Annotated in this window: 58 protein-coding genes, 1 tRNA gene and 1 pseudogene (1 of these 60 only partly in view); 21 read left to right on the top strand and 39 right to left on the bottom strand. The window is 71.7% G+C overall.

Annotated elements, in window-relative coordinates:
• Positions 1–346, top strand: the final stretch of a protein-coding gene (locus tag ASG88_RS05235) for a CDP-alcohol phosphatidyltransferase family protein (protein ID WP_235534739.1). The gene continues 407 nt to the left of window position 1, outside the view; only the last 346 of its 753 coding nucleotides appear in the window; its start codon lies off the left edge, out of view; it ends in the stop codon at positions 344–346.
• 35 nt (positions 347–381) lie between these two features.
• Here the strand turns inward: ASG88_RS05235 and ASG88_RS05230 are convergent, their stop codons facing one another.
• Positions 382–666, bottom strand: a complete 285-nt coding sequence (locus ASG88_RS05230; RefSeq protein WP_056886382.1) for a DUF1905 domain-containing protein — start codon at positions 664–666, stop codon at positions 382–384.
• Between the two features lie 53 nt (positions 667–719).
• Here ASG88_RS05230 and ASG88_RS05225 point away from each other — a divergent pair, with 53 nt between their 5' ends.
• From ASG88_RS05225 to ASG88_RS05215, 3 genes are all read left to right on the top strand, one after another.
• Positions 720–1,451 carry a class I SAM-dependent DNA methyltransferase gene (locus tag ASG88_RS05225; RefSeq protein ID WP_056886381.1) on the top strand — a complete coding sequence of 244 codons (732 nt, stop codon included), beginning with the start codon at positions 720–722 and terminating at the stop codon, positions 1,449–1,451.
• Between the two features lie 36 nt (positions 1,452–1,487).
• Entirely contained in the window at positions 1,488–2,822 is a 1,335-nt protein-coding gene (locus tag ASG88_RS05220) for an ABC1 kinase family protein (protein WP_056886380.1), read from the top strand.
• Between the two features lie 62 nt (positions 2,823–2,884).
• A complete protein-coding gene (locus ASG88_RS05215) occupies positions 2,885–3,289 on the top strand; it encodes a nuclear transport factor 2 family protein (RefSeq protein ID WP_056886379.1) in 405 nt (134 codons plus the stop codon).
• 6 nt (positions 3,290–3,295) lie between these two features.
• On the opposite strand, the gene ASG88_RS05210 is transcribed toward ASG88_RS05215, so the two are convergent.
• From ASG88_RS05210 to ASG88_RS05200, 3 genes are read right to left on the bottom strand one after another with little or no spacing between them, the layout of a single operon-like run.
• On the bottom strand, positions 3,296–5,302 hold the full coding sequence (locus tag ASG88_RS05210) for a vWA domain-containing protein (protein WP_056886378.1): 2,007 nt from the start codon (positions 5,300–5,302) through the stop codon (positions 3,296–3,298).
• Positions 5,299–5,811 (bottom strand): GNAT family N-acetyltransferase, encoded by a 513-nt coding sequence (locus ASG88_RS05205; protein WP_056886377.1) that lies wholly within the window; start codon positions 5,809–5,811, stop codon positions 5,299–5,301. Before ASG88_RS05205 ends, ASG88_RS05210 begins: the two co-directional genes overlap by 4 nt.
• Positions 5,804–7,204, bottom strand: coding sequence for a magnesium chelatase (locus tag ASG88_RS05200; RefSeq protein WP_200956358.1), 1,401 nt, complete (start codon positions 7,202–7,204; stop codon positions 5,804–5,806). Before ASG88_RS05200 ends, ASG88_RS05205 begins: the two co-directional genes overlap by 8 nt.
• Before the next feature lie 165 nt (positions 7,205–7,369).
• Between ASG88_RS05200 and ASG88_RS05195 the strand changes: the two genes are divergently transcribed.
• Positions 7,370–7,807, top strand: a complete 438-nt coding sequence (locus ASG88_RS05195) for a pyridoxamine 5'-phosphate oxidase family protein (protein WP_056886376.1) — start codon at positions 7,370–7,372, stop codon at positions 7,805–7,807.
• Positions 7,808–7,880: 73 nt separating this feature from the next.
• On the top strand, positions 7,881–9,461 hold the full coding sequence (locus ASG88_RS05190) for a GAF domain-containing sensor histidine kinase (RefSeq protein ID WP_056886375.1): 1,581 nt from the start codon (positions 7,881–7,883) through the stop codon (positions 9,459–9,461).
• Between the two features lie 59 nt (positions 9,462–9,520).
• On the opposite strand, the gene ASG88_RS05185 is transcribed toward ASG88_RS05190, so the two are convergent.
• The gene (locus ASG88_RS05185) at positions 9,521–10,111 is read right to left on the bottom strand and encodes a hypothetical protein (RefSeq protein WP_082599971.1); all 591 of its coding nucleotides are present in this window, start codon (positions 10,109–10,111) and stop codon (positions 9,521–9,523) included.
• Between the two features lie 128 nt (positions 10,112–10,239).
• Complete coding sequence (locus ASG88_RS05180; protein ID WP_082599948.1) at positions 10,240–10,887, bottom strand: response regulator; 648 nt, start codon at positions 10,885–10,887, stop codon at positions 10,240–10,242.
• Positions 10,888–11,047: 160 nt separating this feature from the next.
• Between ASG88_RS05180 and ASG88_RS05175 the strand changes: the two genes are divergently transcribed.
• Positions 11,048–11,434 carry a VOC family protein gene (locus ASG88_RS05175; protein ID WP_056886374.1) on the top strand — a complete coding sequence of 129 codons (387 nt, stop codon included), beginning with the start codon at positions 11,048–11,050 and terminating at the stop codon, positions 11,432–11,434.
• 22 nt (positions 11,435–11,456) lie between these two features.
• Here the strand turns inward: ASG88_RS05175 and ASG88_RS24010 are convergent, their stop codons facing one another.
• Together ASG88_RS24010 and ASG88_RS23720 are read right to left on the bottom strand one after the other, a co-directional pair.
• A complete protein-coding gene (locus ASG88_RS24010) occupies positions 11,457–11,534 on the bottom strand; it encodes a DUF664 domain-containing protein (protein ID WP_200956360.1) in 78 nt (25 codons plus the stop codon).
• A gap of 82 nt (positions 11,535–11,616) precedes the next feature.
• Positions 11,617–11,937, bottom strand: a pseudogene (locus ASG88_RS23720) (DUF664 domain-containing protein); the annotation flags it as partial.
• 147 nt (positions 11,938–12,084) lie between these two features.
• Between ASG88_RS23720 and ASG88_RS05165 the strand changes: the two are divergent.
• On the top strand, positions 12,085–12,447 hold the full coding sequence (locus ASG88_RS05165) for a YchJ family protein (protein ID WP_056886372.1): 363 nt from the start codon (positions 12,085–12,087) through the stop codon (positions 12,445–12,447).
• Positions 12,448–12,717: 270 nt separating this feature from the next.
• On the opposite strand, the gene ASG88_RS05160 is transcribed toward ASG88_RS05165, so the two are convergent.
• From ASG88_RS05160 to ASG88_RS05135, 6 genes are all read right to left on the bottom strand, one after another.
• Positions 12,718–13,248, bottom strand: a complete 531-nt coding sequence (locus tag ASG88_RS05160; RefSeq protein WP_056886371.1) for a hypothetical protein — start codon at positions 13,246–13,248, stop codon at positions 12,718–12,720.
• Complete coding sequence (locus tag ASG88_RS05155) at positions 13,248–13,967, bottom strand: VOC family protein (protein ID WP_056886370.1); 720 nt, start codon at positions 13,965–13,967, stop codon at positions 13,248–13,250. Before ASG88_RS05155 ends, ASG88_RS05160 begins: the two co-directional genes overlap by 1 nt.
• Positions 13,968–14,005: 38 nt before the next feature.
• The gene (locus ASG88_RS05150) at positions 14,006–14,599 is read right to left on the bottom strand and encodes a hypothetical protein (RefSeq protein ID WP_056886369.1); all 594 of its coding nucleotides are present in this window, start codon (positions 14,597–14,599) and stop codon (positions 14,006–14,008) included.
• An 82-nt stretch (positions 14,600–14,681) separates the two neighbouring features.
• A complete protein-coding gene (locus ASG88_RS05145) occupies positions 14,682–15,293 on the bottom strand; it encodes a YigZ family protein (protein ID WP_056886368.1) in 612 nt (203 codons plus the stop codon).
• On the bottom strand, positions 15,290–16,342 hold the full coding sequence (locus tag ASG88_RS05140) for a YihY/virulence factor BrkB family protein (RefSeq protein ID WP_157559571.1): 1,053 nt from the start codon (positions 16,340–16,342) through the stop codon (positions 15,290–15,292). Before ASG88_RS05140 ends, ASG88_RS05145 begins: the two co-directional genes overlap by 4 nt.
• A 35-nt stretch (positions 16,343–16,377) precedes the next feature.
• Entirely contained in the window at positions 16,378–17,154 is a 777-nt protein-coding gene (locus tag ASG88_RS05135; RefSeq protein WP_321163822.1) for a sulfite exporter TauE/SafE family protein, read from the bottom strand.
• 23 nt (positions 17,155–17,177) lie between these two features.
• On the opposite strand from ASG88_RS05135, the gene ASG88_RS05130 reads away from it, so the two are divergent.
• On the top strand, positions 17,178–18,038 hold the full coding sequence (locus ASG88_RS05130; RefSeq protein ID WP_056886367.1) for a cobalamin-binding protein: 861 nt from the start codon (positions 17,178–17,180) through the stop codon (positions 18,036–18,038).
• Here ASG88_RS05130 and ASG88_RS05125 read toward each other — a convergent pair.
• Together ASG88_RS05125 and ASG88_RS05120 are read right to left on the bottom strand one after the other, a co-directional pair.
• Complete coding sequence (locus tag ASG88_RS05125) at positions 18,025–18,474, bottom strand: hypothetical protein (protein ID WP_056886366.1); 450 nt, start codon at positions 18,472–18,474, stop codon at positions 18,025–18,027. The genes ASG88_RS05130 and ASG88_RS05125 overlap by 14 nt on opposite strands.
• A 5-nt stretch (positions 18,475–18,479) precedes the next feature.
• Positions 18,480–19,883 carry a cystathionine beta-synthase gene (locus tag ASG88_RS05120; protein ID WP_056886365.1) on the bottom strand — a complete coding sequence of 468 codons (1,404 nt, stop codon included), beginning with the start codon at positions 19,881–19,883 and terminating at the stop codon, positions 18,480–18,482.
• Between the two features lie 40 nt (positions 19,884–19,923).
• Here ASG88_RS05120 and ASG88_RS05115 point away from each other — a divergent pair, with 40 nt between their 5' ends.
• Positions 19,924–21,039, top strand: coding sequence for an SGNH/GDSL hydrolase family protein (locus ASG88_RS05115; protein WP_082599946.1), 1,116 nt, complete (start codon positions 19,924–19,926; stop codon positions 21,037–21,039).
• Positions 21,040–21,058: 19 nt separating this feature from the next.
• Here the strand turns inward: ASG88_RS05115 and ASG88_RS05110 are convergent, their stop codons facing one another.
• From ASG88_RS05110 to mfd, 13 genes are all read right to left on the bottom strand, one after another.
• Positions 21,059–21,958: a Bax inhibitor-1/YccA family membrane protein gene (locus ASG88_RS05110; protein ID WP_056886364.1), complete on the bottom strand. Its 900-nt coding sequence runs from the start codon at positions 21,956–21,958 to the stop codon at positions 21,059–21,061.
• Positions 21,959–22,051: 93 nt separating this feature from the next.
• Positions 22,052–23,329, bottom strand: a complete 1,278-nt coding sequence (locus ASG88_RS05105; protein WP_056886363.1) for a calcium-binding protein — start codon at positions 23,327–23,329, stop codon at positions 22,052–22,054.
• A 114-nt stretch (positions 23,330–23,443) separates the two neighbouring features.
• A tRNA-Leu gene (locus ASG88_RS05100) sits at positions 23,444–23,520 on the bottom strand.
• 1 nt (position 23,521) lies between these two features.
• Complete coding sequence (locus ASG88_RS05095) at positions 23,522–24,079, bottom strand: peptide deformylase (RefSeq protein WP_235534738.1); 558 nt, start codon at positions 24,077–24,079, stop codon at positions 23,522–23,524.
• Positions 24,076–24,594 carry a glycine cleavage system protein R gene (locus ASG88_RS05090; RefSeq protein ID WP_056886361.1) on the bottom strand — a complete coding sequence of 173 codons (519 nt, stop codon included), beginning with the start codon at positions 24,592–24,594 and terminating at the stop codon, positions 24,076–24,078. Before ASG88_RS05090 ends, ASG88_RS05095 begins: the two co-directional genes overlap by 4 nt.
• Positions 24,591–25,445: a uracil-DNA glycosylase gene (locus ASG88_RS05085; protein WP_056886360.1), complete on the bottom strand. Its 855-nt coding sequence runs from the start codon at positions 25,443–25,445 to the stop codon at positions 24,591–24,593. The genes ASG88_RS05090 and ASG88_RS05085 overlap by 4 nt, the downstream gene beginning before the upstream one ends.
• 12 nt (positions 25,446–25,457) lie before the next feature.
• Positions 25,458–26,378, bottom strand: coding sequence for a Ppx/GppA phosphatase family protein (locus ASG88_RS05080; protein ID WP_056886359.1), 921 nt, complete (start codon positions 26,376–26,378; stop codon positions 25,458–25,460).
• Positions 26,371–26,895, bottom strand: a complete 525-nt coding sequence (locus ASG88_RS05075) for a DUF501 domain-containing protein (RefSeq protein ID WP_056886358.1) — start codon at positions 26,893–26,895, stop codon at positions 26,371–26,373. The genes ASG88_RS05080 and ASG88_RS05075 overlap by 8 nt, the downstream gene beginning before the upstream one ends.
• A complete protein-coding gene (locus ASG88_RS05070) occupies positions 26,892–27,485 on the bottom strand; it encodes an FtsB family cell division protein (RefSeq protein ID WP_056886357.1) in 594 nt (197 codons plus the stop codon). Before ASG88_RS05070 ends, ASG88_RS05075 begins: the two co-directional genes overlap by 4 nt.
• Before the next feature lie 19 nt (positions 27,486–27,504).
• Entirely contained in the window at positions 27,505–28,782 is a 1,278-nt protein-coding gene (eno, locus tag ASG88_RS05065) for a phosphopyruvate hydratase (RefSeq protein WP_056886356.1), read from the bottom strand.
• A gap of 90 nt (positions 28,783–28,872) precedes the next feature.
• Positions 28,873–29,526, bottom strand: a complete 654-nt coding sequence (locus ASG88_RS05060; protein WP_056886355.1) for a MazG family protein — start codon at positions 29,524–29,526, stop codon at positions 28,873–28,875.
• 4 nt (positions 29,527–29,530) lie between these two features.
• A complete protein-coding gene (locus ASG88_RS05055; protein WP_056886354.1) occupies positions 29,531–30,223 on the bottom strand; it encodes a hypothetical protein in 693 nt (230 codons plus the stop codon).
• Positions 30,220–33,795, bottom strand: a complete 3,576-nt coding sequence (gene mfd / locus ASG88_RS05050) for a transcription-repair coupling factor (protein ID WP_056886353.1) — start codon at positions 33,793–33,795, stop codon at positions 30,220–30,222. The genes ASG88_RS05055 and mfd overlap by 4 nt, the downstream gene beginning before the upstream one ends.
• A 230-nt stretch (positions 33,796–34,025) precedes the next feature.
• On the opposite strand from mfd, the gene ASG88_RS05045 reads away from it, so the two are divergent.
• Positions 34,026–34,691 (top strand): hypothetical protein, encoded by a 666-nt coding sequence (locus tag ASG88_RS05045; protein ID WP_056886352.1) that lies wholly within the window; start codon positions 34,026–34,028, stop codon positions 34,689–34,691.
• Between the two features lie 82 nt (positions 34,692–34,773).
• Here the strand turns inward: ASG88_RS05045 and ASG88_RS05040 are convergent, their stop codons facing one another.
• Genes ASG88_RS05040 through ASG88_RS05030 form a run of 3 tightly spaced genes read right to left on the bottom strand, consistent with a single transcriptional unit; the run spans position 34,774 to position 36,794 of the window.
• Positions 34,774–35,184, bottom strand: a complete 411-nt coding sequence (locus ASG88_RS05040) for a VOC family protein (protein WP_056886351.1) — start codon at positions 35,182–35,184, stop codon at positions 34,774–34,776.
• A gap of 47 nt (positions 35,185–35,231) precedes the next feature.
• Entirely contained in the window at positions 35,232–36,020 is a 789-nt protein-coding gene (locus ASG88_RS05035) for a 3'(2'),5'-bisphosphate nucleotidase CysQ (protein WP_056886350.1), read from the bottom strand.
• 51 nt (positions 36,021–36,071) lie between these two features.
• Positions 36,072–36,794: a helix-turn-helix transcriptional regulator gene (locus tag ASG88_RS05030; RefSeq protein WP_056886349.1), complete on the bottom strand. Its 723-nt coding sequence runs from the start codon at positions 36,792–36,794 to the stop codon at positions 36,072–36,074.
• Positions 36,795–37,183: 389 nt separating this feature from the next.
• Here ASG88_RS05030 and ASG88_RS05025 point away from each other — a divergent pair, with 389 nt between their 5' ends.
• The 3 genes from ASG88_RS05025 to ASG88_RS05015 all read left to right on the top strand — a co-directional run bounded on the left by ASG88_RS05025 (position 37,184) and on the right by ASG88_RS05015 (position 40,854).
• The gene (locus ASG88_RS05025) at positions 37,184–38,608 is read left to right on the top strand and encodes a sensor histidine kinase (RefSeq protein WP_162259815.1); all 1,425 of its coding nucleotides are present in this window, start codon (positions 37,184–37,186) and stop codon (positions 38,606–38,608) included.
• Position 38,609: 1 nt separating this feature from the next.
• A complete protein-coding gene (locus ASG88_RS05020) occupies positions 38,610–39,302 on the top strand; it encodes a LuxR C-terminal-related transcriptional regulator (protein ID WP_056886347.1) in 693 nt (230 codons plus the stop codon).
• A 106-nt stretch (positions 39,303–39,408) separates the two neighbouring features.
• The gene (locus ASG88_RS05015) at positions 39,409–40,854 is read left to right on the top strand and encodes a sugar transferase (RefSeq protein ID WP_162259814.1); all 1,446 of its coding nucleotides are present in this window, start codon (positions 39,409–39,411) and stop codon (positions 40,852–40,854) included.
• A 175-nt stretch (positions 40,855–41,029) separates the two neighbouring features.
• Here the strand turns inward: ASG88_RS05015 and ASG88_RS05010 are convergent, their stop codons facing one another.
• The 5 genes from ASG88_RS05010 to ASG88_RS04990 all read right to left on the bottom strand — a co-directional run bounded on the left by ASG88_RS05010 (position 41,030) and on the right by ASG88_RS04990 (position 44,940).
• Complete coding sequence (locus ASG88_RS05010; RefSeq protein ID WP_056886345.1) at positions 41,030–41,863, bottom strand: sulfotransferase domain-containing protein; 834 nt, start codon at positions 41,861–41,863, stop codon at positions 41,030–41,032.
• Entirely contained in the window at positions 41,860–42,819 is a 960-nt protein-coding gene (locus ASG88_RS05005) for a glycosyltransferase family 2 protein (protein WP_056886344.1), read from the bottom strand. Before ASG88_RS05005 ends, ASG88_RS05010 begins: the two co-directional genes overlap by 4 nt.
• Positions 42,816–43,799, bottom strand: a complete 984-nt coding sequence (locus tag ASG88_RS05000) for a sulfotransferase (protein ID WP_056886343.1) — start codon at positions 43,797–43,799, stop codon at positions 42,816–42,818. Before ASG88_RS05000 ends, ASG88_RS05005 begins: the two co-directional genes overlap by 4 nt.
• Before the next feature lie 143 nt (positions 43,800–43,942).
• Positions 43,943–44,488, bottom strand: a complete 546-nt coding sequence (locus ASG88_RS04995; protein ID WP_056886342.1) for a glycosyltransferase — start codon at positions 44,486–44,488, stop codon at positions 43,943–43,945.
• Positions 44,485–44,940: a polysaccharide biosynthesis protein gene (locus ASG88_RS04990; RefSeq protein ID WP_056886341.1), complete on the bottom strand. Its 456-nt coding sequence runs from the start codon at positions 44,938–44,940 to the stop codon at positions 44,485–44,487. The genes ASG88_RS04995 and ASG88_RS04990 overlap by 4 nt, the downstream gene beginning before the upstream one ends.
• A 242-nt stretch (positions 44,941–45,182) precedes the next feature.
• Here ASG88_RS04990 and ASG88_RS04985 point away from each other — a divergent pair, with 242 nt between their 5' ends.
• Positions 45,183–46,184 carry a hypothetical protein gene (locus ASG88_RS04985; RefSeq protein ID WP_056886340.1) on the top strand — a complete coding sequence of 334 codons (1,002 nt, stop codon included), beginning with the start codon at positions 45,183–45,185 and terminating at the stop codon, positions 46,182–46,184.
• A gap of 4 nt (positions 46,185–46,188) precedes the next feature.
• Here the strand turns inward: ASG88_RS04985 and ASG88_RS04980 are convergent, their stop codons facing one another.
• Positions 46,189–46,896: a LamG-like jellyroll fold domain-containing protein gene (locus ASG88_RS04980; protein WP_162259813.1), complete on the bottom strand. Its 708-nt coding sequence runs from the start codon at positions 46,894–46,896 to the stop codon at positions 46,189–46,191.
• Positions 46,897–47,218: 322 nt separating this feature from the next.
• On the opposite strand from ASG88_RS04980, the gene ASG88_RS04975 reads away from it, so the two are divergent.
• The 6 genes from ASG88_RS04975 to ASG88_RS04950 are packed head-to-tail and all read left to right on the top strand — an operon-like array spanning position 47,219 to position 54,628.
• Entirely contained in the window at positions 47,219–48,580 is a 1,362-nt protein-coding gene (locus tag ASG88_RS04975; protein ID WP_056886338.1) for a hypothetical protein, read from the top strand.
• Positions 48,564–49,805 (top strand): hypothetical protein, encoded by a 1,242-nt coding sequence (locus ASG88_RS04970; protein WP_056886337.1) that lies wholly within the window; start codon positions 48,564–48,566, stop codon positions 49,803–49,805. The genes ASG88_RS04975 and ASG88_RS04970 overlap by 17 nt, the downstream gene beginning before the upstream one ends.
• Positions 49,802–50,671 (top strand): sulfotransferase family protein, encoded by an 870-nt coding sequence (locus ASG88_RS04965; RefSeq protein ID WP_056886336.1) that lies wholly within the window; start codon positions 49,802–49,804, stop codon positions 50,669–50,671. Before ASG88_RS04970 ends, ASG88_RS04965 begins: the two co-directional genes overlap by 4 nt.
• Positions 50,659–51,513, top strand: coding sequence for a hypothetical protein (locus tag ASG88_RS23295; RefSeq protein WP_056886335.1), 855 nt, complete (start codon positions 50,659–50,661; stop codon positions 51,511–51,513). The genes ASG88_RS04965 and ASG88_RS23295 overlap by 13 nt, the downstream gene beginning before the upstream one ends.
• A complete protein-coding gene (locus tag ASG88_RS04955; RefSeq protein WP_162259812.1) occupies positions 51,510–53,066 on the top strand; it encodes a Wzz/FepE/Etk N-terminal domain-containing protein in 1,557 nt (518 codons plus the stop codon). The genes ASG88_RS23295 and ASG88_RS04955 overlap by 4 nt, the downstream gene beginning before the upstream one ends.
• Before the next feature lie 41 nt (positions 53,067–53,107).
• On the top strand, positions 53,108–54,628 hold the full coding sequence (locus tag ASG88_RS04950; RefSeq protein ID WP_162259811.1) for a polysaccharide biosynthesis C-terminal domain-containing protein: 1,521 nt from the start codon (positions 53,108–53,110) through the stop codon (positions 54,626–54,628).
• 131 nt (positions 54,629–54,759) lie between these two features.
• Here the strand turns inward: ASG88_RS04950 and ASG88_RS04945 are convergent.
• A partial coding sequence (locus tag ASG88_RS04945) for a hypothetical protein (protein WP_056886332.1) occupies positions 54,760–55,461 on the bottom strand: 702 nt, incomplete at its 5' end.

Here is a 55,461-nt window from a genome sequence, read left to right as displayed (position 1 = left end):
CGCGAAGACCGACGACCACCTCTTCCTCGGCTTCCCCAGCTACTGGAACATCGCCGCCTTCTACGTCGTCGTCCTCGACCTCCAGCCGGTCAGCGTCGCGATCGTGCTGCTCGTCTGCGCGGTCCTCGTGTTCGTCCCGATCGGCTACGTCTACCCCTCGCGCACCGACCTGCTGCGCCGGCTCACCCTCGTCCTGACCACCATCTGGCTCGCCAGCTATGCCGTGCTCCTGGTGCAGCTCCCGGACCCCTCGCCGGTCTGGCTGGCGATCTCGCTCGCCTACGTCGTCTACTACGTGGCCCTCAGCCTCTACCTGACGGCCCAACGCTCGCGCGCGACCGCCTGACCCCCACCGGACCCGTCCCGGGCAGCGGCGCGCCCTCAGCGTCCGACGGACAGCCGGACGTCGACCACGTCCCCGAGCGCGACGCCCTCGGCGCGGCGTACGGCGTCCTTGAGCGGCAGGAACCACGTCCCCTCGCGGGGAAACATCGACGTCGTGAAGGACGTCTCCCCCAGGGACGCACTGACCGGCACGACGCCCCAGTAGGCCACCTCGGCCTTGACCTCGTCGACCATCTCGGCCTCGTCCGGCGGCAACGGCACGAAGTGGTACGGCGCGGGGCCGCGCCACTCGACGACCTCACCGGTGAACTCCAGCTCCATCCCCGCACCCTAAATGCGTTGTGGCCGGCACCGCCGGGCCCGAGGGTGGACGCATGGACGGATTCGACCCCATGAACAGCTTCGGCCCCGAGGTCGCGGCGGAGTACGACGACCACCCGCGCGGCGACGAGGACGCGGCCGCCGACTTCCTCGCCGCCCTCGCCGGGGACGGCCGGGCCCTGGAGCTGGCGATCGGCACCGGACGGATCGCCGTACCGCTCATGGACCGGGGCGTCGAGGTCGACGGCATCGAGCAGTCGCAGGCGATGACCGACCGGCTGCTGGCCAAGCGGCCGGACACCCGGGTCACGATCGGCGACATGGCGAGCGCCGACGCACCGCGTCGCGGCTACCGGCTGGTGCTCCTCGTCTTCAACACCATCGGCAACCTGCTCACCCAGGACGACCAGGTGCGCTGCTTCGAGAACGCCGCCCGCCACCTCACCGACGACGGCGCGTTCGTCGTGGAGAACCTCGTCCCCACCGCCCACCTCACCAGCCGGGGGCAGTTCGTCGACGCCGAGCGGGTGACCGCCGACGAGGTAGTGCTCGACGTCAACCGCTACGACCCGGTGACCCAGCTGCTCGAGGAGAACCACGTGAGCATCTCCGCCCGGGGCATCCGGATGGGCCCGATCGCGCAGCGGCTGACCTTCCCGCCTGAGCTCGACCTGATGGCCCGCGTCGCCGGGCTGCAGCTCGCCGAGCGGTGGGGCGGCTTCGGCCGGGAGCCGTTCACGGCCCGCAGCGAGCGGCACGTGAGCGTCTACACCCGCGGTTCCTGAGGCCTTCGTCACCACCGATCGGCGACACTGGGGCCCATGACCGAGCTCCCGCGCAAGGCCTTCTCCCGCAGCGCCCGCCTCGCCGCCCTGCCGCTGGGCTACGCAGGGCGTACGGCGGTGGGCTTCGGGCGTCGGTTGGGCGGCGCGCAGGCGGACACGGTGCTCACCGACGTGCAGCAGCGCACGGCCGAGCAGCTCTTCAAGACGCTCGGCGAGCTCAAGGGCGGGGCGATGAAGTTCGGTCAGGCCCTGAGCGTCTTCGAGGCCGCCCTGCCCGACGAGCTGGTGGCGCCCTACCGGGAGAACCTCACCCGCCTCCAGGACGACGCGCCCCCGATGCCGACCCAGACGGTGCGCGACCAGCTCACCACCCACCTCGGGCCCGACTGGGCCGACGACCTGGTCTGGCTCGACGGCGGCCCGACCGCCGCGGCCAGCATCGGCCAGGTCCACAAGGGGCGGTGGAAGGACGGTCGCGACGTCGCCGTCAAGGTGCAGTACCCCGGCGCCGGCGAGGCGCTGATGGGAGACCTGCGCCAGATCGCCCGGGTCGCCCGCAGCATCGCCCCGGTCTTCCCCGGCATCGACATCAAGCCCCTGGTCGCCGAGCTCCAGGCCCGGGCGGCCGAGGAGCTCGACTACACCCTGGAGGCGGAGGCCCAGCGGACCTTCGCCGCGGCCTTCCGCGACGACGCCGACTACGTCATTCCCGACGTCGTCGCCGTGGGTGGCGAGGCCTTGGTGACGGAGTGGCTCGAGTCGCCGTACTCGCTCGCGCACGTCATCCGCGAGGGCACCCAGGAGGAGCGCGACCACTACGGCGAGCTGCTCGCCCGCTTCCTCTTCGTCGGTCCGGCGCGTGCCGGGATGCTCCACGCCGACCCGCACCCGGGCAACTTCCGGCCGATCCCCGGCCCCGACGGCGAGCCCGGCCGGCTGGGCATCCTCGACTTCGGGGCGGTCGCCCGGCTCCCGCAGGGGCAGCTGCCGGAGGCGATGGGCCGGCTGATCCGGGTGGCCGTGGACGCCGACCCCGACTCCCTGGTCGCCGGCCTGCGCGAGGAGGGCTTCATCAAGGACAAGGTGCAGGTCGACCCGCAGCTGGTCCTGGACTACCTCTCCCCCTTCATCGAGCCCGCGCGGGTGGAGACGTTCCGTTTCAGCCGCGAGTGGATGCGCGCCCAGTTCGAGCGGATCAACAACCCCCGCGACCCGGCCTTCACGCTGGCGACCAAGCTCAACCTGCCGACGTCCTACCTCCTCATCCACCGCGCGTGGCTGGGCGGCCTCGGCCTGCTCAGCCAGCTCGAGGCCGAGGCGCCGTTCCGGCAGATCCTGGTCGACCACCTGCCTGGCTTCGACACCGACTGAGCCCGCTGCCGTCGCCGGGCCGTCAGACGACGCGCACCGGCGCGTCGTGCCACGATGCCCCCATGGACCCCGTCGCCGCCCTGGCCCGCTGGCACGCCGTCGTGGAGAGCCGTGACGCGGCCGGGCTGCCCGCCCTGATGGCCGAGGACGCGGTCTTCCGCAGCCCCGCGGTGCACACGCCGCAGCAGGGCCGCGACACGGTCGTCGGCTACCTGACCGCCGCATTCACGGTGCTGGGCCCGCAGCTCGCCTACGACCGCGAGTGGCTGGGCGAGGACAGCGCCGTGCTGGAGTTCCGCACGGAGGTCGGCGGGCTCCAGGTGCACGGCATCGACATGATCACCTGGGACGCCCAGGGGCTGATCACCGACTTCACCGTCATGGTCCGTCCGGCGAAGGCCCTCCAGGTCGTCGTCGAGCACATGGGCGCCGAGCTGATGCGGATGCTCGAGGCGTCCGCCGACTGACCCGCGTCAGTCCCCCACCCAGAAGCCGCGACCGCCGCCCATCCAGTCGCCGAAGTGGTCGCGGTAGGACGAGCGCGAGCCGAGGTAGGACCCCACCACCGCCGCCCCGAGGTCGTCGAGCTCGGGGCTGACCATCTGCCCGTCCACCCGCTTGGCCATCGACTCGATGAAGCGCGCGAGCCCCGGGTCCTCGCCCAGCCGGAAGAAGGTCGCCTGGGCGCCGAGGCGCTGCGCGTTGTCGAGCTCGCGGACCGCGTGGGCGATGGTCACCGGGTGCGGCGGGTAGTCGAAGAACACCTCGCCGTCGGCCTCGAGGTGCGCGGTGGGCTCGCCGTCGGTGACGACGAGGAGCACCGGCTGGGCGTTGGGGTGCTTGCGGAAGTGGCGGTTGGCGAGCAGCAGGCCGTGGTGGAGGTTGGTGCCCTTCTCCCACTGCGCGTCGAGCGCGGTCAGCTGCTCGATCTCCATCACCCGGGCGTGCCGGCCGAAGGCGATCAGCTGGAGCGCGTCGCCCCGGAACCGCGAGCTCACCAGCTGGTGCAGGGCCAGCGCGGTGCGCTTCATCGGCACCCAGCGACCGTCCATGGCCATCGAGAACGACGTGTCCACCAGCAGCGCGACCGCCGCCTGGGTGCGCGCCTCGGTCTCCTGCACCTCGACGTCCTGGACCTGCAGGCGCACGGGCAGGGTCGGCCCGCCCTCGCCCGAGGACCGCACGATCGCGTTGGTGATGGACCGGGTGACGTCCCACGGCTCGGTGTCGCCGAACTCCCAGGCCCGGGTCGCGCCGGACAGGTCCCCCGCCGCCCCGGCGTGCCGGGTCTCGCGCTGGCCCTGCCGCCCGCTCATCCGGGTGGCGACGTCGCGCAGCAGCGCCTTGCCGAGCTGGCGCATCGCCTTGGGCGAGAGCCGCAGCTCGCCGTCGGACCCGCGCTGGAGGTAGCCGGTGTCGCGCAGCGCGCGCTCGAGCTCGCTCAGCGTCCGGGCGTCCACGGCCGCCTGGTCGCCGAGCTGGCGGGCCAGGGCGTCGAGGTCGACGTCGTCCATCCGCGCGCCGCCGTACGACTGGGAGAGCTGATCGGCGAGCTGGTCGAGCTCGGCGAGGTCCTGGAGCGCGCCGGTGCCGTCGCCGAGGCCGAGGCCCTGCTCGCCCTCGAACCGCTCGGACCCGCCCCAGTCCTCACCGGGACGCAGCGCCTGGAGGTTGGCGTCCATCCGGGCCAGCTGCTCGCCGAGCTCGGGCGAGCCGAAGGCCTGCTGGGAGAGCTCCATCAGCTCGGCCCGCTGCTCGGGCGTCATCGAGGCCATCATCCGCTGCGCGGCGGCCGCACGCTGGGCCAGCGAGTCGAGCAGCTCGTCGATGTCGTCGGGCTGCTCGGGGAAGAAGTCCCCGTGCTTGTCCATGAAGTCGCGGAAGTCCTGCTCGGTGTCCTCGCCCCTCGCGTGCTTCTCCAGCAGCTCGTTGAGGTCGCCCAGCATCTCGTTGACGGCGGCCCGGTCCTCGTCGGTGGCTCCCTCGAGCGCCTGCTTCATGCCGGCGAAGCGCTGGTCGAGCAGCTCGCGGCCGAGGAGGTCCTTGATCTCCTCGTAGGCCTCGCGCGCCTCGCTGCTCTGCCAGTCGTACGACGACAGCTCGCTCACCGCGGCCGCCGTCGAGGAGGGCAGCTGGTCGAGCTGCATCTCGCGGAAGGTCCGGTCGTCGTCGTCCATCACCACGTCGCGGGCCAGCTGGCCGCGCTCGGCGAGCACGGCCTTGTCGAGCAGCTCGCGCACCTGCTGCATCGTGCCGTCGAGGTTGTTGCGCTCGAGGATGTCGCGCCGCCGCTCGGCGACCTGGCGGGCGAGGTCGTCCAGGCCGCGCTGGTCCTGCCCGCCACGACGCAGGAACTCCCGCATCGCCCGCTCGGGCGAGTAGCCGGCCATCACGTCCTGGCCGATGTGGTCGAGCGCCTCGGCGAGGTCGACGGGGGCGGCCAGCGGGTCGCCGCCGTCGTAGCGGCGGTAGCGGCTCATCGCAGCACCTTGCGCATCCACACGTCGTCGGGCCACGGGTCGCCCTCGACCCGCTCGACGACCGCGAAACCGTGCGCCCGGTAGAAGCCGAAGGCCTGCTCGTTGCCGTCGACGACCTCCAGCCACAGCTCGTCACCCTCCACGAGGGCCTCGATCTCGCCCAGCAGGCGCCGGCCGATGCCCACCCCCTGGTGCTCGGGGTGGACGTAGAGCTTCCACATCACCTCACGGTCCCCGGTGACGTGGGGGAAGTCCCGGTAGGAGTCCTGGAGCCGGCCGAAGTTGGCCATCGCCACTACCTGCCCGTCGAGCTCGGCGAGCACGTGGGCGTTGCGCGCGAGCGACGCGGCGAACACTTCCGGGGTCCACCACTCGTCGAGCATGCGCTGTGCGTACGCCGCGTCGATGGGGCCGTAGGTCGGTGGCACGACCGCCTCACCGAGGGCCCGCAGCGCCGGGATGTCGGCGAGCTCCGCGGGACGCAGGGTGACGGAGACGACCTCAGCCATAGACGGTCTCCCGGCCGCCCGTCTCCTTGCCCACCTTGCGGGCGAGGTAGAGCCCCTCGAGGGCGAGCTCGATCGCCGAGGCGCGCTCGCCGTCGTCGGTGGCGCCGAGCCGGTCGGTGACCTGGTCGTAGAGGTCGGACTCGCCGAGCACCGGCAGCCCGGCCAGGAAGTCGCGGGCGCTGACCTGCTCACCCGTGGTGACCATCGACCCGGCCTCGATGGCGTCGACGAGCAGCGCCAGGTCGATGCCGCGCAGGTGCTGGCGGACGGTCTCGGCGACCGCAGTGCGCAGCAGGTGGGTGAGGATCTCGCCCTCGCGACCCTCCTCCCCGGACTCGAACTCGACCTTGCCCCCCAGCACGTCGACGGCCGTCTCGAGGTCGACGATCCGGGCCACGGGACGGTCCTCGCCCTGGACGGTCGCGCGGTGCAGGGCGGCGGCCGCGATGGTCTCGGCACCGGCGATGGCGAAGCGGGCGCTGACGCCCGAGCGCTGGTCCACGCTGCCGGACTCGCGCAGGTTGCGGGTGAAGCGGGCCAGGATCTCCACGATGTGGTCCGGCACGTGGGCCTGCAGGACGGCCTCCTGCCGGATCACCCGGATCTCCGCGTCGAGCTCGGTCGGGTAGTGGGTGCGGATCTCGGCGCCGAAGCGGTCCTTGAGCGGGGTGATGATGCGCCCGCGGTTGGTGTAGTCCTCCGGGTTGGCGCTGGCCACCACGAGGACGTCGAGCGGCAGCCGCAGGACGTAGCCGCGGATCTGGATGTCGCGCTCCTCCATCACGTTGAGCATCGCCACCTGGATGCGCTCGGCGAGGTCGGGAAGCTCGTTGATGGCCACGATGCCGCGGTGGCTACGCGGGATGAGTCCGAAGTGGATCGTCTCCGGGTCGCCCAGCGAGCGCCCCTCGGCGACCTTCATCGGGTCGACGTCGCCGATCAGGTCGGCGACGGACGTGTCCGGGGTCGCCAGCTTCTCGGCGTACCGCTCGTCGCGGTGCCGCCACGAGACCCGCAAGTCGTCGCCGTACGTCGCCGCGGCCTGCCGCGACTGGACCGTGATCGGCTCGTAGGGGTGCTCGCCGAGCTCGGAGCCGGAGATCACCGGCGACCACTCGTCGAGGAGCCCGACCAGGGTCCGCAGCAGGCGGGTCTTGCCCTGGCCGCGCTCGCCGAGGAGCACGACGTCGTGGCCGGCGATGAGGGCCCGCTCGAGCTGCGGGATGACGGTGTCCTCGAAGCCGTGCAGGCCGGGCCACGGGTCGGCCCCGTCGCGCAGCCGGGCGAGCAGGTTGTCGCGGAGCTCGTGCCGGAGGGTCTTGTGCTCGTGCCCGGAGGCACGGAGCTCGCCGACGGTGGTCGGCAGCTGGGTGGGCAGTGAAGTCTCGGTCACCCCCTCAACGCTAGTCCGGCGCACAAGGCCGGATCCGGGAGCAACGGTCCCACCGGTCGGGACCAACGGCCCTGCTGGGGACGCGCCGGACGACCGACCATGGATGTCAGGCCCTGCGCGGACGTCGCCGGCAGGGCAACGGAGACGACGACTCGGAGATGTGCCATGGGCGAGCTGATGGAGCTGAGCCGCAGCGAGTGCGAGACCCTGCTCCGACGGGGCGTGATCGGACGGGTCGCCATCGCGACCCCGACCGGGCCGCACGTCATGCCGCTGAACTACTCGGTCAGCGGCAGCTCCGTGGTCGTCTGCACCACGCCCTACAGCATGCTCGGCACCTACGGACGCGACAGCATGCTGGCCTTCGAGATCGACCACTTCGAGCACCCCCGGCAACGCGGCTGGAGCGTCGTCGTCCGCGGCCGCGCCGAGGCCGTCGAGGACCAGGACGAGCTGCGCACCCTCGTCCGCGTGCTGCCACGACCGTGGGCCGCGGGCCGGCGCTCGCTCTACCTCCGCATCCCCCTCACCGAGGTGACGGGGCGTCGCCTGGGCGACGGCTGGGACCTCGAGGAGACCCTGCCGGTGCGCCGGGTCCTCTGATGCAGGTCCCGACCACGCCGGGTTCCCCGCCTTCCGGGATGACGCCACGCGCCGACCACGCCACACTGGCCGGATGACGACGCCCGCAGACCCCAGCGGACACCCCGCCCTGACCGGACCCGCGCAGGCACTGCTCGACGCGGTGACCGCGATCTCCAGCGACCTCGACCTCACCAGCGTGCTCACCCGGATCGTGACGGCGGCGACCCAGCTGACCGATGCGCAGTACGGCGCGCTCGGCGTCCTCGGCTCCGACGGCCGGCTGGTCGAGTTCCTCACCACCGGGCTGGACGACGAGACCCGCGCGCTCATCGGCGACCTCCCCCAGGGCGACGGCATCCTCGGCGTCATCATCTCCGAGCCCGAGGGCCTGCGCCTGGTCGACCTGGCGGCCCACCCGCGGTCGGTCGGCTTCCCGCCCAACCACCCGCCGATGACGACGTTCCTCGGCATGCCGGTGCGCATCCGGGGCACCGTCTTCGGCAACCTCTACCTGACCGAGAAGCGCGGCGGCCGGCAGTTCACCGCGGAGGACGAGCAGCTGGTGGAGGCCCTCGCCCGCACCGCGGGCCTCGTCATCGACAACGCGCGCGCCTACGGCCTGAGCGAGCGGCGCCGGCGCTGGCTCGAGGCGACCGCCGAGATCGCGGTCGACCTCCAGCCGCCCGTCCAGCTGGAGAGCGCGCTGGGCAGGATCGTGCGCACCGCCCGCATCGTGTCGGGCGCCCGCGCGACGGTGCTGCTCGCCGCCGACTCCCCCGATGACGACACGGTGTCGGCCGACGCCGGGGACCACGCCCTCGTGCACGACCTGACCGAGCAGGTCCGCCAGGGGCCGCCCCTCGACGTGACCGCGCCCCCGCTGCTGCTCAAGGTCGACTGCCTGGACGCGGTGGTGATCCCGGTCCGCGCCCACCTGGCGCCGGTGACCGCGCTGGCCGCCGTCTTCGACCGCACGTCCCCGCTGCACGAGGCCAACGAGCGGGAGATGCTGGCGACCTTCGCCGACCAGGCCGCACTGGCCCTCGACCGCGGACAGGCCGTCACCGACCGCCAGGAGCTCGCCCTCCTCTCCGACCGGGAGCGGATCGCCCGCGACCTGCACGACGTGGTCATCCAGCGGCTCTTCGCCACCGGCCTCCAGCTCCAGGGCGTGGCCTCCATGGCGTCGTCACCCGAGGTCGCGCGACGGCTGGACGAGACGGTGTCCACGCTCGACGACACCATCAAGGCGATCCGGGGCACGATCTTCGAGCTCGAGAACAAGCAGCAGTCCTCGCTGCGGGCGGAGATCCGCAACCTCGTGCGCGAGTACGTCCCCGTGCTCGGCTACAGCCCTTCGGTGCGCACCTCCGGTCCGATCGACACGGCGGTCCCCACTGCCGTGGCCGACCAGCTCCTGCCCGTCCTGCGTGAGGCCATCTCCAACGTCGCCCGGCACGCACTCGCGGAGCGGGCGGAGGTCGAGGTCCACGTGACTCCCCAGGAGCTCGTGCTGACGGTCTCCGACGACGGGTCCGGGCTCCCCGACGCACCGTCCGAGAGCGGCCTGCGCAACGCGCGGCGCCGGGCCGCCGACCTGGGCGGCTCGCTGGAGCTCTCCCCGGGCTCCCCCCGCGGTACGACGCTCGTCTGGCGCGTCCCGCTCGACTGATCGGACATGACAAGACCCGCCCGGTCTCCCGGGCGGGTCTGTAGGGGGGTCCTGTCAGGTCACTTCAGGACGGGGTACTTCTGCACCAGGCTGGTCTTGCGCCACTGGCGACCGAGGCCCCAGGTGGCACCCGCTGCGGCGAAGAAGAGCACGGCCATCGAGATGACACCGATGAGGTGGTCGTCGACGATCGGGTTGTTCTCCAGCGGCAGTACCGCGAGGTACATGAACGCGTACATCAGGGCGCCCGCTGCCGTGCCGATCCGCATGCCCACCCCGAGGAGGAGGGTCACACCGATGCCGAGGAGGCCGAGCATGAAGAGCCAGTCGACCCAGGCCTGTCCGGCCATCGAGTTGAACATCTCCTTGAACGGGTTGTCCGCCGGGACACCGAAGGAGAGGAACCCCTCGGTCGGGCTGCCGCCGTTGATCCAGGCCGCGTCGCCGAAGTAGTCGACGGCTCCGGTCTCGTCCTTGCCGGTGGCGAAGCCGAGGGCGAAGGTCTTGTCGAGGAACGCCCAGAGGAACGTGAAGCCGAAGGCGATCCGCAGTGCGGCGATCGCGCGGTCCAGGCCGGTGGCCGTCTCCGCGGTCTCCGACGTGGTGACGCCCTCGGTGGTGAGGTGGTGGTGACGATGGATGACGGCCATGACGAGCCCCTTCACAGGTAGGTGGTGCCGGTTGTCCTTGCACCTCCACTCTCGTGCCGGAACCCGGGTCGGGGGCAGGGGACGAGGTCCCCACCGCGACGCCGAAGGTCCCCCCGGCCGGGGGACCCCTAGGTCCCGGGACCCAGCAGCTTGGAGGCCAGGACGGCCGCCTGCGTGCGCCGCTCGAGGCCGAGCTTGGCGAGGATGCTCGACACGTAGTTCTTGACCGTCTTCTCGGCGAGGAACATCCGCTCGCCGATCTGGCGGTTGGTGAGACCCTCCGCGATGAGGCCGAGCAGCTTGAGCTCCTGCTCGGTGAGCTCCGCGAGCTCGGGGGCCGTCGCCGGGCCGTTGCGCACCCGCTCGAGGACGCGGGCCGTCAGCGCGGGGTCGATGAGCGAGTTGCCGGCCGCGACCTGGCGCACCGCCGTGACGAGGTCACTGCTGCGGATCTCCTTGAGGACGTAGCCGGAGGCGCCGGCCATGATCGCCGCGAAGAGCGCCTCGTCGTCGTCGTACGACGTGAGGATCAGGGCCCGGATCGTCGGGTCGACCGCACGCACCGCCCGGCACACCTCGATCCCCGAGCCGTCCGGGAGGCGGCCGTCGAGCACGGCGACGTCTGGACGCAGCGCCGGGATCCGGGCCGTCGCCTCGACCGCGGAGGCCGAGTCCCCCACCACCTCGATGTCGTCCTGGCGCTCGAGGAGGAACCGCAGTCCCTCACGTACGACGTCGTGGTCGTCGAGCAGGTACACGCGGATCGGCTGGGTCACGGGCCCATTCCAGCAGATCCGCGGGTCCGGCGTGCGGTGGTCGGCGTACGCCGCGTGGCGCCACGACCCCCGCAGGCCCGGTGCGGTCGCACTGGCCCCGTTGGGTCATGGCGTCCCGCACCGCCGGGGCGGACGATGGTGGGGACGAAGGAGGCACAGCATGGCACTCACCCACAGCGGGGTCGCGTTGATGCTCCCGGTCACCGACGTGGACCGCGCCACCCGGTTCTACCAGCAGTCCCTCGGGCTCGAGCTCACCGGGACCAACGACGAGGGCAGCGCGATGTTCGCCGTGGGGAGCGACGCACAGCTGGTGCTCCTGCCCCGGCCCGAGAGCAAGCCGTCGGAGAGCACGGCGATGAGCTTCGAGGTCGATGACGTCACCGCGGAGATCCGGACCCTGGAGGGTCGCGGGGTCGTCTTCGAGGACTACGACCTGCCCGAGCTGAAGACCGTGGACCACGTCTGCGAGTTCGGCGACGAGAAGGCCGCGTGGTTCAAGGACCCGGACGGCAACGTCCTGTGCCTGCACCAGGACCTGACCTGACCCGCCCTGACCCGGGGGTGCCTCAGAGGTCGACCGCGCCGTCCACGGACTCGCGGATCAGGTCCGCGTGCCCGGCGTGCCGGGCGTACTCCTCGACCATGTGCACCAAGATCCAGCGTCGCCACCGAGCCGTCGCTGCGAGCCCGCTTGCCCGGCTGGTCGAGGCCGCCGGCGGCCAGCGCCTCGTCGAGGGCCGCGTCGGACCTGGCCACCTCCGCGTCGTACATCGCCCGCAGCTCCTCGGGGCTGTCGTGCCGCGCCGAGCTCCAGTCCCAGTCCTCGTCGGCGTCCCAGTCGACGTCGGCCCAGAAGCCGACCGGCGGTCGGCCGTGCAGCGCGATGGTGAACCACCACTGCTCCACGAAGGCGAGGTGCTTGACCATCCCGCCCAGCGTCATCACGGCCGGGTGGCCGGGGATCGTCGCGGCCAGCTGGGCGGCGTCGAGTCCCGCGGTCTGGGTGCGGATCGTGTCCCGGTAGTAGTCGATCCAGCTCCGGAGCATGGTGACCTCGTCGGCGGCGAACGGCGGGTTGTGCGGATAGCTCGACATGGCGGGCACGCTAGCGGCGCGGAGCGACCACGGCACCCCGGTTTCGGTCCGGCAGTTTCGGTCCGGCGATTTCGGTCGCGCGGTCGTAGGGTCGACCGGGTGAACCTCACCCGTCCCTGCCCGTGCGGCTCGGGCGCGGCGTACGACGCGTGCTGCGGCCCGCTGCACCGCGGCACCGCCCTCGCCTCGACCCCCGAGCAGCTGATGCGGTCGCGCTACTCGGCCTACGCGCTCAACGAGCTCGACCACGTCTTCCGCACCTGGCACCCCCGCACCCGACCCGACGACGTGACGCCGGCGCCCGGGCTCACGTGGACCCGGCTCGAGGTGCTCGACGCGACCGGCGACGAGGTGGAGTTCCGCGCGCACCACATCACGCCGGACGGCCCGGGGGTGCTGCACGAGCGCAGCGTCTTCGAGCTGCGTGGCGGGCGCTGGGTGTACGTCGCCGCGGTCGGCTGACGCGGGTCGGCGCACCCGCGCAGCTCTGGGGCGAGACCCACCTGTCTTCTCTGCGCAGGTGCGCAGCTCTAGGTCGTGCTCGACAAGCCTTCCCTACGCACCTGCGCAACTCTGGCGTGGTCGACAGGCCTTCCCTGCGCACCTGCGCAACTCTGGCGTGCCATCGACGGCTCTTCCCTGCGCACCCGCGCAGGCAACCCGCCCGGGCCACCCGACATGCCTGCGCACGTGCGCAGGTAACCGCGCTGATCGGCGCAACGCGGTGCAGCGTCAGCCCGCGGCGGATGCGTGGCGCTCGGCGAGCGACTTCCAGGTGTGCAGCTGCTTGCGCATCATCACCAGGTCGCCCCACATCAGGGCGGACTGTCCGATGCCGGGCGAGGCCCCCGGCACGAGCAGGTCGCAGCGCAGCGCAGCACCGCCGGGGAGGTCCACCACCTGGTAGGCCATGAGGACACGACCGAACATCCGCACCGCGCCCGCCCGGGTGATCTCCAGCTCCACGGATCGCCCGGGATCCACGGCGCGCACGGTGAAGATGCTGAACCGCGCGCCCTCCTCGAACTCCCCCACTCCGGGCGTCAGCGTGCGCGGGCTGCGGCGGCCGAGGTTGTCGACGAGGTCATAGCTGTAGGGCGCGACCTGCAGCTGACAGACCCAGCGCCAGACGACCTCCGGTGGCGCGGCGACCCGCAGTCCGCGCGCGGCCCGCAGCCCGGGTCCGTGGTCGACGAAGTGGTCCGTGGTGCCGGCGAGGTCTCCCCAGGTCCACGGCAGGCCGGGTGCGGCGGCTCCCGTCACTACGGCGACCGGTCGGTGATGCAGTAGGAGAGCCCCGCCGGGTCGGCCATCACGGTCCACGCCTCGTGCTCGGCGACCAGCCGCGCACCGAGCGATGCGTGCCGGACGACCTCGCGGTCCCGCGAGCTGCACGCCACGTCGAGGTGGGCCCGCGTCGGTCCGGCCTCGTCGTCGAGGCGCTGGAGCAGGATCAGCAGGGCCTGGCGCTCGGGACGGACGAGGCGCTCGAACTCACGGAACGACGAGCCCGTCCGCTGCCAGCCCAGCAGCTCCTGCCAGAAGCCGGTCTCCGCGTCGTACGACGATGCGGGCACGTCGAGGCAGACCTGGTCGACCAGGCTCCTGGAGAGGTCCGGCCAGCGTGCGGGCGGCGCCGGCCGGGAGGCCGGGTGGGTGACGAGGCAGAAGGTCAGCCCGCCGGGCGACTCGAGGACGACGTACCCCTGGTCCGTGACCTCGGTGGCGCCCAGCGCGACCGCCCGGTCGGCCTCCGCGCGCGGATCGGTCACGTGCACGTCGAGGTGGATCCGGGCCTCCCCGGTCGCGACCCGCTGCATGCGCAGGTGGTCGTCGGCGTCCTCGCCCGGGTCGAGCGTGAGGAACTCGTCGTCCGCGCCGCGGCGCGGGGACGTCGACCACCCGGTGACGGCCGACCAGAAGGCCACCGTCTCCTCGAAGCGGTCCGCGGGTACGTCGACGAAGGCGCTCAACCAGAACACGTGCCGACCCTAGACACCCGGGGCCGGCACGTCACTGGTCACAGGGTGGGTCCCTGGCCCCGCAGCTTGTCGACCTCGGACATCGCGTCGCGCAGCTGGCCGAGCCACTCGTCGGCGTGCTCGCCGACCAGGCGGACCGACCAGGCCAGCGCGTCGGAGCGCGACCGGGCGACGCCGGCGTCGACGAGGGTGTCGAGCACCTGCCTCTCCGGCTGGCGCAGCCGCGTCATGACCGGTGCGGCCACGTGGGTGAAGAGCGCCGTGGTGCCGCCGAGGCTGGCGCCCCACGAGACCTTGCGCTGGTAGCGGGACTCGGCCTCGATCGCGATCTCGATCCGCTGCTCGCGGGTCTCGGACCGGAAGCGACCGATCCGCCCCTCGGCCTCGGCGGGCGAGAGGTCCCCCTCGGCGGTCAGCGTGCCGATGACCACGATCTCCTCGCGGTCCACGCTCACCTCGACCCCGTCGAACCAGCCGTCGGGCAGCCGCCCGGCGAACCAGTCCTGCGCGTCGTCGGCGCCCGGCAGGTCGGCGACCTGCCAGCCTCCACGGCGCCCGCGGCCCTCGCCGCGTCCGCGGCCCTCGCCACGGCGTCCGCGGCCTCGTCCGGTGTTCTCATCGGTGGTGTTCATCATGATCTCCCTGCAGTCATTACATGATTACACCGTAACAACGTATCACCACGCGAAACATTCCCGGCCAGGTCGGGGGATGTCAGACCCAGCGCTCCCCGACGCGCTCGACCGTGCCAGTGCCGCCGGTCAGTGCGGCCACGTGGGCGGCCACCCCGGCCGGCTCGGTCGACCCGAGCAGGAGCCGCACCGTGGCGGCGTACTCCACGTCCAGCACATCCACGCCCCGCACCCGCAGCTCGCTCTCGATCCGCCCCGCATCGGCGTGACCGACCACCAGGGCGAGCTCGGTGAGCAGGACCCGGCGCCGGGTGCCGGCCTCGACGAGCGCGGCCCGGACCGCGTCGCCGTACGCCCGGACGAGGCCGCCGGCGCCGAGCAGGGTGCCGCCGAACCATCGCGTGACCACCGCCGCCACGTCGGAGACCCCGGCCCCGAGGAGCACCTCGAGCATCGGGGCCCCGGCCGTGCCGCCGGGCTCCCCGTCGTCGCTGGAGCGCTGGAGCTCCGAGCGCGGGCCGATGACGAACGCCGAGCAGTGGTGCCGGGCGTCCCCGTGCAGCGCGCGGAGCTCGGCGACCACGGCGCGCGCCGACTCCTCGTCGTCCACCCGGCGCAGGGTGCACAGGAAGCGGGAGCGCCTGACCTCGACCTCGGCCGTCGCGTCGCGCGCCAGGGTGAGGTAGGACGTCACGGTGCGGGGTCCGCGAGGCGCTCCTGCTCGGGTACAGCGGCGCGCTCGGGCTCGGGCCCGCGCTCGGGCTCCGGCGCGACCGCGGGCTCCGGCTCCTCCCACGAGACCGACACCTTCTCGAAGCCCTTGTGGCGCTGCATCCGGGCGTACGACGCGTAGGCGCGGCGGTCGGCCGGCGTGAGGTCGACCGCGTCGGTGAACGGGGTGAGCAGGGCCCGGGGGTAGAGCTCACGGGCGATGACGACGTTGATCTCCATGGCCAGCACCGCCATCACCGCGCCGATGAAGAGGAAGCCGACGAGACCGAGCACCAGCCCGAAGGTCTTGGTCATCGCCGTCGTGCCGACCAGGACCTCGGAGACGTACAGGGCACCACCGAGCTGGAGCAGCTGGAACATCACCGCAAGGGAGAAGCCGCCAGGCGCGGCCCGGCGGAAGCTGTGCTGCCCGGTCGCGGCGAAGCGGAAGAGCACCGTCAGCCCGACGCCGACGACGAGCACCGTCACCAGCTGCAGCAGCCACCGCTCCCCCTGCTCGAAGAAGGTCGTCGTGGTGCTCGCGACCGTCGACAGGACCGAGACCCCGAGCAGCGCGAAGCCCGCGGTGAGGAGCAGGAGGAGGCTCTTGAGCCGAGAGTAGAACGGATTGGGCCGGGAGTTGCGCGGCACGGACCAGGCCACGTGCATGGCGTTCTGCAGCGACTGGGCCAGGCCCAACGCGCCGTAAAGGGCGGCGAGGGTTCCGAAGGCGACACCGGCCGCCGACCCGCGCAACCCCTCGGGACGGCCGAGCTGGTCACCGATGATCGGGAACTGCGCCAGCGCGGAGTCGAGGATCTCCTCCTGCCACTCCGGCTTGGCCCCGAGCACGAAGCCGAGGATCGAGGTGCCCAGCAGCATCAGGGGGAAGATCGCGACGAACGCGTAGTAGGTCAGCATCGCGGCCAGGTAGTTGCCCTGGTCGTCGAAGAACTTGTAGACGACCGCGAGCGGGAACCCGACCACCGGGTGCCTCCGCTGGAAGCCGTCGACCTTGTCCACCACGCTCACGGCAGCACGCTACCGGGGCGGGCGCAGCATCCGGGTCACCAGACGCCGAGCAGGTCCCCTCCGAGGCGGACGACGAAGCCCACGACGACCACGAGGAAGAAGATCCGCACGAACCTCGCGCCCCGGGCGACGGCCACGCGGGCACCGACGTACCCGCCCACGATGTTGGCCGCGGCCATGGCCAGGCCGAGCTTCCACATCACCGCCCCCATCGGGATGAAGACGACGAGCGCGGCCAGGTTGGTGGCCCAGTTGGCGAGCTTGGCCTTGGCCGAGGCCTCGAGGAAGTTGTAGCCGAGCAGTCCCACCAGCGCGAAGACGAAGAACGACCCGGTGCCGGGCCCGATCGCCCCGTCGTAGAAGCCGATCGCGAGGCCGGTGACGGCGACCGCCGAGACGTGGGTGCCGCCGCTGAAGCGCAGGTTGGTGAGCGTGCCCACCGACGGCTTGAACCAGACGTAGGCGCCGACGAGGACGAGCACGACCAGGATGATCGGGTCGAAGGCGCTGCGGGGCAGCATCGAGGCCACGAAGGCCCCGCCCAGCGACCCGGTGAAGGCCGCGAGCATGAGCGGCAGGAAGGTCCGCGGGTCTGGGCCCACCCGCCGGTAGTACGTCGCCGCGCTGATCGAGGTGCCGCAGAAGGACGCGAGCTTGTTGGTCGCCGCGATCTGGACCACCGAGGCACCGGGGAGGCCGATCAGCAGGGCCGGGAGCTGGATGAGTCCGCCGCCACCGACCACCGCGTCCACGAAGCCGGCGGCCAGGGCCGCGAGCATCAGCAGGAGCACGGTCTCGGTCGTCGGCTCCACACCGTCACCCTAGGCTGGAGCGCGTGCGCATCGTCTCCCTGCTCCCCTCGACCACCGAGATCCTCTTCGCGATCGGGGCGGGTGACGACGTCGTCGGCGTGACCTTCGAGTGCGACCACCCCGCCGAGGCCCGCGGGCGCACGATCGTGTCCACGAGCGCGATGCCGGAGGGGCTGACCCCGCGCGAGATCGACGACTTCGTGGCCGCCGCGATGCAGCGCGGCGACGACCTCTACCACCTCGACGAGGGTGCCCTCGCCGGCCTGGACGCCGAGCTGGTGGTCACCCAGGACCTGTGCGCGGTGTGCGCGGTCGACGTGTCCGTGGTCGACGACGCGCTGGCCCACCTCGGCTGCACCGCTGAGGTGCTGACCATCGACCCGCACACGCTGACCGAGGTGTTCGAATCGGTCCGGGCGCTCGGCCGGGCCACCGGCCACGACGTCGAGGCCGACGCCCTCGTGCAGGACACGCACCGGCGTCTCGCAGACGTCGTACGCCGCGTGGGCACCCGCCCGCGCCCCCGCGTCGTGCTTCTGGAGTGGACCGACCCGCCGTTCGCGCCCGGCCACTGGATCCCCGAGATGGTCGACCTCGCCGGCGGTGACCCGGTGCTCGGCACCGCCGGCGAGAAGAGCGTGCGGGTCACGTGGGAGGACGTCCACGCCGCTCGCCCCGACGTCGTCGTGGTGGCGCCCTGCGGCTACGACCGCGAGGGGTCGCAGGCGCTCGCCGACGAGCTGGTGGCGTCGGGGGTGCTCCCCGAGGGGGTGCCCGTGCACGCCGTCGACGCCAACGCCTCGTGGGCGCGCCCCGGCACCCGCCTCGTCGACGGGATCGAGGAGCTCGCCGAGGTGCTGTCGTCGGTCGTCAGGACCGCGTGACCGGCTGCACCACGACGGTGTCGTAGCCCTCCGGCACCGGCTCGCCGTAGCCCGGGCAGAAGAGGTCGCCCTCCTGCTCGGGGGCCAGCTCCTCGGTCGAGTTGCACCGGACCGTGGCCAGCGCCTCACCCTCGGCGACGAAGACGAACTCGAAGAGCGCCGAGCGCGCCTCGTCGCCGTCGTTGACGACGCGGGCCCGCACCAGCGGGTGCGTCTGCTCCTCGAGCGCGACGGTCTCGGTGATCGTGTCGTACTCCCAGCCCGCGGGGACGGTGAAGCCGTTCCAGGAGAACTCCTCGCCCACCTCCACGTCGACGGGAGCCTCGGGGTCGACCGGCTCGTCCTCGCTGCAGGCGACGGCGGACAGCGCCAGCACCGGGGCGAGGAGCAGGGCGGCGACGCGCGTGCGGGCGCGGCGGGTCACGTGGGAACGCATCCGCCTCAGCCCTTCGCCAGCTGGGCCAGCAGGTCCTGGCGGGTGATGACCCCGACGGGCTTGCCGTCCTCGTGGACGAGGGCCGCGTCGGCCTTCTCCAGCAGGTGCACGGCCTCGCGGGCCGGGGACGTGGATCCGATCGACGGCAGCGGCGCCGACATGTGGTCCTCGACCGGGTCCGTCAGCTTGGCCGTCCCGGCGAAGAGCGCGTCGAGCAGCGCCCGCTCGGAGACCGAGCCGGCGACCTCCGCCGCCACGATCGGCGGCTCGGCGCGGACCACGGGCATCTGCGAGACGCCGTACTCCTGGAGGATGTGGACCGCCTCGGCGATCGTCTCCGAGGGGTGCGTGTGCACCAGGTCGGGCAGCCGACCGGACTTGCCGCGCAGCACCTCCCCGACCGTGCGGGAGTCGGAGTCGCCCTCGGTGGCGAAGCCGTACTGGCCCAGCCACGCGTCGTTGAAGACCTTGGTGAGGTAGCCGCGGCCCGAGTCGGGCAGCAGGACGACGATCACCGCGTCGTCGCGGCCCTCGGCCGCGAGCTCGTGGGCGAGCTGGCGCGCGGCGTACGCCGCCATCCCGGACGAGCCGCCGACCAGCATCGCCTCCTCGCGGGCGAGGCGGCGGGTGAAGGCGAAGGAGTCGGCGTCGGAGACCTCGATGATCCGGTCGGCGATCGACCGGTCGTAGGTCTCCGGCCAGAAGTCCTCACCCACGCCCTCGACGAGGTAGGGGCGCCCGGTGCCACCGGAGTAGACGGACCCGGCCGGGTCGGCGCCGATCACCTGGATGTCGGGGTTCTGCTCCTTGAGGAAGCGACCGATGCCGCTGATCGTGCCGCCGGTGCCGACGCCCGCCACGAAGTGCGTGATCTTCCCGTCGGTCTGCTCCCAGATCTCCGGACCGGTGGTCTCGTAGTGGGAGCGCGGGTTGTGCGGGTTGGAGTACTGGTCGGGCTTCCAGGCGCCGGGCTGCGAGGCGAGGCGGTCGGAGACGTTGTAGTAGGAGTCCGGGTGCTCGGGGGCAACCGCCGTCGGGCAGACGACGACCTCGGCGCCGTACGCCTTGAGCACGTTGCGCTTGTCCTCGCTGACCTTGTCGGGGCACACGAAGATGCACTTGTAGCCCTTCTGCTGGGCCACCATCGCCAGCCCGACACCGGTGTTGCCGGACGTCGGCTCCACGATCGTGCCGCCGGGCTGCAGGGCGCCGGAGGCCTCGGCGGCCTCGATCATGCGCGTCGCGATGCGGTCCTTCACGGACCCGCCGGGGTTGAGGTACTCCACCTTGGCGAGCAGCAGGGGTCCCGATCGGGGGCCGTCTGCGGGGGCGGGCAGGTCCAGGGAGCGGTCGAGCCGCACCAGCGGGGTGTCGCCGATGAGGTCGAGCAGGGAATTCGCGTACTTCACCCTGCCAATCTAGCCAGATACCGGCCCGTAACATGAAGTCGTGGGAACCGCAGCCGCCGCTCGCAAGCTCGCCTCCGCCGCCGCCTTCGGTGGCGGGGGCCTCTCCGTGCTGGGTGCCGGGCTGTACGGCGTGCTGGTCGCCGAGGCCAAGCTCGCCCGCAAGACCATCGGGCGCCTCACCGAGGAGCCCCCGCCGGACGCGACCGGCTGGTACGGCCGCGGTCGGCCCGGGCCGGCGATCCGGATCGCCCTGCTCGGCGACTCGAGCGCCGCCGGCTACGGCGTGGAGCGCGTCGAGGACACGCCCGGCGCCCACCTGGCCAGCGGCGTCGCGACGCAGGCCCACCGGCGTGTGCACCTGCGCGAGCACGCGGTCGTCGGCGCCCAGTCCAGCCACCTGGCCAGCCAGGTCGACGCCGCGCTGGCGACCCACCCCGACGTGGCCGTCATCCTCATCGGCGCCAACGACGTGACCCACACGGTCACCCCGTCGCAGTCCGTGCGGCACCTCTCCGAGGGCGTACGCCGCCTGCGCGAGGCCGACGTCGCGGTCCTGGTCGGCACGTGCCCCGACCTCGGCACCATCAAGCCGATCGCGCCCCCGCTCAAGCAGGTCGCCCGCTCGTGGTCGCGCCGGCTCGCCGCCGCGCAGACGATCGCGGTCGTGGAGGCCGGCGGGCGCACCGTCTCCATCGGCTCGGTGCTGGGCCCCGAGTTCGCCGCCGCACCGGCCCTGCTCTTCGGCCCCGACCAGTTCCACCCCAGCGCCGACGGCTACCGCCAGCTGGCGGCCGTGCTCATCCCCTCCACGCTGGCCGCGCTCGGGCTCGGCCCCGACGACGAGGCGCTGCCCGAGGCCTTCCGCGGGGAGGGCGTCATGCCCGTGGCCGCCGCGGCCGCCCGTGCCGTCGAGAACCCCGGCACCGAGCTCGACGGCACCGAGGTGTCCGGCTCGCAGCGCGGCCTGCGCGGCCGGTGGGTCGAGCTGCGCCGTCGCCGTCGCCGTCCCGGCGGGGAGACCGAGTCCCCGGAGACCTCGGAGGGCGACGCCCAGCAGGAGGCCACCCAGGACGCCCGCGCGGACGGCGTACACGACCCCGGACAGCATGACGCCGGCCCCTCGTCCGAGGACGAGAGGCCGGCGGAGATGCGGTGACCCGGTCCGGGTCGGTCGATCAGTCCTGCGAGAAGATCGCGAGGATGCGGAGCAGGTTGGTGTAGATCCAGACGAGGCTGACGGTCAGCGCGAACGCCGCACGCCACGACTCGCTCTCGGGGAGGCCGGCGGCCACGCCCTTCTCGACGAAGTCGAAGTCGAGGATCAGCATGAACACACCGAGCACCAGGCCGCCGACGGCGAAGAGCAGGCCCATGCCGCCGAAGCCGAAGAACCCGATCTGGTTGCCGAAGAACCCGAGCACCATCTCGAGCAGGCCGAGGGCCACCATGCCGAACATGGCCGCGACCACGAAGGTGCGGAACTTGTTGCCGACCTGGATGTTGAAGAACTTGTAGGTCGCCAGGGTGCCCGCGAAGGCGGCAAAGGTGCCGATCACGGCCTGCACCACGATGTCGTAGCTGACACCGGCCACCAACGGGAGGAACTTGGAGAACGCACCGAGGAAGACGCCCTCGAGCGCGGCGAACGCGATCACCAGCGCGGGGCTGATGACCCGCTTGAACGAGTTGACCAGCGACAGCGCGAACGCGCCGAACGAGCCGACCATCAGCGCGAGGTAGAGCTTGTTGATCGTGTCGGGGTTACTCGTCCCGGACTCGGTGATCGAGTCACCGGTCCAGAACCAGGTCGCGGCCGCGGCGAGAACCACCACGAACAGCGTGACGGCGGTCTTCTGCACGACGCTGTCGACGGTCATCCGGCCGCCGTCGACCTCGGGGCCGGCGGTGCCGGTGCCCCACTGGGACGGGTCGGTCTGGCCGTAACCGGACTGGGGCGCCTGGCCGTAGCCCTGCTGGGGCTGGGCGCCGCCGGCGTAGGTCTGGTTGCCGTAGGCGTTGGAGCCCGCGCCGCTGAACTGCTCGGATCGGGCGAAGACTGGGTTGTTGCTCTTCATGTGGTCTCTCCTTGGAGGCCGGTGTGGATGCACCCACCTTACTCAGGTGCACGTCATTCCAAACGCGCGAGCGCACCCCGGTGTTCCCACGGGTCACTCGCATCCGCGGGTGGTCTCGCCCCGGCACCGGTCCGTCCCACCGCGCCCGCGGACCCGGTCGCGACCCGGCCCGCCCAGCAGCACGTCGTCGGCGTACGAGCCCTCGAGCCGGTCGTCGCCGCCGCGGCCCCTGGCCGTGTACGCCGCCCCGCCGCCCACCCGGTCGTCCCCCGGCGTGCCGAGGTAGGTCCAGCGACCGGGCGCGCCGGGCATGGTGACGCGTTCCAGAGCGTCGACGCCCAGGCGGACGCGGCCGCCGTCGGGGGTCCCGGCCCGGAAGACGCCGCGGCGGTGGTCGAAGGTCCCCCACGCGGGCCTGCGGGGCGTCCCCCGCCGCAGCACGGACACCGAGATCGCGTCGACCCCGTCGCCTCCGGTGACCGTGTGGCCCCCGCGCGAGAGGTAGAGCTCGAGGACGTCGGTGTCGGGGCCGCCGTCCATGGTCGTCGCACCCCGCTCCTTGCGGAGGTGGTCGCGACCGGGTCCGCCGGTCATCGTGTCCCTGCCTCCGGTGGAGTCGAGCGAGTCGTCCCCGGCGCCGCCGTCGAAGACGTCGTCGGCGTTCTCCCCCGGGGGTGGTGAGTACTCGTCCCAGGCGTTCATCACGAGGTCGTCGCCGCCGCGCGCGTCGATCCGGTCCCCACCACCGTTGCCGATGAGCTGGTCCGGGCCCTCCGTGCCGAGCAGGTGGTCGGAGTACGACGACCCGAGCAGCTCCACGACGTACCCGAGCGCGGGCTGCGGCTGGGCCACCACCAGCGTGTCGGCCCCCTCGCCCACCGCGGTGCCCGCGATCAGGTCGACGGTGACGCCAGTGGTCGAGCCGCTCAGGTCGAGGGTGTCGGCGGCGTTCCACCCGTCCCGGCGCAGGACCGTGTTGACGCCGAGGTCGACGAGGTCGTCACCCGGTCCGGGCACGACCACGTCCCCGGCGGGCTCGGCCTGGCTCTCGAACACGTTGAGTCGGCCGTTGGTGCCGCCGTACAGGCGGTCGTCACCCTCGCCACCGGTGATCTCGTCGGGTCCGGCGTCGCCGCAGACGACGTCGTCGCCGGCGCCACCGGCGATCAGGTCGCGCCCTCCGAGACCGGCGATGACGTCGTCACCGGGCGTGCCCGTCAGCCTGTCGCTGCCCTCCGTGCCCACGATGGTCGGCGTCCGCCCGTCGCACGTCGGCCCGACCGCGGCGACGGACCGGCCGACCGCCGGCACCCCGCCGGCCAGGACGAGTGGTGCGAGGACGAGTGCCGCCAGCGTCGCCCGGTGTCCCATGGTTCCCCCTCCATGCGTCGAGGTCCCACCCTAGGTCTTCGCGCAGCCCGGAGGATCCGACGGACCACAGCCGTCGGATCTTCCAGGCTGCGCCGCGGGCGGCGTCGTACGTGGTGGTGCCCCGACTGGGACTCGAACCCAGACTGCGCGGTTTTTAAGACCGCTTCCTCTGCCGATTGGGATACCGGGGCGCTACAGGTAGGTCTGGCGAGCGTAGATCGCGTGGGCTCCGGCCGCGCGGTCGAGGAACAACAGGCCGTCACAGTGGTCGATCTCGTGCTGGAGGGCACGGGCCTCGAAGGCGTTGGCTTCGACCACGACCTCCTCACCCGATCCCGGGAGCTGGCCGCGGACGACCACCCGGGTCGGGCGCTTCACGTCGCCGGTGAGGTCGGGGACGCTCATGCAGCCCTCACGGGCCCTCTCGTTGCGGCTCGACTCCACGACCTCGGCGTTGCACAGCACGAAGGTGCCGTGGTGGTCGCGGGTCTTCGGGTGCTCGGAGACGTCGACGCAGAAGACCTTGACGCCCTCCCCCACCTGCGGGGCGGCGAGGCCGACGCATCCCGGCGAGACCCGCATGGTGGCGACGAGGTCGGCGGCGAGCTGCACGACCTCGGGAGCGGTCGGGTCGACCCGGCCGCCGTCGGTCGACAGCACCCGGGCCGGAGCGCGTACGACGTCGCGGACGCGCCCGACGACGTCGAGGTCGGCCTCGGACCAGGCCGCCACTCGGGGGTGGGTGGTCACAGCTCGTCGGACTCCGCGGGCCGCAGCGTGACGCCGACGCCGAGCTGGTCGGCCACCGACCGGAGCGCCACCGCGAGCGCGTCGGTGTCGACCGATGCCGGGAGGTCCAGCTCGGCGATGAGCAGGTAGAGCTCGCCGGCCAGACGGGTGGTCAGGTCGGTGACGTTGCCGCCCACCTCGGCGACCTCGCCGATGACGGCCGACACGATGCCGGGCCGGTCGCCGCCGTGCACGGTGAGCACCCACTGGGTGCCGACCGGTCCCTGGGGCTGCTGGTCGGGCAGCTCGCGGACCGTGACGGTCAGGCTGCCGTCGGCGGCCAGCGGCGCCAGCGCCTCCTCGACCTCGGTGGCGCTGGCACCGCCCGCACACACCAGCGTCATGGCGAAGTGACCCCGCAGCAGCGTCATCGTCGAGTCCTCGAGGTTGAGGCCGAGCCCGGCGATCCGGTCGGTCGTCCCGGCGATGATCCCCGGACGGTCGTGGCCGAGGACGGTGATGGCGAGGAGGGTCACCGAGGCATTGTGTCAGCGCCCGCGGGCCCTGCTGCCAGCGCCTGCGCCCGGCGGAACACGTCGTCGAGCATGTCCGGCGTCAGCCGGCCGGTGAAGGTGTTGTGCTGCGACGGGTGGTAGCTCCCGAGCAGGGTCACGCCGCCGATGCCCACCTCGGCGGCGTGCCCGAAGCGCGGTCGTGGCCGCGGCACGTCGAGGCCCAGCCCGGCCAGCCCGGTGAGGGCCCCCGCCCACCCGTAGGCGCCGAGGGCGACCACGACGCGGACGTGCGGAGCGAGCAGCCGCAGCTCGGTGTGCAGCCAGGGGGCACAGGTGTCGCGCTCCTCCGGCGTCGGCTTGTTGTCCGGGGGCGCGCACCGCACCGTGGCGACCATCCGGGTGTCGAGGAGGCGCTGCCCGTCACCCGCGTGGGTACTGGTCGGCAGGGTCGCGAGCCCGACCCGGTGCAGGCTGGCGAAGAGCCAGTCGCCGCTGGAGTCACCGGTGAAGACCCGGCCGGTGCGGTTGCCGCCGTTGGCCGCGGGCGCGAGCCCGACGACCAGGATCCGGGCCCGAGGGTCCCCCCACCCGGGGATGGGTCGGCCCCAGTAGGGCTGGTCGGCGAACGACGCCCGCTTGTCGCGCGCCACGTCCTCGCGCCAGCGCACCAGCCGCGGGCAGGCCGAGCAGACGCTGACGCGCGCCTCGAGCTCCGCGAGGTCGTCGGTCGCCGCGAGGCGTCGTACGCCGCCGGCGGAGCGCGCCACCCGGGTGCCGTGCGCCGCGGGGTCCTCCGGCCAGCCGGTGCCCGGTGGCACCGGGGAGGCGAACGCCTGCCCGGTGAGGGGGTGTGGGAGGTCGACGACACCCACGACCGGCCTCGCTCAGGACCCGGTCGACGAGGAGATGGAGGCTGCGATGCCGTGCAGGATGTCGGCCTCGGAGACGCGGTAGGTCGGCACCGACGCACGCGCCAGGATGCCGGTCCAGATGAGCGCCCCGGCGGCGACCACGTCGGCGCGACCCGGGTGCATGTAGGGCAGCGCGCGGCGCTCGGCGACGGTCATCGCCACCAGCCGGTCGCAGTAGTCGAGGGTGTCCGCGATCGACAGCTCGGCACCGTCGAAGGCGTCGCGGTCGTAGGCCGGCAGGTCCAGGACACCGCAGGCGATCGTCTTGATCGTCCCCGAGGTGCCGATGACCGTCCGGGCGAGCTCGACCTCGAGGCCGGACCCGTCGAGGTGGCGCACGATGTCGGCGACGCACTCGGTGACCTGCTCGACGGTCGGCGGGTCGGAGTGCAGGTGGCGCTCGTGCAGGCGCACCGACCCGATGTCCATCGAGGTCGACTCCTGCGGGCCGTCCTCGCCCAGCACCAGCTCGGTCGACCCACCGCCGATGTCGACGACCAGCACCGGCTCGGGCGGCATCGGCGACAGCGCACCGATCGCGCCGGCATACACCAGGGCGGCCTCCTCGGGCCCGGACAGCACCTGCGGGGTGACGCCGAGGCGGGTGCGCACCCCCTCGACGAAGACGGCGGCGTTGCGGGCGTCGCGGGTGGCCGAGGTGGCGCAGAACCGGGTGCGCTCCGGCGGCACACCGTGCTCACGCAGCACCCCGGCGAACTCGTCGATGGCGGAGAAGGTCCGGGCCAGCGCCTCGGCGGCCAGCTCGCCGGTGGTGTCGACGCCCTGGCCGAGCCGCACCACGCGGGAGTCGCGCAGCACGATGTCGGGCGGGGTGCCGATGAGCAGCTTGATGGAGTTGGTGCCGCAGTCGATCGCGCCGACGAGCTCAGTCATCCGGGCCGGGCCGCTCGACGCAGGGGCCGCTGGCCCACCACTCGCCCAGCAGGTCGAGGACCTCGTCGCCGAGCGGGTTGACGCCACGCCCCTGGGCCAGCGACTGGCCGGCCAGGACGTGCAGGCACTTGACCCGGTCGGGCATGCCGCCGGCGCTGATCCCCTCGATCTCGGGGACGTCCTGCCCGGCACCGGCGCCGAGCTCGTCGCGCGCCGCGAGGTAGGCCTCGTGGGCGGCACGGTAGGCCGCCGCGAGCTCGGGGTCCTCGCCGAGGCGGTCCTGCATCTCCTTCATCAGGCCGGAGCCCTCGAGGGTGCCGATGCGCGAGGCCGCGCGCGGGCAGGTGAGGTAGTAGGTCGTGGGGAACGGCGTGCCGCTGGGCAGCCGCGGCAGCGTGGTCACGACGTCGGGGTTGCCGCACGGGCACCGGTGCCCGATCTCGTGGATCGCGCGGGGCTCCCGGCCGAGCTGGGCCGCGACCGCGGCGACGTCGGCGGGCTCTGCTGGAGGGGTCACTGCTGTCCGGACTTGTCGAGCTTGACGCCGTCGATGACCGACGGCGTCTCGGGCTGGGGTGCGGGCGGGTTGCCGGCGAGCTCCACGGAGTCCCAGGCCGGGGACCACCAGGCGGTCGGCTCGATCCTGAGCACGTCGTCGGGATCGTTGAGGGTTGCCTGCTGCTCGAGCGGCTGACCGTTCTCGTCGAGCACCTGGAAGCCGGTCTCACCGGGCATCAGGTAGCCGAAGCGGGCGCGGGCCTGGGCCTTGACGTAGGCCGGGTCCTCCCAGCGCTGCTTCTCGCGCTCGAGGTCGTTGATGCTCGCCTCGCGCTCGGCGATCGCCGTCTTGAGGTCGGAGATGTGCGAGCGCTGCTGGATGTAGGCCCGAAGCGACGAGGCGTACGACACCGTCAGCACCGCCAGGACGAGCACCAGCACCGCGGCGCGCCCGGTGAGCCGGGGGCGACGCGGCCTGCCGTCGGCGCCGGGGCGCGCCTCCGCCGGGGTGGTCGGTCGGGACACGGCGGACCGGCCGCGCTGCGTGCGCGAGCCGGGCCCCGTGGTCCCACCGGGTCCACCCCGGGGAGTACGACGCTGTGGAGCCATGGGGAGCAGTCTGCCCCGATCAGCCCGTGAATCGGGGGAACGCGCCCGCGCCGGCGTAGCGAGCCGCGTCACCCAGCTCGTCCTCGATGCGCAGCAGCTGGTTGTACTTGGCCACCCGCTCGGAGCGGGCCGGCGCACCGGTCTTGATCTGGCCGCAGTTGGTGGCGACGGCGAGGTCGGCGATGGTCGTGTCCTCGGTCTCGCCCGAGCGGTGGCTCATCATGCAGCGGAAACCGTTGCGGTGCGCGAGGTCCACGGAGTCGAGGGTCTCGGTGAGCGAGCCGATCTGGTTGACCTTGACCAGCAGGGCGTTGGCGGACTGCTCCGCGATGCCGCGACCGAGGCGCTCCACGTTGGTGACGAACAGGTCGTCGCCGACGATCTGGGTCTTGTCGCCGAGCTGGGCGGTGAGGGTCTGCCACCCGGTCCAGTCGTCCTCGTCCAGCGGGTCCTCGATGGAGACGATCGGGTACGCCGCGACGAGCTCGGCGTAGTAGGCGATCATCTCGTCCGAGGACTTCTTCGCGCCCTCGAAGGCGTACTTCTTCTTGTCGTGGAACTCGCTGGCCGCGACGTCGAGCGCGAGCCCGAAGTCCTTGCCGAGCTTGAAGCCGGCCGACTTGATCGCCTCCGCGATCAGGTCGAGGGCGGCGCGGTTGGAGGAGAGGTCGGGGGCGAAGCCGCCCTCGTCACCGAGGCCGGTGGCGAGGCCCTTCTTCTTCAGCACGGCCTTGAGCGCGTGGTAGACCTCGGCACCCTGCTGCAGTGCCTCGGCGAAGGTCGCGGCGCCGATCGGGGCGATCATGAACTCCTGGATGTCCACGTTGGAGTCCGCGTGGGACCCGCCGTTGAGGATGTTCATCATCGGCACCGGCAGCAGGTGCGCGTTGGGGCCGCCGACGTAGCGGAACAGCGGCAGGCCGGCCGACTCCGACGCCGCCCGGGCGGTCGCGAGCGAGGCGCCGAGGATGGCGTTGGCGCCGAGCTTGGCCTTGTTGGGCGTCGCGTCGAGGTCGAGCATCGCCTGGTCGACGAGGCGCTGGTCGTCGGCCTCGAGGCCCACGATCACGCCCGCGATGTCCTCGGTGACGCCCTTGACGGCCTTCTGCACGCCCTTGCCGAGGTAACGCTTGCCGCCGTCACGCAGCTCGACGGCCTCGAAGGCGCCGGTGGAGGCACCGCTGGGCACGGCGGCGCGACCGAACGCGCCGTCGTCGAGGAGGACCTCCACCTCGACGGTGGGGTTGCCTCGGGAGTCGAGGATCTCGCGGGCGCCGACAGCTGCGATGGATGCCACAGGTTGCTCCTGGGAAGTCGTGGGTGGGGTCACGTGCGACCTCAGCCTAGACCCGCCGGCACCCGCGCTGCCGGGGCCGTTCGGGGGCCGTCACTCCTCGGCGGCGGCGACCGTGCGGCGTACGGCGTGGCGCAGCGCCTGCTCGGGGTCGACGCCGGCGGCGCGCGACTCGGCGACCAGGGCCAGCAGCCGGTCGCCGACCTCCTCGGGCGTCATGGGGGTCGGTCGCGCCGGCGACCGGTCCTCATGACGTCCCGCCCGCTCGAGGCGGTCCAGCACCTTGTCGGCCGCGAGCAGCGCGGGCAGACCGGGCGGGAGCCCCTCGGTGACCGATGTCCGGTGGGACTTCTCCTGCGCCTTGCGGCGCTCCCACTCGGCGTTGACCTCCTCGGCGGTGAGGGTCTCGCCGGTGGGCTCGCCGAAGACGTGGGGGTTGCGGCGGCGCAGCTTGGCCACGATGTCCGCGGCGACGTCGTCGATGGTCCACTCCCCGCGCTCCTCGGCGATCGCGGCGTGGAAGTAGACCTGCAGCAGCAGGTCGCCCAGCTCCTCGCGCAGGTGGTCCCAGTCCCCGGACAGCTCGCCGGCGTCGATCGCCTCGAGGGTCTCGTGCGCCTCCTCGAGGAGGTAGCGCGCCAGCGAGCCGTGCGTCTGCGCGGCCTTCCACGGGCACTCCGCCCGCAGCCGGCGCATCACCGCGACGAACTCGACCAGGGACTCCCCCGACGCGGGCTCCGGTCCCACGGGGTCAGCCGCAGCGGTGGTTCTCGGGCAACGTGTTGGCGTAGGTGGCGTCCGGCTCGGTCGCCAGGCCCGCCAGTGCCGCCTCGCCGACCGCGACCGACAGGTTGGTGTCGACCGGGGTGAGCGTGCCGTCGACCATCTCCACGCCGTAGCGCGGGTCGATGGTCACCCCGTTGGCGTCCGGCCACGAGGTGAAGATGTCGGTGCCCGCCTGGGTGACCTGGTCGACGGTCGGCTCCTCGAAGCCCTCCTCGACGAGCTGGGCGCGGCCCACCTGCTCGAGGATGTCGGTGGCCAGCGCGTTGGCGGTCATCACCTCCACGTAGTCCTCGCGGACCTCCTCGGGGAAGGCCTCGGCGGCGCGACGACGGGAGGCGAGGTCGCGCTCGTACGTCGCGCCCGGCTCCACGCCGTACTCGTCGGCGATCTGCTCGGCCGTCGACGACAGCGTCATCAGCTGCACGACGCCCTGACGGATGAAGCCCATCGGCACCACGGTGCCGTTGGCGCTGAACTCGTCGCCGAGCGCGGTGCACACGTGGCCCGAGGCGCGGTCGACGGTGCGCGTGGAGATCGTCTCGTCGCCGACCTCGATCGCCACGCCGGGCTGGGCGCTGCCGCAGCCGGTGAGCACCAGGCCGGAGAGGGCGACGGCCCCCGCCGTCCGCAGGACGGTTGTCAGACGGGTCTTGCTCACGCGTCACTCCTCGACGACTGGTGCGGCTGCCCGGACTGGCGCGCCTCGGGCGGGTCGATGATGGTGTCGATCACACCACGGGCCCATTCAAGCAGGGCGATGCCCGTGATCGGCTTGCCCCCGACCACGGCGGTCTGCGGGCGCGGCACCAGGATCGTGCTCACCGGCGCCTTGACGATCGACCGCGGGTAGATCCGGTTGAGGCGTACGACGCGCGACTCGGGCAGGTCGACGGGTGCGAACCGCACGTTCTTGCCCGCGAGCGTGATCTCCGCGACGCCGGCCGTCCTGGCCCGGGCGCGGAACCGCGCGACCACCATGAGCGACTCCACGACGGCCGGCGGCTCGCCGTACCGGTCGACGAGCTCCTCGCGCAGCCCGTCGACGTCCTCGTCGGAGCGCACCTCGGCGAGGCGCTTGTAGATCTCGAGGCGCAGCCGCTCGGAGGGGATGTAGTCGTGCGGCAGGTGCGCGTCGACCGGGAGCTCGATGCGGACCTCGTTGACCTCGGGCTCGGCATCGCCCTTGAAGTCCTGCACCGCCTCCCCCACCAGGCGCACGTAGAGGTCGAAGCCGACGTCGGCGATGTGGCCGGACTGCTCGCCACCGAGCAGGTTGCCGGCCCCGCGGATCTCGAGGTCCTTCATCGCGATCGCCATGCCGCCTCCGAGGTCGGAGTGCTGGGCCAGCGTCGCGAGCCGCTCGTGGGCGGTCTCGGTGAGCGGCTTCTCCGCCGGGTAGAGGAAGTAGGCGTAGGCGCGCTCGCGTGAGCGGCCGACCCGACCGCGCAGCTGGTGCAGCTGGGACAGGCCCAGGGTGTCGGAGCGCTCGATGATCATCGTGTTGGCGTTGGACACGTCGAGGCCGGACTCCACGATCGTCGTGCAGACGAGCACGTCGAAGCGCTTCTCCCAGAAGTCGAGCATCACCCGCTCGAGCTGGTGCTCCCCCATCTGGCCGTGCGCCGTCGCCACCCGCGCCTCGGGCACGAGCTCGCGGATGTGCGCCGCGGCCTTCTCGATGGAGTTGACCCGGTTGTGGATGAAGAAGACCTGTCCCTCGCGCAGCAGCTCGCGGCGCACGGCGGCGACCACCTGGCGGTCCTCGTAGGCACCGACGTAGGTGAGCACCGGGTGGCGCTCCTCCGGCGGGGTGGTGATCGTGGACATCTCGCGGATGCCGGTGACCGCCATCTCGAGCGTGCGCGGGATCGGGGTCGCGCTCATGGAGAGCACGTCGACCGAGGTGCGGAGCCGCTTCATCTGCTCCTTGTGCTCGACACCGAAGCGCTGCTCCTCGTCGACGATGATCAGGCCGAGGTCCTTCATCCGGATGTCGGGGTTGAGCAGGCGATGGGTGCCCACGACGACGTCGACCTCACCGGTGGCGAGCTGCTCGATGACCTCCTTGGCCTCCTTGTCGGTCTGGAAGCGCGAGAGTCCCTTGAGCACGACCGGGAAGCCGCTCATCCGCTCGGCGAAGGTGCTCAGGTGCTGGGTCACGAGCAGCGTCGTCGGCACCAGCACGGCCACCTGCTTGCCGTCCTGCACCGCCTTGAACGCCGCCCGCACCGCGATCTCGGTCTTGCCGTAGCCCACGTCGCCACACACCAGCCGGTCCATCGGCACGGTGCGCTGCATGTCGGCCTTGACCTCGTCGACGGTGCTCAGCTGGTCGGGGGTCTCGTTGAACGGGAAGGCGTCCTCGAGCTCGCGCTGCCACGGGGTGTCCGGGCCGAAGGCGTGGCCCTGGGTCGCCTGCCGCGCGGCGTACAGCTTGATCAGCTCGGCCGCGATCTCGCGGACCGCCTTGCGGGCGCGGTTCTTGCGCTTGGTCCAGTCGCCGCCGCCGAGCCGGTCGAGGCTGGGCTGCTCACCGCCGACGTAGCGGGTGACCTGGTCGAGGGTGTCGGCCGGCACGAAGAGCCGGTCCGGCGGCGCGCCCCGCTTGGACGCGCCGTACTCCAGGACGAGGTACTCGCGGGTCGCACCGGCCATCTCGCGCTGCATCATCTCGACGAAGCGGCCGACGCCGTGCTGCTCGTGGACGACGTAGTCGCCGGCCTTGAGCTCGAGCGGGTCGATCTGCTTCTTGCGGCGGGCCGGCATCTTGCGCATGTCGCGCGTGGAGGCCTTCTGCCCGCTCAGGTCCTCGCCGGTGACCAGGGCGACCCGCACGGACGGGTCGACGAGGCCCTGGGTGATGCAACCGGTGGTGACGGTCACGACGCCGTCGCCGACCGCGTCCAGGCCCGCCGGGACGTCGTGCTCCCCGAGCACCTCGACCATCCGCTCGGCCGGGCCGTGTCCGGGGTGGACGACCGTGACGCGGTAGCCGCCGGCGAGCCAGCCGCGGATGTCGGCGACGGCCCGCTCGAGGTCACCGCGGTAGGCCTCGGCGGGTTGGGCCTCGAGCGCCCGGGACCGGACGGCGCCGACCATGACGTCGAGGTCGACACCGGCGTCCTCGGGCGTCTCGATCCCGAAGGGGCTCACGCTCCACCACGCGAGCCGGCGGTCGATGACGTGCTCGCGGACGTCGGCGACCTCGCGGTACGACGCGGTGGACAGGTCGATCGGCGACTGGCCGCCGCTCGCCGCGGCCGCCCAGCTCGCGCCGAGGAACTCCTCGCTGGTCGCGACCAGGTCGTGGGCCCGGCTGCGGGCGCGCTCGGGGTCGAGCACCAGGACCGTGGTGTCGTCGGGCATCAGGTCGACGAGCAGCTCCATCTCGTCGACGAGCGCGGGCGCCAGCGACTCCATGCCCTCCACGGCGATGCCGGCCGAGATCTTGTCGGTCAGCTCCAGCAGCTGCGGGTGCGCCCGGCCCAGCTCGGCCGCGCGGCGGCGTACGTCCTCGGTGAGCAGCAGCTCGCGGCACGGCGGCGCCCACAGGCGCTCGACGGCGCCCATGGTGCGCTGGTCGGCGACCGCGAAGGCGCGGATCTCCTCGACGTCGTCCCCCCAGAACTCCACCCGCAGCGGGTGCTCCTCGGTGGGCGGGAAGACGTCGACGATGCCACCGCGGACGGCGAACTCGCCGCGCTTCTCGACCATGTCGACCCGCGTGTACGCCGCGTCGGCGAGACCGCGGACGACGTCCTCGAGTGCGGTGGTCTGGCCGGGCACGAGCTCGACGGGCTCGAGGTCCGCCAGTCCCTTGACCTGCGGCTGGAGGATCGACCGGATCGGCGCGACGACCACCGAGAGCGGTCCGTTGGTCGCGTCGGTGCCGGGGTGCCGCAGCCGTCTCAGCACGGCCAGCCGTCGACCGACGGTGTCGCTGCGGGGGCTCAGCCGCTCGTGGGGCAGCGTCTCCCAGCTCGGGTAGTGGGCGACCCGCGCCGGGTCGACGAGGTCGACCAGCTCCTCGACGAGGTCCTCGGCCTCGCGGGCGGTCGCGGTGACGGCCAGCACGGTGCGACCCGCCTCCACGAGCCCGCGGATGACGAAGGGACGCACGGCGGCAGGGCCGGTCAGGTCGAGGGTGGCGACGTCGCGGGCGTCGGCCATCGCCTCGGCCAGCACGGGTCCGGCCAGCAGGTCGTCGGCCACACGGGTGAGCGTGGTCATCGGGTCCTCTCATCGGGTCGGCACGACCCGTGGGGGCACGCCGTCGGGCCCCCGTCCAGCGCTGGACGGGGGTGCTGCCGTCCAGTCTACGAAAGCACCGGGGGGCGGACCGGTCCGGTGGGTTTGGGCGCCCTCCCGCCGGGGTAGCGTCGCGGCCAGCGGGCCACGGGGCCCGCGACTGTCATCGCGGGCGTCCACGGGCGCCTCTCGAGAAGGGGATACGGGGAAACATGCGCTTCACTCGACTCATCGCCGGCCTGACCACGGCCGGCCTGCTCGGACTGGCACCGGTGGCGATCAGCTCGCCGGCCCAGGCCACCGAGAACCTCACCACCACGACCACGCTGGAGCTCGCCTTCGGCGACAACCCGATCACGTACGGCGACACGGCCACCCTCCGCGGCGCCGTGACCGGCTCGGACGGCGGCTCGGCGTACGACGGCACCGTGACGCTCTACGAGTACACCGTGAGCAACCCGACGTGGGTGCCCGTCTCGACGCTCGACGCCAGCGGCTACGTCGGCTTCCCCGACGTCAGGCCGAAGGTGAACGCGGCCTACAAGGCGGTCTACACCGGCTACACCGCGACCAGCACCTACGAGGACAACTACACGGCCAGCGAGTCGGCGCCGCTCAACATCGGCGTGAAGCGCAAGGCGGTCTTCAAGACCCCCGGCCTCTTCCTGGTCGGCAAGATCAAGCCCGACTTCAAGCGCAAGAAGGTCGTCCTCAAGCGCAAGAAGGGCAAGAAGTACGTCGCGTGGAAGAAGGTCCGCACCAACAAGTTGGGCGTCTTCCGCGTGAAGGCCCCCAACAAGCGCGGCTTCAAGTTCTCGGTGACCATCCCGGCCGACAAGAAGTACTCGGGCTTCACCGACTACTACCAGGTCTACTGAGCCCCGGCTCGACCACCGCACCACCCAGCACCAGCACTCGGCCCCGGAGCAGCGCTCCGGGGCCGAGTCGCGTCCGGGCCGGTCACTGCTCGACCGGAGCCCCCGCGTCGACCTCGGCCTGCGAGCGGAGGATGCAGAACTCGTTGCCCTCGGGATCGGCCATCACGACCCAGCCGGTGCCCGGGCCGTGCTGACCGCGGTGGTCAGCCACCTCGGTCCCCCCGAGCGAGCGCACCCGCTCGACCTCGTCGTCGCGCGAGCCCGAGCGGGGCCGGAGGTCGAGGTGGAGACGGTTCTTGACCGACTTGGGCTCCGGCACCTCGATGAAGAGGATCCGGTGGCCCGACTCGGGGTCGAGGACCATGCACTCCTCGTGGCCGGGGAGGTTGGGGTCCCCGTCGACGTCCACGTAGCCGAGCAGCTGCTTCCACCACTCGAAGAGCTCGTAGGCGTGGGCGCAGTCGACGGTGGTGTGCGAGACGAAGGAGGTCATGCCCCCACGGTGGCAGGGAGCACCGACGCCAACCGGGTTGTCGCGGGTCAGTCCGTGCCGTGGGCGCGGACGAACGCGATGATCTCCTCGGCCAGCTCGGGGCGGCAGACAATCAGGTCGGGCAGCGAGGTGTCGTCCTCGTTGTAGACCAGCGGCGAGCCGTCGACCCGCGAGCAGTGGAGGCCGGCGGCGCGGGCGACCGCGACCGGGGCGGCGTTGTCCCACTGGTACTGCCCACCGGCGTGGACGTAGGCGTCGGCGAGGTCGCGCACCACGCTCATGACCTTGACCCCCGCCGAGCCCATGGGCACCAGCTCGGCGTCGATCTCGGCGGCCAGGGCCTCCACGAAGGCCGGCGGGCGGGTGCGGCTGACCGCGATCCGCGGCCGGTCGGCCGTGCGGGCCGGCACCTGGCGCGGCGTACCGGTGTTGAACGTCTCGCCGAGCGCGGGCTGGGCCACGGCGCCGGCGACGAGGTCGCCGTCCTGCCAGAGCGCGACGTGCACGGCCCAGTCGTCGCGGGGCGGCTCGGAGAACTCGCGGGTGCCGTCGAGCGGGTCGATGATCCAGACGCGGGAGGCCTCGAGACGGACCTTGTCGTCGGCCGCCTCCTCGCTCAGCACCGCGTCGTCGGGCCGGTGCTCGCCCAGCACCCGGGCCAGCACCTCCTGCGCGGCGGCGTCGCCGGCGTCCTTGAGGGCCTTGCCCTCGAGGCCACGCTCGTCGGCCGCGGCACGCACCTCGAGGAGGACGGCGCCGGCCTGTTCGGCCGCCCAGACGGCGAAGGCGTGGTCATCGAGCTGGCTCGGGTCGGTGCCCTGGAAGGTCTCAGTCACGCGGGAAGCCTATCGGTGCTGATCCGGTGCCCACGCGGCGCCGACCTGCGATCACGCCTTGCCGCCGGTGGCGACCGGAGCGACACCCTCGATGTCGGGACGGCGCCGCAGGATCGCCGCCGCCGCGAGCTGGGAGCTGACCCCCAGCTTGTTGCGCCCGGCCTTGATGTGGCTGCGGACCGTCGTGAGCGCGACGCCCAGGCTGTCGGCGATCTCCGCCGCCGACTCCCCGTGGGACACGCGCTCGAGGACGTCGAGCTCCCGCGGGGACAACCGGGACAACCGTCCGGCCATCTCCTCGAACTGACTGGTGATGTCCTCCCACTCCTGGACCATCGACGCCCGCCGCTGCGGATCGACGACCTCGTCGCCGGCCAGGACGTGCTCGATCGTCTCGACGAGGTCGTCGAGGGAGATCTGGGCGGACAGCACGGCCTCCGCACCGCTGGACATCAGCGCCACCCAGACCATGCCGGTGGGCGCGGAGGTGAGCACGATGCAGCGTGCCGGGCAGGTCGCCACCCGCTCACGGGCACGACGCAGGTCACCTGGCCCGTCGACGTCGTCGAGCAGGAGCACGAGGTCGTCGGGTCGGACCAGCGAGCGGGCCCACGGGACCCCCTCGTCGGGCAGCCGCAGGCACAGCGCCGGCAGGTCCCGCCCGTGCAGCGCGGCCTGCACGGTCTGCCCCAGCAGGGCGAGCCGGGCAGCCACGTGGATGGTGGGGCGACCGCGGTGGGCGGTGCCCCGGGACGGGGGGTGGGTGTGCGACACGTGTCGTCCTCCCGGCATCGGTTGCGCCGGTGTCTCATGGCTGCACACCGGCGTGGTGTGCTTCACACTGTGGTGGTCCTGGAGCGGTCCAGCACCTCGTCATCATGGATCTGGCTCGAATTGGGGACGCCCTATCTGTCTAGCCCATACCACAATTGGGGTAGGGGTTAGAAAATTTTCCTGTACGTCAGCGCGTCGCAGCCCTAAGTTGTGTCTCGCAACACCATGCGAAGTCCGAACGTGATCCGGGGGCCGGGGGGCTGATCGATCGAGTCGGACATCGCATCCACGAACGCCCGCACAGTGGTGGCCTTGGGGGGTCCATCTGCGCGTCTCCCCGGTAAGCACTGATCTCGGGGGAAGGTTCGAATCAGGTGACGATGCCTTGGTTGAGCCGTCAGACGCTGGGCGGCCCGCTGTACATCGCGGCAGCAACAGCAGCAGCGACGGCGGCAGTAGTGGTGAGCATGACCCGGGACGACTGGGTCGTCCCGCCGACGCTTCTCGTGGGGACGGCGGCCACGGTCCTGGCCCTCGCGGCCTCGATCCTCTTCTACGTCACGTGGCGGGTCGCGCCGACGGTGACCCACGGGTGGTGGGCCTGCGCCGCACTCTTCGGGTGCACCCAGGCCCTCGCCGTGCCCCGGGCCGGGGTCGTCGACCCCGCCGAGCTGGCGTCGCGACCCGGCTGGCTGATCCTGGCCAACCTGGTGTCGGCGCTGGTGGTCCTCGGGCTCGTGATCGCCGGGACCCGGGCCACCCGGACCCCGGACCCGCTGGTCCTCGGCCTCTCGCTGGGCGTCGCCATGGCTGTCGGGCGCATCGCGGTCACCGACCTGCCGGCGCTCGACGTCTCCCCGTGGGTGCTGGACGTGATGACCGCGGCGGTCACCTCGATCCACGTGCTGGTGGTCGTCGTCCTGCTGCGCCACCCAGTGGCCCGCGGCTGGACGACGCCACGGGTCCTCACCCTCTTCCTCCTGCTGGGCTCGGCCAACCTGGCGCAGGCGCCCGTGGTCCACGGCCCCTGGGTCGAGGGTGCCGTCGCCGTCGCCCAGCTGGTCGGCGCCTGCCTGTTCCTCAGCGTCTCCTTCGCCCTGCTCCGGGACTTCCTCCTGCAGCAGGAGCTGGCGACCTCCGACCTCCACCACCGCCTCGAGGAGGCGGAGGCCGTGGGGCGTGACGGCAAGGAGCGCCTGCACGAGATCCGCAGCACCGTGGCCGGCATCAGCAACGCCTCCCGCCTGCTCCACGAGGGCAAGGTGGCGCCGGCGACCCGTCGGCGGCTCGACGACAACATGCGCACGGAGATGTCGCGCCTCGAGCGCCTGCTCGACAACCGGCAGCCCACGCTGCCCGAGCCGGTCGACCTCGACGCGACCATCGACCCGCTCCTCGAGCTGCACCGGGCCCGGGGCCGCCGCATCATCTGGCAGCCCACGGGGCTCACCGTCCGCGGCCGCCGCGACGACATCGCCGAGGTCATCAACATCCTCCTCGAGAACGCCGCCACGCACGCGGCCGACACCGAGAGCCGCATCGACGTCACCCGCGACGAGGACAACGTGGCGATCCGGGTCGCCGACGGCGGCCCCGGCATCCCGCCCGAGGTCCGCGAGGGCATCTTCGAGTGGGGCGTCCGCGGCGACAGCTCGGCGGGGCAGGGCATCGGTCTCAACGTGGGCCGTCGTCTGCTGTCCGAGCAGGGCGGGTCCCTCACCCTCGCCGATCCCCTCGAGCCCGGCGCCACCGTGCGCTCGCCCACCGGGGCGACGTTCGTCATCCGACTGCCCGCCGCACGGAAGGGTGACTGACATGGCCGACCCGACGGCCTCGGCCAAGTCCCGCAGCAGGGTCCTCATCATCGAGGACCACACCCTCTTCGCGGAGTCGCTCGAGGTGGCCCTGTCGCTGGAGGGGTACGACGTGCGGCGGCTGCCGCTGCCCGAGGAGGGGGGCTCCCTGGCGACCCTGCGGTCGACGGCCCTGCGCATCAACCCGCGCATCGTGCTCCTCGACCTCGACCTGGGCCGCTTCGGGGACGGGTCCGCGCTGGTCGCTCCCCTCTCCCGCGCCGGTGCCAACGTGGTCGTGGTGACCTCGTCGACCGACCAGGCCCGGTGGGGAGGCTGCGTGCGCAGCGGCGCCCGCAAGGTGCTCTCCAAGAGCGGCCCGCTGCAGGAGACCCTGGCCACGGTCCGCCGGCTCCACCAGGGCCTCCCGGTGATGACCTCCGACGAGCTCGAGCGTCTCCTCGACGCGTGGCGCAACGAGCGCATGGCCACCGATGTCATGCGCCGTCGCCTCGAGCTGCTCACGCCACGCGAGAGGCAGGTCCTGGGGGCCCTCATCGAGGGGCACAACGTCCGAGACATCGCGCGCAAGAGCGTGGTGTCGGAGGCGACCGTGCGGACCCAGGTCAAGTCGATCCTGGGCAAGCTCGAGGTCTCGTCGCAGCTCGCGGCGGTCGGCCTCGCGCACCACGTCGGCTGGAACCACCCGCTCTGAATCCCCCGTTCCAGCAAGGCTTTGCCGCATTTGCGGCATGCCACCCCGGCCGGGCTTCCATAGGCTCGAGCCACAGCATCGTGCACGGTCGGGGAAGGTTGGACGGATGGCTGAAGTCTCTGTGCCCCCAGTGGGTGAGCTGGTCAGCGGGATACCGTTGCCCGCGCCCCGGGTGGCCCACCACGACTCGCTCGTCGAGGCGGACATCGCTGGCGTCACCTCCGCAGCGCGGTGGTTGCGACCGGCCGTCGACGTCGCGTCGGGCCTGCTCGCCCTCGCCGTGGTGAGCCGCGTCGGACCCACCGTCCAGCCCGCGGTCCTGGCCGCGGTGGCGCTCGCCTGGCCGCTGCTGCTCGCCGGCAACGGCTTCTACGTCCGGCGCCCGCTCGGGGAGCCCTGGGGCACCCGCCTCGGACGCGTCCTGCGCGCCGGCGCCACCCTCGGCATCGCATGCTGGCTGGCCGGCCTCGTCGTCGGGTCGGCGGTCGGCCCCGACGTCATGGTCCCGGTCGTGGCGACCCTCACGATCGCCGCGCTGGTGAGCGGACTGGTGCCTCTGCCCGGTGAGACGACGACCCGGATCGTGCTCGCCGGACACCCGGAGGACGTCCGCTCGGCGATGTCCGAGCTCGCCTCGTCGCGACGCTTCGTCGTCGCGGCCGCCTGCGTGTCGGCCAGCCCGGTGCAACCCCTAGGGGCGTTGCCGGTCCAGGTGGGGGTGGCCGCGGCCGCCGACGTCGCGGCGAGGTCGGGCAGTGATGCCCTCCTGCTCCTCCCCGGACCCGAGCTGACCCCCGCGACGCTGCGCCGGCTCGAGTGGGGAGCCCACAGCTCCGGGGTCCCGCTCTACGTCGGCACCGGGCTGCTCGACGTCTCACCCACGCGCGTCTCGGTCGTGCAGGGCGCGGGGCTCGACGTCATGCAGGTGCGCGCCGCTCCCGCCCGTGGTCCCCGGCGCCTCCTCAAGGGCGTCGTCGAGCGAGTGCTCGCCCTCTTCGCGCTGGTCGTCCTCTCCCCCGTCCTGCTCCTGGTCTGGGCCCTCGTCCGCGCCGAGACGACCGGTCCCGGGCTCTTCCGCCAGCAGCGCGTGGGACGGGGCGGCGCGGAGTTCACCATGGTCAAGTTCCGCACGATGTCGACGACAGCGACCGACGACCTGGCCGAGCTGACCGAGCTCAACCAGGTCGAGGGCGGCGTCCTCTTCAAGATCCGGAGCGACCCGCGCATCACCCCGCTCGGGGCGATACTGCGGCGCTACTCGATCGACGAGCTCCCGCAGCTGTGGAACGTCGTGCGGGGCCAGATGTCCCTCGTGGGGCCGCGTCCGGCCCTGCCACAGGAGGTCGAGCGCTACGACCTCGACCCGCGGCGTCGACTCGCCGTCAAGCCGGGCATCACCGGCCTGTGGCAGGTGTCCGGCCGCTCCGACCTGAGCTGGGCGGAGTCGGTCCGGCTCGACCTGCGCTACGTCGACAACTGGTCGCTCGCCCTCGACGTGGCGATCCTGTGCCGGACCGTCCGCGCCGTGATGGGCCACCGCGGGGCCTACTGATCCGTCCCCTCACCCCCCGGACCTGGACCCCCGCTCGAGCCGTCGCTCGAGCGGGGGTCCTCGTCCGTCGGCAGGGCCCTGCGGTACGACGGGCACGGCAACAGGCCCGCCGATCGCGTGGTGACGCGATCGGCGGGCCTGCCGTGGTCGAGCGAGCAGTGCTACCAGCCCCCGGCTACCAACCCCAGGCCTCGCCGAGCCGCAGCCCGAGCGTGCGCTCCAGCGAGGCGATCTCCGGCGCCAGGGCGTTGCGCACCGTCGTGACGTCGGCCGGGTCCGGCCGCACCGCGGCGCGGTCGATGGGACGGTAGAGCGTCCGGTGGACGAGCGGGGAGCGCTTGACCGCTCCCACGAGCTTGGCGCCGTCGTGCTCGCGCACCCAGTCGGCGCTGCGCCGAGCCAACGAGGCGAGGTGGACCGACCGGGCCTTCGCGGCGGGCAGGCGAGCCTCGAGGTCCTTGCTCGACAACGGCATCCGCTCGATCTCCAGGAAGCCCGTGACGGAGTCGAGGAAGGCCTGCGGGTCGGCCGCCAGGTCGTCGAAGAGGGCGACGTGCACCATCTCGCGGGGCAGGTGCCGCAGGAAGCGGTCGAGACCGGTGGCGTAGCGCCCGTGCTCGAGGAGCTCGGGGCGACTGCGCAGGGCCTCGCCGAACGTGTCCGGACCGATCCCGTGCTTGCGCATGTAGAGGTACGACGACCAGGCACGCTCGACGGGGTCGCGCAACGAGACCATGATCCGCACCGGGCCGAGGGTCTCGTTGATGCGGTCCGCCGCATCCGGGTGGAACAGGTAGTCCTGGCAGACCTCGCCGACGACCGCCTCGTCCCGCGCGTCGCGGAACTGCGAGGCGTACCAGGCCAGCCCACGGTCGTAGTACCGGTCGAAGTAGTAGAGGTCCTTGGCGGGAGTCAGGTAGACGTCCGGGTGGCCGAGCAGGATCTCGTGGAGCCAGGACGAGCCGGCCTTGTCGGGCCCGACGTACAGGAAGTTGGGCAGGCGGGTCATGACAGCCCCCGTCCGAGGCGACGCGACATGGACAGCATGCGACGGGGCTCGATGCCCGGTCCGGCCACCGCCAGCGCCAGCCAGGCATGGGGTGCCGCCGGGTATCGGCACAGGGCACGACCGGCGATGCGCGCACCGCTTCGCCGCTCACCGGCGGCGGCCCGTGCGTAGGCGATCTGGCCGAGCATCCGGGCGTGGCCACGCCGGCGGTCCGCGAAGTCCGGGTGCTTGTCGAGGAGGTACTCCAGCGCGGTGGCGGTGTTGAGCCACTTGTCGCGGAACCAGGAGGGGACGTCCTTGCGGATGTCGGCCAGGATCTCCTGGACCGCACCCACACGGCCCACCCGGCTCGCGCGCAGCAGCCAGTCGTAGTCCTCGCCGTGCCCGAACGGCAGCTCCTCGTCGTACAGGCCGGCGGCATCGAAGGCCGTGCGACGCATCATCAGCGTCGAGCTGTGGAGCTCCTTGACGCGGTTCTCGAGCAGCCGCTCGTGCGTGACGAGGGGTTCGCGGGCCGGCCACTCGACGTCACCGCGCTCCCCCATGAGCAGCCGGATCCCCGAGCCCACGGCCAGGAGGGTGGGATCGGCGAGGAGCCGCTCGACCTGGAGGCGCACCTTGGCGGGGTACCAGAGGTCGTCGTCGTCGCAGCTGGCGACGAAGTCGGCCTCCGACAGCAGGACGCCGGTGTTGCGGGCCCCGCACAGGCCGCCGGTGCGGGTGTTGACCATGGGGACGATCCGCCGACCGGGGCGCGACAGGTCGGCCAGGCTCTGGTCGGCCTCCTCGCGGTCGTGGACGACGAAGACCTCGAGGGGTCCTGCGTAGTCCTGGGCGACGATGGCGGCCAGGGTCTCCAGGAGCAGGGCCGGACGGCCCCGGGTCGGGATCACCACGGTGACCAGCGGGGCGTGCTCCGCCACCGGGTCACCGCTCGTCGATGTCAGCTCGTTCACCGTGTGCTCCTCGCTTCGTGTGGGTCGCTGGTCGTGGTCGCCGCAGTGGCGCGCGTGGTCGTGGAATATCCGTAGGCCGCCAGCAGGGGCAGCGTGAGGGCAGTGACGACGGCCCGGTCCCTCGTCGGCATCTGGGTGGTCCACCGATCGTCGCGCCGGAGCTCCACCGGCCCCGAGCTGAACCTCCCGGGGTTGCCCGACAGCCCGTGGCTCGGGCCGAGGACGGTGCGTCCCGCCTCGACGAGCGGGAGGTCGGCGGCGGTGAGCGGGACCCCGAGGTCGGCGGTGGCGGTGACCAGGGCCGCGACCGGGTCGGCCACGAACTCCTCGTATCGCAACCGAACGGACGGGACGCGACCCAGCGTCGCGATGGCCGTCATCTCCAGCTGCAGCGCGCTCCACTGGGCGGCGGAGCGGTGGGCGGGGATGCGCCACATCTCCTCAGCACCCGCGGTGGCGTGCGGTCGCTCGACGTGGCGCTGCCACGACCAGGCGACGGCGCGGGGGTCGCGCACCACGTTGAGCACCCGCAGGTCCACACCGGGCGCCCCCACGAGGGCCAGGCCCAGGGCCGGCCCCTTGGAGGCGTCGACGACCACGGAGGCGCCCGAGACCTCCGCGACGGCGCGGTAGATGCGTGCGTAGTCGGCACGCAGGCCGGTCAGGGGTCCCGACGGGGTCCGCCCGGCCAGGAGCCCGGGCAGGTGCCGCTGGCGGGCGGCCGCGCGCTGCCCCGCGCTCAGCCGGTCGAGCACCTCGGCGGTCCACCCGCCGAAGGCGACCTCCCCGACGGACGTCCAGAAGGGGCAGGTCGAGAACACCTGACCGCACCCGCACCGTTCGTCCGCGGGGGCGACCGAGCGAGCCAGGTCGACCAGCTCGCCGATGTTGACCCAGCCGGTGGCAGCCCCCAGCATCCGCTCGACGAGCGTCGATCCGGAGCGGCCGAAGCCCCCCAGGTACACGGTGGTGACGCGCACGATCTCTCCCTCTCGGCCCTGCACTGCCCCCCGGCGGCCGCGCTGATGCGCTCAGACTGGTGGTTCCTGGACGCCGGTGCGGTACCCCCCAGCGGAAGTCCCCCATTCGGGGTACGCCCGCGCCGGCCGGTCCAGCGTGGTCGTCAGCCGGCAGCCCGGAACAGACGCCCGTGGCGCCACCGGTGCGTGTCGACGAGGCTGTCGAGCTCGGCCGCGGCGCGGGCCCGGGCGATGTCCCGGTCCCCGGTGGCCGACCGCACCGAACGCAGCAGGGGCTCGGGCACCAGGCCGCTCTCCAGCTCGGCGTGGAACGTCTCGACCGAGGAGACGACGCGGACGACGCCCGACCCTCCGGCGAGGGAGGCGAAGCGCTGCTGGTGCCCGTCCACGTGCTCACCCAGGAGCGGGTCACGGGGGATGCACAGGGGCACGTGGCCCGCCTCGCGGGCGTCCATGATGGTGCCCGGACCGCCGTGGCAGATGACCAGCGCCGCCTCCTCGAGGAGCGCTACGAGGCGGTCGTGGGAGAAGAAGTCGTGGCCCTCGGCGACGCGCGGCGGGCGGGTGGACCCGTGCTGGACGACGAACCGCACGTCGCTGCGGCGCTCGGCCGCGGCGTCGACCCACTGCACCATCCGCTCGAACGGGTGGTGGTCGGTGCCGGTGAGGGCGATCACGAGGGAGGTCATAGGAACGGCCCCACGAGGTGCGCGTCCGGGTAGAACTCGAGCTGGCTCTGCCACTGGACGATGCGACGCGTGGTGAACGGGCCGCAGAGGCGCCCCGTCATCGTCGGGCTGTCGAACCGGTCGTAGACCTCGATGAACACGGTGGGGATGTCGAGCGCCCAGGCCGCGACGAAGAACGGCACGGCCACCCCGGCGCCGGCGCTGACGACGAGCGAGGGACGCTCGCGGCGCAGCAGCCGCATCGCGAGGCCGGCGTTGCGGGCCAGGTTGGGCACGTTGCGGGTCGTGGGCGAGTGGGAGTGCACCACGCGCTCACCGTCGAGGCGGTCCATGACGTCGGGGGTGTCGGGACACACCCAGAGGCGGTCGCGGCCCTCCCACCACGAGCGCAGCGCGAGCAGGTGTGCGAGGTGGCCACCCTGGGTGCTCACCAGGAGCACGGGGCCGCTCATCGCACCGCTCGTCTCACCGGGGCGCAGACGCGCCCTCCGACCTGGCACTCGATCACTGTCTTCATGGTCGTGTCATCTTGCTGACGAGCGACCGCCGCGACGACGTACGAGTCCGGATTCCTCGATTTTGGGGGCAGCGGCCGGAACGCCGCTCTGCGGCCCCTCCGAGCCGCCGTCCCCAGTTTGGGGGACCTGACTCGGATCCTCCGGTACGGCGGGGCCGCGGCGCCTAGGTTCGGCCCATGGTGATCGCCCGTCGCGACCTTCTGCGCCTCGGCGCGGCCGCTGCGGCCTCCGTCGCCCTCTCCTCCTGCTCGGGCGAACGGCCGGACAGCGCCGCGGTGCCAACGCGCACGCCCCGGCCCACCCCGGCGACTCCCGCGGTCCCGACTCCGGTGGCGACCGGGCCGGCCCACCTCCCGCCGGGCAGCCTCTACTTCGGGGCCGCCTTGCCGTACCACCGGTCGCTCGACGCCTGGGAGCGGGACCTCGGCACGCCCCTCGCGCTCAACCGGTCGTACTTCCATCCCGAACGCAACGACTCCGCCAACCTGGTGCGCCGCTGTCGCGACGACCTGTCCCGCGGCCGTCTGCCCCACGTCTCGACGAAGGCCCCCACCACCTGGCGGAGGGTTGCCGACGGTGAGGCCGACGACTGGCTGAGCGGCATGTTCCGCCCCCTGGGCGAGGCGGGGGGTGCCGTGATCTTCACGCTGCACCACGAGCCCGAGAACGACGCCGGGGGGCCGGGAATGCTGCCCGTCGACTTCGTCGCCATGCAGCGCCGGGCCATCGAGCAGGCGGCCGGCATGGCGCCCGAGGTCACCGTCGTACCAGTGCTCCAGCATTGGACGTTCGATCCCGTGCGCGACGACATCGACCCAGCGACGTGGCTCGTGCCGGAGGCGTCCGTCATGGGCCTGGACATCTACAACCCCTGGTCACCGACCAACGGCAAACCTTGGCGCAGCTTCGGCAGCAAGGCGGACGAGGCGCTGGCGTGGCTGGGAGACACCCCGATCGCCATCGGGGAGTACGGCTGCCGTGAGGACCCGGACAACCCGGGCCTCGCCGCCGAGTGGCTGCGCGACGCGGCGCTCTTCGCTCGGGAGCACAACATCGTCTCCATGTCCTACTACAACTCCGACCTGAACTCCCCCGAAGGGTCGTGGGAGCTGCGCGGAAGCGCCGAGCACGCGTTCGCGGACCTGCTGGCCTCGGACTGGGTGGTACGCCCCGCCTGAGGGGTCAGGTCGAAGGAGTGATGCGCAGGAAGACATCGTCGATCCGGCCGTGGAACTGGTCGTCCTCGTCACCGACTCCCGGGCTGCCGATGCGCAGCGGCCACTCGCTGGTCACCGAGCCGGTCTCGCCCGTCTCCCGGTCAACCGCACCGTCCACTTCGATCTCGATGCCCGTCCCGTCGCGCCGGCACACGACCCGGTGCCACGCCGAGTCGGCGACCGAGACGGTGGACCTCACGACGACCGGCTCCTCGCCCGACCGCACGACACAGCTGGGGTGACCCTCGCTGCTGTCCACCTGCAGCTTCCACAGACCGCCCTCGGTGGCGAAGCGCCCCCGCTGCACGATGTTCGACCCTGTGGTCGTCTGGTCACGTGCGAGCCAGACGGTCGCCCCGAACTCAAAGGCACTCGCGCCGGGGTCCAGCGCGGGATCGGGCTCGACCTCCACCATCGCGCGGGGGCAACCGCTGGTCGCCTCGCACTTCTCCGGGAAGGCCAGGGCGTCACCCCGACCATCCGCGCCGGCGACCACCTCGACCTCGCCATCGTTCGCAGTCACCACGCGGCCGGTGAAAGGTCCGTCGAGGGCGTCCGGATACTCGGTGTCACCCTCGAACGTGAGCCCCTGGTCCTCGAACGACAGCCACAGAACGGCGTCGGTCAGGTCGGGCGACGTCGGCGTCGCGGACCCCGGATCAGGCGACGGCACGTCGCCGTCCACACAGCTGACACCAGACAGCAGAAGCACCGCCACTGCCATTGCCCGGACACACGCCCTGGGCAGTGCCCCTCGTCCCGGTGTCGACACATGTCCCCCTCTGCTCGTACCCCCAAATTGGGGATGGGTGTACTGATCCGACGCTCAACTTCAGAACCGCGCATAACGTCAGGCCCGCAGCCCTCCACGGGCGTGAAGTCCGAGTGCACAACGCGACGGGGGACGTCTTGAAGGTGCTTCACATGGTAGGCGAGGGCCTCTCACACGGACCTGATCGTAGCCGTCTCCACGGCCACCGGGCAGGGTTGTCGTGATGTCCGGAACCGGCCTCGTCGAAGCGCCGGCGAGGGCCGAGCCCCGCTTCCTCAAGCCGGGCTGGCCACTGGCCGCTCTGTACCTCGGTTTCCCGCTCTGGTGGGCCCTGGGACTCGCGGGGCTCATCTTCTTCGTGGCCGCTGCGGTGATGGCGGTGATCATGTACCGACAGGGAAGCATTCGTGTGCCTCGCGGTTTTGCACTGTGGCTGCTGTTCCTCGTGTGGACGCTGGCGGGAGTTCTGGTCCTCCGAGCCATCGCGCCCGGGACGCTCCCGGGGGGAGGTGTCGGCCGGTACGCGGGCTTCCTGATCTGGTTCGGGTGGTACGTCTCGATCACGATCGCCATGCTCTACGTCCTCAACACGGCTCGCCACGTGTCCACCCTCTGGATCGTCAGGGTGCTGGCGTGGATGTTCGTGGTGACGACCGGTTTCGGCCTGCTCGCCATCCTGGTGCCCACACTCGAGTTCACGTCGCCCATGGAGCTCTTGTTGCCGCAGAGCCTGTCGTCCAAGAACTTCGTGCGCACGCTCATCCACCCGTCCCTCTCGTCGTCCACGGACTTCCTGGGATACGTCCAGCCCCGCCCGACGGCACCCTTCGCCTACTCCAACTCCTGGGGCAACAACCTCGCGCTGTACCTCCCCTTCTTCATGCTCGCCTGGTTCGGCCGCAGCGCCGGCTGGCGCCGCAAGGCAGCACCGTTCGTCCTCGTCGCTGCGGTCTTTCCCATCACGTTCTCGCTCAACAGAGGACTGTGGGTCTCCCTCGTCCTCGCGGCGGTCTATGCCGCTGGACGACTTGCACTCAACGGCCGCTGGCGCGCCATGCAGGCAATGGTCGCCGCGATCCTGGTCGGCGGCCTGCTGTTCGCCGCCTCGCCGCTCTACGACACCCTCCTCCTCCGCGTCGAGACCCCTCACAGCAACGACCGACGGGCCGGCACGGCCCAGACGGTGGTGTCAGTAACGGCCCAGGGTTCCCCGCTGATCGGCTACGGCACGACCCGCACCATGCAGGGGAGCTTCAGCTCCCTCGCAGGCGGCGAGACCGAGCAGTGCCATCAGTGCGCCGCCCCGCCTCTCGGTACCCAGGGCTTCATGTGGAGGCTGATCCTCACCACCGGCTTCGTCGGGACATTCCTGTGCCTGGCCTTCTTCGGAGTGCAGTTCCTGCATCGGGCCCGAGGTCCGTCCCCCCTCGACATCACTGGATGCACCGTCCTCCTCGTTGCGGTCCTTTGCTTCTTCTTCTACGACTCACTGGGCTCAGCCATGTTCACCGCGCTGATCGCCATCGGACTGATGGCCCGTGCCGACCTACCAGCGAAGGAGGTGCGGCATGACGTCGTCGGCTGACGCGTCCGCGTCGTACGCAACCGAGGTCGCCCAGCTCCTCTGGCCGTCACCGTGGGGGATGCCGTACGTCACCCGGGACCCACGTCCCACCGGATCGCACCACCGCGAGGCGTACCTCTTCCCCAGCGCCCGCAACCCGCGACTCCTCGTGCCGACGGACCTGCCGGTGGCCGCAACGATGCTCCGCCGCCTCGGCCACGACAGGTCACCCTTCGTTCGTCCGATGCGCGCCGTCCTGCAGACGTCGGTCCGGTCCAAGGCCTTCGCGCTCTCGCGCTGGCCGAAGCTCCGTGTGCCGGGCCACGACCCTGGCGCGGACTCGATCGAGAGCCACCTCTCCGACGTCCTCGGCGCCGAGGTGCGAGTCGGCGTCGTGCTAGGACCCCGACGGGTCAACCAGAAGCCGGTTCTCCAGATCTTCACGCTCGGCGGCTCGTTGGCCGGGTTCGCCAAGGTCGGGCACAACGCACTGACGTCCGCGCTCGTTCGACACGAGGCGGAGTCACTGCGCTCGATCGGCCGGCTCGGACCACGCACCTTCCGCGCGCCGCAGCTCCTTCACGCGGGGCACTGGTCCGGACTGGACGTTCTCGTGATGTCCCCGCTCGAGACCAGCTCGGGTGACCCCGTCCTTGCCGCCACCCGGGACGCCTCCATGGTGGAGGTCGCTCGACTGGGCGGGGTGCAGGAGCGTCCCTTGGCTGAGAGCAGCCACTGGTCCCGGATGCGAGAGGGAGTCCTCCGCCTCGTCGACGTCCCGCACGGGCACACCCTGATGAATGCGTTCGAGACCATCGAGGCTGCTCACGGGGAGGTCGACCTGGTCTTCGGCGGCTGGCACGGCGACTGGGGGCCATGGAACATGGGCATGAGCGGCGGTGTGCTGCAGCTGTGGGACTGGGAGCGATATGAGGCGGAGGTGCCGCTCGGCTTCGACGGCCTCCACCTGATCGCCCAGCAGGTTCATCCCGGCCGCCGGGACGAGTCGACCCAGGAGAGGCGCTTCCTGCAATCGGCCCCCGCGAGCTTGGCTGTCTTCGATGTTCCTCGTGCCCATCACGACGTGATCATCCAGCTGTACCTCCTCGAGATGGCGGTCCGGTACGTCGATGCCCTCACCCACGGCGCGAGGCCGGAGTTTGCGCGACGGACGGCATGGGTGGTGTCGCTACTCACACGCCTCCTCGAACAACCGCATCTCACCCTGTCGGAAGGACGACCATGACCCTTCGCTCCGCAGTTCCACATCCTCTCAAGACGGCAGGGAGGTCCGCGTCGGTGCGCCTCGGCACTCTCACTGCCGATCGTCGGCAACTTCCGTCTTTCATCCTGGTGGGTGCCCAGCGAACGGGGACGACATCGTTGTTCCGTGCGTTGATGTCGCACCCCCAGATTCACCAGGCCAACTTCCACAAGGGCGTCAACTACTTCGACATCAACTACCACCGCGATTTCGCCTGGTATCGAGGTCACTTCCCGACGACGGCCACGTTGTCCAGGCATGGCCACGGCGAGACCGTCGCACCGATGACGTTCGAAGCGAGCGGTTACTACATGTTCCACCCGTGTGCCGCAGCCCGCATGGCTCGCCACCTACCGGAGCTCAAGATCCTGGTGATGCTGCGCGACCCGATCGAACGTGCATTCTCAGCCCACAAGCACGAGCTGGCCCGAGGCTACGAGACAGAGCCGTTCGAGCGTGCTCTCGAGCTGGAGGACGAGCGGTTGGCCGGTCAGGAGGAGCGGATGATCGCCGAGGCCGGGTACCAGAGCTTCAGTCACCGCCACCATGCCTATGTGCGCAGAGGGCAGTACGCCGAGCAGATCAGAAGGCTCCATCAGCACTTCCCAACCGAGCGCGTGCACCTGATCGAGAGTGAGCGCTTCTTCGAGTCACCCGAGGAAACCTACGGCCAGGTTCTGGACTTCCTGGAACTTCCCGCCGTCCTTCCCGACAGTTTTGACCGCTGGAACGCGCGCCCGAGCTCGCCCATGCCAGAGTCCACCCGCGCACGGCTCGGCGCGCACTTCCGCACTCACGACGAGGCGTTGGCGGATCTCCTCGGACGGGATCCGGCATGGCGGTGCTGAAGGATGCTCCAGATCTGCCCCTTCTGTCCGAGTACCCGCGATTCGCTCGGCGGCATCGCGTTGTCATCGTCGCGCTCATGACGCTGGGTCTGCTCGCCGGCGGCGCGTGGTCGTTCACCCACCCCACGACGTTCTCGGCGACCGCGTCAGTGTCGCTTGCACCTGTTCCCAAGTACGTCCTGCCAACAGGCATCGGGCTCGCCCCGCCCGAGGTGAGCATCGACACCGACGCACAGCTCCTGTACAGCCCTGACGTTCTTTCCGGGGTGGCCGAAGCGCTGGGAGCGGACCAGGGCTCGGCCATCTCCCATCTCGCGGTGACCGCATCCCCCAACAGCCACGTCCTCCACGTGACCGCGACGGCGCCCTCCGCCTCGGCCGCTGCCGATGCCGCCAACGCGGCGGTCTCCGGATTGATACGTGTGCGGAGGGACACTCTGGGTGCCCTGCGCCGGGACCAGCTGCGCCTCTTGCGCCTCTGGACCGCCGGCCAGGAAGACTTGCTGGCGCGGGAGCAGAGTCGGGTGGCGGTCATCCTCACCACCAGCGACGTGTTCGGGCAGGTCCTCTGGCTGCGCGAGGGTCTCCAGGAGCTTGAGGAGGCCCGGCTGACGCCTGCAGAGGTGGTGAACACCGCGGTTCCGGCGACGGTGCCCGACTACCCAAACGCCGAGGTTCCGCTCGCGTCCGGGGCCATGCTCGGACTTCTCGTCGGATGCTTCGCAGGCGCCCGCGTCGACCGCAGACGGCTCGCCGACACGTCCGTACGGCCCGAACGAACCCGACCGGAGTCCGTCGGCATCCTGCCGGCGGTTGTCACGACCCGAGGATGGACATCGTGAAGTCTCTCAACCCGAACGCCGTCCGCCGCACCTCGCTCCTCGGAGCCGTGCGTCGCCATGTCGTCATCGTCATCTGGTGCTTGGTCAACGGCGCCGTGATCGGCTGGCTCGTCGGATCGGTCCAACCGGCGACCTATTCGAGCACGGCTCACGTCCTGGTGAATCCCACGGTCGGCAACCCGTTCGCACCGACTCCGGTGTCCGTGCGTCAGGACGAGCTGACCAGCCTGGAGACAGAGGCACAGGTGGCGCAATCGGCCGAGGTCCTGACCGTCGTCGCGGCCGAGCACACGCCGTTGACGCTCAGCGAGATCCAACGAGGCGTCCAGATCACCGTGCCGGCCAACACCCAGATCCTCGAGATGTCGTACTCCGCGAAGGATCCATCCACGGCACAGCAGGTCACGGACACTCTGGCGAGCGCTTATCTCGCCAACCGCCAGCGGCGGTCCACCGAGGTCAACGACGAACGCATCGCCCGCGTCGAGACGCAGACCCAGGGCGTGGTGGACGATCTGCGCGACGCCACCGTCGCGGCTCAGACAGGGACCTCGGCCGAGAGACTCTTCCAGACCGAGCTGGCGGCCGCCCTCCGCAACGAGCTGGTGAGCCTGCGTGCGCAGCGCTCCTACCTGGAGAACAGCGACTCGCCCACCGGCTCGGTGATCTCACCCGCTTCACCGTCGACCCGGACGGACGCCCTCACGCCACTCCTGATCCTGCTCGGTGGCGCACTCGGTGGCCTGGCACTGGGCGTCCTGATGGCTTGGGCAGTCGAGAGGTTCGCCGGACGGATCCGGACCCCATCAGAGGTGGAGACAGCGGGCCTGCCTGTCGTGGCTTCCGTCGACGTGCGCAGCACGTGGGCCCGCCTGACTCGACCCCGTGCGAGTGAGTCGCTGGAGGACACGATGAGGCGTCTGCGCGGGAGGATCCTCGACCTCGACCCGGTCCCTGAGGTCATCGCTGTGACTCCGGCGGGCAGCGGCGCCCCGGATGCCGCGGTGACGGAGGCCTTGGCAGAGTCGTTCGCCAAGGCTGGACACCGCGTCGTCCTGGTCCGGACCCACGAGCCGGCCACCCACGGCTTGGAGGTCGAAGGACGAGGCCTCGCCGAGGCACTTCTCCACGAGCGGCTCAACATCCTCGAGATGCTTCAGCCGAGCATCGACCCCCTCCTGTGCCTGTTGCCGTGGGGACTCAGCGCCGAAAGTCGTGAGCTGCTCGACCCCGACCGCCTCCGGAACGTCCTCAGGCCGTTGGTCGACGCCGGTCACCTCGTCGTGCTGCAGGCGCCCGGGATCGACGGTGCCGAGGGGGAGGCCGTGGTCGGCGCCGCGGACCTCGGTCTGGTCGTCGTGACCGCCCGACGTACCCCGTCGCGAGAGATCGAGGCAATCGCCGCCCCCACGTCGGGTCACACCCACTTGGCGGCCGTGGTGGTCGGCACACAGAGGTCGATGCGCCGAGCACGTCGACCCACGTCGACCACCCATCCGGCGTCGGGGGATCACGAGTCGGTAGCGCGCGAAGCGGCCCGAGCTCCGCGATGAGCGGAGCAGCGTCAGCTCTCGAGTCCGACCACCGCGGACAGTTGGAGAAGCTTGCCCGACGTGGCACGGCAAGCGTCGTGGGTGCCGGGTTCAGCGCTGTCTTCGGGGTCCTGTTGGTCGTCGTCGTGACGAACGGCTTCTCGCCCACCGTTGCCGGGACCCTGTTCGCCGCGACTTCGACATTCCTCATCCTCGAGTCGGTCGCCCTCCTGGGGACCGACACGGGACTGGTCCGGGTGCTCCCCGGGCACCTGGCCACCGGGCGTGCGGCCGACGTACGGCGCACGCTAGTGATCGCAGCCGTGCCCGTCGTGGCACTGTCCGTAGGCGCGGCCGCCGGACTGCACGCGCTCGCCCCGACCCTGGCTCCGTACTTGGTCGGGCCGGAAGCACCCACGCTCATGAGCGAGATGCTGCGCGCTCTCGCCCTGGTACTGCCCATCGCAGCACTGCACGACCTGGTACTGGCCGGGACCCGGGGCATGGGATCGATGCGGCCCACAGTCATCGTGGAGAACATCGGTCGGTTGGGGTTCCAGGCGCTCGCCGTGCTGGTCGCCTTCCTGTTCGGCGCCGACGCGCTGTTGCTCGCCCTGGCATGGTCGCTGCCCTACCTCGCCGGGCTCGTCGCGTCGTACATCTGGTTGCGTCGTCTGGTCGCTGCCCGGGTTCCACGTGATGACGATTCTCGCTCCTGGGGCGTGCTGGTCCGCGAGTTCTGGTCATACACCGCTCCGCGCGCCGTCGCCCGCGTCACCCAGACGGCCCTGAAGCGCTCGGACATCGTGCTGGTGGCCGCCCTGGCCTCTCCTGCTGAGGCAGCCTTGTACACCGCCGCGACGAGGTTCGTCGTGCTGGGACAACTGTTCGTCCAGTCGGTGCAGCAAGCGCTCTCGCCCCAGCTGAGCACGCTCTTCACGCGAGGCGAGACCAGGGCCGCCAATTCCGTCTTCCAAGCGGCAACCCTCTGGAGCATGCTTGTTGCCTGGCCGCTCTACCTGGTGCTGGCCACCTGGGCTCCCATCCTCATGGGGGTCTTTGGTGAGGGGTACGGCGTGGCCTCCGACGTGGTCCTCATCCTGGCGCTGACCATGCTCCTCGCTACAGCCTGTGGGCCGGTCGACTCGGTTCTCCTCATGGCTGGCCACAGCTGGCTGAGTCTCGTCAACAGCACCATCACTCTCGCGGTCAACGTGGGTCTGAACCTGATCCTGATCCCACTTCAGGGGATACGCGGCGCGGCGATCGCATGGTCGGTCGCGATAGTCGTCCGCAACCTGCTGCCGCTTGTCCAGGTACATCGACACCTTGCGATGTGGCCTCTGACGACCACATCAGGACGGGTCGGCATCGGAGCAGTCGTCTGCTTCGGCGGCCCGGGGGTCCTCGGTGCCCTGCTAGCTCTGCCTCTGTGGCTCGAGACGTTCCTGCTCTTTCTGGGGGTGCTGCTCTACGCGACCTTCGTCTGGGCCAAGCGAGGAGCATTGGGGTTGGACGCGTTCCACGCGACCATCCGCCGACGGTCGATGCCGAGGGCGGGTGCAGCCCCAGCGAAGGCCTGATGCACGCGATAACCACCCACGACAACCGCTCCTGGGCGGCGATGCGCTACGCGACCACGCGGCCGGCTCGTGGGTCTGCCACCGTGGCGCGGAAGGCCTCCAGCCGCTCACCGCTCAGCTCTCGGGCGAACTCACCGTTCTCGTTCCACATGCACCCGAACCACACGTTCGGTGTCCGCCACCGTGGCGCGGAAGGCCTCCAGCCGCTCACCGCTCAGCTCTCGGGCGAACTCACCGTTCTCGTTCCACATGCACCCGAACCACACGTTCGGTGTCGTGAGCAAGGCCTCCCCTGCCGCAGCAATGGTCTCGGCCGAGAACCCGTTGTACTCACCGACACCCAAGGGCAGATCGTACCCGCGGGACCGCAGGTACGAGGAGAGCGCCGGAATCCTGTCGCCAGGCTTCCGTGCCCCCGGCGCCTCCATGGTCCCACCCTCGTAGGTGTCGATACCGAAGTAGTCCCAGACCTCGAAGAGGTCATCGGGACAGAAGGACGCAAAGGTCGACACCTGGTTGTCCAGCAGGAAACCGTTGAGGATCGGACCCACCCGCACCTCACCACCCTTGAAGATCGGCATCAGCTGGCGGTGCATCGCAGCGAACTCGGCGCCGCTCATGTCCTTGTACGGCTCGTGCCAGATCGTCACCGCGGTCGGACGGCCGTACGACGCCAACCTGGCAGCGGCCTCCTCGGCAACGGAGTTGAAGCGCCCATTGACGGCACCAGCCACGTCACCACCCACCTTGTAGGAGATGACGGGCAGCATCCCAGCAGCATGCGCCTCCTCAACCATCTTCATCTGGCTGCTCGCCCCGTTGGCCAGGTCAGC

It is taken from the genome of Nocardioides sp. Soil777 (assembly GCF_001428425.1).
Classification (GTDB): domain Bacteria; phylum Actinomycetota; class Actinomycetes; order Propionibacteriales; family Nocardioidaceae; genus Nocardioides; species Nocardioides terrigena.
Note: the sequence above shows the minus strand (reverse complement) of the source record. Positions and strands in the feature narration are given on the sequence as shown.

What these genes read in the sequence shown, in the direction of transcription:
- ASG88_RS05230 (WP_056886382.1), bottom strand. Translation starts at nt 666, where the DNA reads ATGGAGCTGGAGTTCACCGGTGAGGTCGTCGAGTGGCGCGGCCCCGCG.
- ASG88_RS05225 (WP_056886381.1), top strand. Translation starts at nt 720, where the DNA reads ATGGACGGATTCGACCCCATGAACAGCTTCGGCCCCGAGGTCGCGGCG.
- ASG88_RS05220 (WP_056886380.1), top strand. Translation starts at nt 1,488, where the DNA reads ATGACCGAGCTCCCGCGCAAGGCCTTCTCCCGCAGCGCCCGCCTCGCC.
- ASG88_RS05215 (WP_056886379.1), top strand. Translation starts at nt 2,885, where the DNA reads ATGGACCCCGTCGCCGCCCTGGCCCGCTGGCACGCCGTCGTGGAGAGC.
- ASG88_RS05210 (WP_056886378.1), bottom strand. Translation starts at nt 5,302, where the DNA reads ATGAGCCGCTACCGCCGCTACGACGGCGGCGACCCGCTGGCCGCCCCC.
- ASG88_RS05205 (WP_056886377.1), bottom strand. Translation starts at nt 5,811, where the DNA reads ATGGCTGAGGTCGTCTCCGTCACCCTGCGTCCCGCGGAGCTCGCCGAC.
- ASG88_RS05195 (WP_056886376.1), top strand. Translation starts at nt 7,370, where the DNA reads ATGGGCGAGCTGATGGAGCTGAGCCGCAGCGAGTGCGAGACCCTGCTC.
- ASG88_RS05190 (WP_056886375.1), top strand. Translation starts at nt 7,881, where the DNA reads ATGACGACGCCCGCAGACCCCAGCGGACACCCCGCCCTGACCGGACCC.
- ASG88_RS05185 (WP_082599971.1), bottom strand. Translation starts at nt 10,111, where the DNA reads ATGGCCGTCATCCATCGTCACCACCACCTCACCACCGAGGGCGTCACC.
- ASG88_RS05175 (WP_056886374.1), top strand. Translation starts at nt 11,048, where the DNA reads ATGGCACTCACCCACAGCGGGGTCGCGTTGATGCTCCCGGTCACCGAC.
- ASG88_RS24010 (WP_200956360.1), bottom strand. Translation starts at nt 11,534, where the DNA reads ATGGTCGAGGAGTACGCCCGGCACGCCGGGCACGCGGACCTGATCCGC.
- ASG88_RS05150 (WP_056886369.1), bottom strand. Translation starts at nt 14,599, where the DNA reads ATGAACACCACCGATGAGAACACCGGACGAGGCCGCGGACGCCGTGGC.
- ASG88_RS05125 (WP_056886366.1), bottom strand. Translation starts at nt 18,474, where the DNA reads ATGCGTTCCCACGTGACCCGCCGCGCCCGCACGCGCGTCGCCGCCCTG.
- ASG88_RS05110 (WP_056886364.1), bottom strand. Translation starts at nt 21,958, where the DNA reads ATGAAGAGCAACAACCCAGTCTTCGCCCGATCCGAGCAGTTCAGCGGC.
- ASG88_RS05105 (WP_056886363.1), bottom strand. Translation starts at nt 23,329, where the DNA reads ATGGGACACCGGGCGACGCTGGCGGCACTCGTCCTCGCACCACTCGTC.
- ASG88_RS05080 (WP_056886359.1), bottom strand. Translation starts at nt 26,378, where the DNA reads ATGACTGAGCTCGTCGGCGCGATCGACTGCGGCACCAACTCCATCAAG.
- ASG88_RS05070 (WP_056886357.1), bottom strand. Translation starts at nt 27,485, where the DNA reads ATGGCTCCACAGCGTCGTACTCCCCGGGGTGGACCCGGTGGGACCACG.
- mfd (WP_056886353.1), bottom strand. Translation starts at nt 33,795, where the DNA reads ATGACCACGCTCACCCGTGTGGCCGACGACCTGCTGGCCGGACCCGTG.
- ASG88_RS05045 (WP_056886352.1), top strand. Translation starts at nt 34,026, where the DNA reads ATGCGCTTCACTCGACTCATCGCCGGCCTGACCACGGCCGGCCTGCTC.
- ASG88_RS05040 (WP_056886351.1), bottom strand. Translation starts at nt 35,184, where the DNA reads ATGACCTCCTTCGTCTCGCACACCACCGTCGACTGCGCCCACGCCTAC.
- ASG88_RS05020 (WP_056886347.1), top strand. Translation starts at nt 38,610, where the DNA reads ATGGCCGACCCGACGGCCTCGGCCAAGTCCCGCAGCAGGGTCCTCATC.
- ASG88_RS05015 (WP_162259814.1), top strand. Translation starts at nt 39,409, where the DNA reads ATGGCTGAAGTCTCTGTGCCCCCAGTGGGTGAGCTGGTCAGCGGGATA.
- ASG88_RS05010 (WP_056886345.1), bottom strand. Translation starts at nt 41,863, where the DNA reads ATGACCCGCCTGCCCAACTTCCTGTACGTCGGGCCCGACAAGGCCGGC.
- ASG88_RS04995 (WP_056886342.1), bottom strand. Translation starts at nt 44,488, where the DNA reads ATGACCTCCCTCGTGATCGCCCTCACCGGCACCGACCACCACCCGTTC.
- ASG88_RS04990 (WP_056886341.1), bottom strand. Translation starts at nt 44,940, where the DNA reads ATGAGCGGCCCCGTGCTCCTGGTGAGCACCCAGGGTGGCCACCTCGCA.
- ASG88_RS04985 (WP_056886340.1), top strand. Translation starts at nt 45,183, where the DNA reads ATGGTGATCGCCCGTCGCGACCTTCTGCGCCTCGGCGCGGCCGCTGCG.
- ASG88_RS04975 (WP_056886338.1), top strand. Translation starts at nt 47,219, where the DNA reads ATGTCCGGAACCGGCCTCGTCGAAGCGCCGGCGAGGGCCGAGCCCCGC.
- ASG88_RS04970 (WP_056886337.1), top strand. Translation starts at nt 48,564, where the DNA reads ATGACGTCGTCGGCTGACGCGTCCGCGTCGTACGCAACCGAGGTCGCC.
- ASG88_RS04965 (WP_056886336.1), top strand. Translation starts at nt 49,802, where the DNA reads ATGACCCTTCGCTCCGCAGTTCCACATCCTCTCAAGACGGCAGGGAGG.
- ASG88_RS23295 (WP_056886335.1), top strand. Translation starts at nt 50,659, where the DNA reads ATGGCGGTGCTGAAGGATGCTCCAGATCTGCCCCTTCTGTCCGAGTAC.